Here is a 57540-nt window from a genome sequence, read left to right on the forward strand (position 1 = left end):
GAACCGGGGACTTCGAGCCATCCGTCCGCCGAACCACGACCGCGTTCCCCGCGGCCAGGTCGCGGGGGCCGATCTCGACGCGGACCGGGTAGCCGCGCAACTCCGCGTCGACCGCACGACGTCCGAAGGGAGTGTCGGTCCGGTCGTCGAGAGCGGCCCGGACGCCGGCATCCCGCAGCGCGTCGTGCAGCCGCGTCGCGGCCTCGCCAACCCCCTCGCCGTCCTTGACGACCATGACGTACGCCTGGACCGGCGCGAGCTTCGGCGGCACCCGCAGGCCGTTGTCGTCACCGTGACACATGATCAGACCACCCAGCATCCGGGTGGAGGTGCCCCACGAGGTGGTCCAGGCGTACTCCCGGCCCCCCTCCGCCGAGGTGTAGCTGATGTCGAAGGCACGGCCGAAGTTCTGCCCCAGCTCGTGGCTGGTGCCCAGCTGGAGCGCCTTGCCGTCGCCCATCATGCCCTCGAGGGTGTAGGTGGCGGTCGCACCGGCGAACCGCTCCCGGGCGGTCTTGAGACCGACCTGCACCGGGATGGCGAGGACGTTGACCAGCAGGTCCTCGTACGCCTCGTGCAGAATCCGCCGCGCGTAGGCGCGGGCGTCCTCGCGGGTCGTGTGCGCGGTGTGCCCCTCCTGCCAGAGGAACTCGCTGGTCCGCAGGAAGATGCGGGGGCGCAGCTCCCAGCGGACCACGTTCGCCCACTGGTTGAGCAGCAACGGCAGGTCCCGGTACGAGTCGACCCACTTGGCCATGAACTCGCCGATGACCGTCTCGCTGGTCGGGCGGACCACGACCGGCTCGGCGAGCTGCTTGCCGCCACCGTGGGTGACCACCGCCAGCTCCGGCGAGAAGCCCTCGACGTGCTCGGCTTCGCGTTTGAGGTGGCCCTCCGGGATGAAGAGCGGGAAGTACGCGTTCTCCGCGCCGGCAGCCTTGATCCGGTTGTCCATCTCGGCCTGCATCCGCTCCCAGATGGCGTAGCCGGCTGGTCGGATCACCATGGTCCCCCGGACCGGGCCGTTGTCGGCCAGCTTCGCCTTGGCGATCAGGTCCTGGTACCAGCGGGGAAAGTCCTCCGCACGGGGAGTGAGCACGCGCGCCATGACCGCACATCCTATGTGCCGCCGGGGCGGTCGCCGTCAGCGGGCGGCCGCTCCACCCCGGGCAACTGACCAACCCGGGTGGATCAGCGCGGGACCCGGCCGCGGCAGACGACCCGGGTGGATCATTGCAGGACCCGGCCGCGGAGGACGACCCGGGCGGGCGACCGGACGACGCGGAGGTCTCGCCGCGGGTCCTGCGGGTAGACGACCAGATCGGCCAGGCCCCCCTCGACCAGGCCGGGGAAGCCGAGCCACTCGCGGGCCTGCCAGGAGGCGGCGGCGAGGACGGCCTCGGCGGGCATCCCGGCCTTCTCGTGCAGCAGCAGCATCTCCTCGGCGGCCAGACCGTGCGCGATGCCACCGCCGGCATCCGTGCCGACGTAGATCGGCACGCCGGCCTGGTGGGCGGCGCGGACCACCTCGGGGAAGCGGTCTCGCAGGGCGAGCATGTGGTCGGCGTAGCTGGGGAACTTCGCCCGCGCCTGATCCGCGATGCCGCCGAAGGTTCGTATGTTGATCATGGTGGGTACGAGTGCGGTGCCCTGCCGGGCCATCACGTCGATCAGGTCCAGGCTCAGGCCCGTGCCGTGCTCCACCGAGTCGACCCCGGCCCGCACCATGATCTCCACGGCGGACTCGGAGAAGGTGTGCACCGCGGCGCGGGCCCCGGCGGCGTGCGCGGCCCGAACCGCGGCGGTCATGGTCTCCGCGTCCCAGGCCGGGGCGAGGTCGCCGACGCCACGATCGATCCAGTCGCCGACCAGCTTGACCCAGCCGTTGCCGGCGTCAGCCTGCGCGGTGACGGTTGCGGCCACCTCTGCCGCGCCGACCTCCACCCCGACGCCGCGCAGGTAGCGCTTCGGTGGGGCGACGTGCCGGCCAGCCCGGGCCAGCCGCGGCAGGTCCGGGGCGTCGTCGAGCTCCGGATACGGGTACGGGGAGCCGGCGTCCCGGATGGCGAGCACCCCGGCATCGCGGTTGACCTGGGCCAACTCGCGGGCCTGGTCGAGCGAGGTGATCGGCGCCCCGCCCCGGGCGATGCCGAGGTGGCAGTGCGCATCGGTCAGGCCGGGGAGCAGAAAGCCACCGTCGGCGATGGTCTCCGCGCCGGCCACCGGCTCGAAGGTCACCCGGTCACCGACCAGCCAGATGTCCCGGACCTCGTCTTCGGGCAGGAGCACACCGCGCACGTGCAAAGCCATACGCTCAGTCCTACCGGATCGCCCGCCGGGGCGCGCGGGCAGCCCACCACCGACGGGCTGCGGCCGGTGCCGGATCAGCCGCGATCGACACCGACCTGCCCGTTTCGACCCCGGTCATCGAGGGCGCTGATCCCCCTTGCCGAGCTTGTTGAAGTCGATCTTCGGGAGCTTGAATCCCGGTGGGAGCCCCTGGCCCGCCAGGTCGTCGGGGCCCAGGCCGGGCGGCAGCTGCGGCATGCCAGCGGGGAAGCCGCCCCGCGCCCCCGTGCCGGCCCGCGACCGACCGCCACCCTTCCCGCCCTTGCGCTTGTTCTTCGGCGACTTGGTCGCCTTTCGGCCGCCCCCGGGCAGGCCCATCATGCCGCCCATCTGCTTCATCATCTTCTGGGCGTCGGTGAAGCGGTTGAGTAGCTGGTTGACGTCCATCACGGTGACCCCGGAGCCGTTGGCGATGCGGGCCCGGCGGGAGCCGTTGATGATCTTCGGATTGGTACGCTCGGCCGGGGTCATCGACCGGATGATCGCGGTGACCCGGTCGAAGTGCTTGTCGTCCACGTCGGCGAGCTGGTCCTTCATCTGCCCCATGCCGGGCATCATGGCCAGCACGTTGGCGATCGGACCCATCCGCCGAACCGCGATGAGCTGGTCGAGGAAGTCCTCCAGGGTGAACTTCTCACCGCCCATCAGCTTGGCGGTCATCTTCTCTTTCTGATCGATGTCGAAGGCCTGTTCGGCCTGTTCGATCAGGGTGAGAACGTCGCCCATGCCGAGGATCCGGCTGGCCATCCGGTCCGGGTGGAAGACATCGAAGTCCTCCAGCTTCTCACCGGTGGAGGCGAAGAGAATCGGCTGGCCGGTGACCTCCCGGACCGACAGCGCGGCACCGCCACGGGCGTCACCGTCGAGCTTGGAGAGGACCACGCCGGTGATGCCGACGCCGTCCCGGAACGCCTCCGCGGTGCGCACCGCGTCCTGGCCGACCATGGCGTCGATGACGAAGATGACCTCGTCCGGGTTGACCGCGTCCCGGATGTCGGCGGCCTGCTGCATCATCTCGGCGTCGATACCGAGGCGGCCGGCCGTGTCCACGATGACGATGTCCCGGGCAGCCCGACGTGCGTGCTCGATCGAGGCGCGAGCCACCTGCACCGGGTCGCCGACGCCGTTGCCGGGCTCCGGGGAGTACACCTCGACGCCGGCGCGACCACCGAGCACCTGGAGCTGCCCGACGGCGTTGGGGCGCTGCAGGTCGGCGGCGACCAGCAGCGGCTGGTGGCCCTGGCCGCGCAGCCAACCGGCCAACTTGCCGGCGAGCGTGGTCTTGCCGGAGCCCTGGAGACCGGCGAGCATGATCACAGTCGGCGGCTGCTTGGCGAACTGAAGCCGCCGCGCCTCGCCGCCGAGGACGTTGACCAACTCCTCGTTGACGATCTTGACGATCTGCTGGGCCGGGTTCAGCGCCTGGGAGACCTCGGCGCCCCGCGCCCGCTCCTTGACTCGCGCGATGAAGCCCTTGACCACCGGCAGCGCCACGTCCGCCTCCAGCAACGCGAGGCGGATCTCGCGGGCGGTGGCGTCGATGTCGGCGTCGGTGAGCCGTCCCTTACCGCGGAGCTTGGTGAAGATCCCGGACAGGCGGTCACTCAAGGTGTCAAACACGCGAACATCCCGTTTGTCAGAGTTCTGGTGAGCACGAGCACGACCGGACGAGCTGTCCAGCCACCGCTAGGGTATCCGGCCCGCGATCCACCCGCTTCCGGCCGGCACACCCGACGCCGCCCGCGTACCCGCCGTCCGGCCGGCGGCCTTCGCCCCCTCATCGCGCCGCAGCCAGGACAGCGGCCGAGATCCGAGCCTGGTCCTCTACGTCCAGCCCGGCGCCGACCAGGTAGAACGCGTCCACAGCCGCAGCACCGAGGGTGGAGATCCGCGCGGCCCGTAGCTGCACTCCCACCTCGTCCAGCGCCGCGCTGACCCGGTGGAGCAGACCGGCGGCGTCGGCCGCCCGCAGCTCCAACACCACCGCGTCGGTGGCCGCCTCCCGGTACCACCGCACCTGGGGTGCCGGCCCCGCGCCACCGACGGCGACGGAGCTGGTGCGTCGGCTGGTGCTACTGGAGGGCGGGGTCCGCTCCCGCAGCCGCTGGACCACCGACCCGTCACCGCTCACGGCCCGGCGCAGGTCGGCGCCGAGCGCTACCGGATCCGGCGCGAGGCCGTACCGGGGTTGGACCCGGAACTCGACCAACGCCCGCCCGGAAACCGTCGAGGCATCCGCGGAGATCACGTCGAGCCGGTGCCGGGCCAGGCAACCGGCCACCGTCGTGAGCAGGCCACGCCGGTGGGCCGCCGCCACCGCCACCTCGTCCCCGGTCAGGCGGACCACCGGCAGCGGGCCGGCGACCAACGCCGGATCCGGTACCGGCGGTTCCGGTAACCGACCGGTGTCCAGGGTGGTACGGACCCGAGCCACCAGATCGGCGACGAGCCGTTCCTTCCAGCGCGACCAGGCGGCCGGGCCGGTGGCCGCCGCGTCGGCCCGGACCAGGGCGTGCAGCAGCTCCAGGGTGCTGGTGTCGACGACCCTCGCCGCCACCCCGGCGACGGTCACCGGATCGGCGAGGTCGCGTCGGGTCGCCACCTCGGGCAGGAGCAGGTGCAGCCGGACCAGCCGCCCGATCAGCGCCACCTCGGCCGCGGGCAGGCCGACCCGGGCGGCGACCACCTCCGCGATCGGCGCGCCGACCTGACTGTGGTCACCCGGTAGCCCCTTGCCCACGTCGTGCAGGAGGGCGCCAAGCAGCAGCAGGTCCGGCCGGTCCACCTCCCGGGTACGCCGGCTGGCCTCGTACGCGGTCTGCACCAGGTGCCGATCGAGGGTGAACCGGTGCACCGGGTGGTGCTGTGGCAGGCTCCGGATCCGGGTCCACTCCGGCAGCCAGCCGTCCACCAGCCCGTACCGGTCGCACGTCTCCCACGCCGGCACCAGCCCCGGCCCCGCACCCAGGAGCGTGACCAGGGCGGTACGCGCCGCGACCGGCCAGGGAGTCGGCAGCGGCGGGCAGTAGGCGGCCAGCCACTCGCAGGTGGCCGCCGCGATCGGCAGCCCGGTGGTCGCCGCCGCCGCGGCGACCCGCAGGGACAGGCTCGGCTCCGGGCGTACCCCGATCACCGCGCGGGCGAGCACCAGTTCACCGTCGTGCTCGACCACGTCCCGGGCCACCGGCCGACGGAGCGGTCGCCCGTCGGCGCCGCGGCGCCGGGCACGGAGCCGGCCGGCCGCCCGGAAGGCGTCGTCCAGGGCGTGGCTGACGGTCCGGGCGTCGTTGGCGACCCGGCGCAGCAGCAGGTCCCCCTCGTCCACCGGCTCCGCCGCCGGGTCGGTTCGCGGCGCACGCAGCCCGAGCAGGGCGGCGACCCCGTCGCGTTCCGGGGCGACCAGCCGGTCCATCCGCCGGCCGGCCCGCAGGTGCAGCGCGTCGCGGGTGTCCAGTAGCCGCAGGTGGGCGGCGCGGACGGCGGGCCGGAGCGCGGTGGTGACGCCGGCACGGGCGATCGCCCGGAGGAGTCCCACGTCGCGAAGCCCACCGGCGGCCTCCTTGAGGTCCCCCTCGAGCAGGAAGGCCAGCTCCCCGTGGGCCGCCCACCGGGCCTCGGTCAGCTCGCGCAGCCCCGGCAGTCGGCGCACCACACTCCGTCGCCAGTGGTCGGCAGCCGAACGAACCAGCCGGTCGGCCAGCGCCTCATCACCCGCGACGAGGCGGGCGTCGAGCAGGCCGAGAGCCACCCGGACATCATCCTGGGCGACCGCGAGGGCCTCGGGGACGGTTCGTACCGAGTGGTCGAGGCGCAGCCCGGCGTCCCAGACCGGATACCAGATGCCGGCGGCCAGCTCGTCCACCTCAGGAACGTCGGCGTGCAGCAGCAGCAGGTCGAGGTCCCCGTACGGGGCGCACTGACGACGGCCGAGCCCACCCACCGCGACCAGTGCGACCCCGTCGGGCCGGGGCAGCAGCCCGGTGAGCCAATCGTCGATGGAGGCCGCCCGGGCAGCCCGCGCGGCGGCGTCGATCCCGCCGGGAGCACCGGTGACCTCGTTGATCAGGAGGCCCGGTCCGGCCGTACGCCTCTTGCTCAACGAGGTCACCGATGTCTCCTCCCGCCGCCGGGGTGCCTACACGGCGTCGAGGCCGCGTTCACCGGTACGGACCCGGACGACCTCCTCGACCGCGGTGACCCACACCTTGCCGTCACCGATCTTGCCGGTCCGGGCGGCGGCGACGACGGCATCGACGATCTTGTCGACATCCAGCTCGTCGGTGAGTACCTCCACCCGGATCTTGGGCAGAAACTCCACCGTGTACTCGGCACCCCGATACACCTCGGTGTGCCCCTTCTGGCGGCCGTAGCCCTGGACCTCGCTCACGGTCAGGCCAGCCACCCCGAGCGCGTGCAGGGCCTCCTTCACCGCGTCCAGCTGGTACGGCTTGATGACCGCGGTCACCAGCTTCATGTCCAACCCCTCCATTCCCGGAACGTTAACCAGCGACCTGCGCGACGGCGGGCCCGCCGCTCACCGCCGACCGCCCGCCGACGGCGCCGACGCGACCTGCTCCGCGGTGCCGGTCCCCTCGGCCGGCTTCCCACCGGCCAGGCCCGCCGCCGCGAACGCGCTGCCGCCGGCCGAGCCGGCGGCGGGCGAGAGGTCGTAGCCGCTCTCGGCGTGCTCGGCGATGTCGATCCCCTCGACCTCGGCCTCCTTGCTGACCCGGAAGCCGATCGTCTTCTCCAGGACGAGGGCGAGGACGAACGCCACCGCGAAGGAGTAGCCGGTGACGATCAACGCGCTGAGCGCCTGGACGCCCAGTTGGGCCACCCCGCCCCCGTAGAAGAGGCCCTCGTCGCTGACCAACGAGCTGACCGACGACGTGCCGAAGAGACCGATCCACAGGCAGCCGATCCAGCCACCGACGAAGTGCACGCCGACGACGTCGAGCGAGTCGTCGAAGCCCAGCCGGTACTTCAGGCTCACCGCCAACGCACAGGCCGCACCGGCGACCAGGCCGAGCAGCACCGCGGCCCACGGCGTGATGAAGGCGCAGGCCGGGGTGATCGCGACCAGCCCGGCGATGGCGCCGGAGGAGGCGCCGACCAGGGTGGGCCGGCCGTCCCTTGCCTTCTCCACCAGCAACCAGCCGAGTACGGCGGCGGCGGTCGCCACCTGGGTGTTGACGAAGGCCAGGCCCGTGGTCAGGTCCGCGGTCAACTCGGAGCCGGCGTTGAAGCCGAACCAGCCGAACCAGAGCAGGCCGGCGCCGAGCGCGACCATGGGGACGTTGTGCGGCTTCATCGTCTCCCGGGGCCAGCCGAGCCGCCGGCCCAGCACCAGCACCAGGGCCAGTGCCGCCGCCCCGGCGTTGATGTGCACCGCGGTCCCACCGGCGAAGTCGAGCGCACCGAGCTCCGCACCGATGAATCCGCCACCCCAGACCCAGTGGGCGACCGGGAAGTAGACCAGACTCGCCCAGCCGACGACGAACAACAGCCAGCCGGAGAACTTGGCCCGGTCGGAGATCGCACCGCTGATCAGGGCAACCGTGATGACCGCGAACATCATCTGGAACGCCATGAAGACGTAGAGCGGGATGCCGGTCTCACCCCACAGGTCGGTCTCCGCCATGAAGGTCTTGGTGCCGAGATACTGGCCGAGGTCGCCGATGACCCCACCCCGGTCCGTGCCGAAGGCGGCGGAGAAGCCGTAGAACAACCAGAGAATGCTGACGAGCCCGATCGCGGAAAAGCTCATCATAATCATATTGAGGACGCCCTTGGCCCGGTTCAGGCCGCCGTAGAAAAGCGCCAGTCCGGGCGTCATGAGCAACACGATCGCGCTCGACACCAACAACCACGCGGTGTTGCCGGTGTCGATGGTCGGTGCTTCGGGCACGCTGGCCTCCTAAGGTGAAGTTCCCTCCCTGACGGCTTCCGCGGCAGCACTGCCCGTCCACCGGTCCTCCGAAGCCTGCTCGTTCCCTGTTTCCTGCAACGTCACCCGTCGATTTCCAATCGATGACGACTTGTTTCGTATGTGTGAAGCGGGCCTCGACCAACCGAACGGAGGATGCCGCGACCAGCCGATCGCCGGCCCGGTACACCCCAGGGCCGGGCCCACGCGGGACCCCTGCCTTGTTGACCCAGCACATCAGGGGCCCCGTTCCCGCCGGAAAACCGGCGGGAACGGGGCCCCTGGTGGATCCGACGCCTCCGGCCCGCTACCCGGAACAGCCGGGTACGTTGACGCAGTTGTTCGGCCGGTTCTTCGCCACGATGGTGCCGGTGGCGGTGTTCAGGTTCACCGTTCCACCCACCTCGTTGAAGATACCGCCGCCGTCGGTGACAGCGATGTTCTTGACGACCTTGGAGGTGAACAGGGTGGCCATACCGGTGGCGGAGTTGAAGATTCCACCGCCCTCCTCACCCGCCTGGTTGCCGGCGACTGACGTCCGCCGTAGTACCACCTGCCCAGCGTTGAGGATTCCCCCACCGTCGGTGGCAGCGGTGTTGCCCTCGATCCGGCTGTCCTCGAGGACCGCCACGGGGGACACCGGAAGCCCCGGTGCAACGAAGAGCCCGCCCGCGGTGAAATCGGTCGCGGTGTTGTTGATGATGCCGACACGGCGCATCGTGGTCTGACCGAATACCGCGACGCCCCCCGTCTCGCCGGCGGTGTTGTCCGCAATCTTCGAATCGGCGACGTAGCCGACCCCCTCCAGTTGCATGCCTCCGATACTGTTCTCGGCCTGGTTTCCCGTGATGGAGCTGTGTTCAATGCGGATCGCAGCGCCGGGGGCGCTTCCAATACCAGCCGCATTGCTGGCCGTATTCTTGTCCACCCGTGAGGACCTGACGGTGAGCTGACCCGTGGTGTAGACACCACCACCATTCACGGCCGCGATGTTGCGGCTGATGCTGGAGTGTTCGACAACAACGGTTCCGCTGTTGGCCACACCTCCACCGTTCTGGTCGGACACGTTGCTCACGACCCCGACATGCTTGAGGGTGGCGCGGCCGCCCGCGTTCACCAGGAGGCCACCACCGTCGCCTCCGTCAGTCTGCCCGCCGGTAACGGTGAGGTGTTTGAGGGTGAGGTCACCACCGACGTCCACGGCGAGAATTCGGAACGGGTCGACCGCGGCGGCGCGTTTGATGATGGTGTGTTTTCCGCCGTTGAGGGTGATCGGGGTGGTGATGGTGGGGAGGCCGGCATCGTCGAGTTCGGCGGTGAGCAGATAGGTGCAGTCCTTGGCGAGGTCGAGGACAGCACCGCCGCGGGCGTTGGCGAGGGTGATCGCGGCGATCAGTTTGTCCGCGTCGCAGGGAACGGGGATGCCCGTCGGGTGGTCTCCCTTGGTGGCACCAGGGCGCCCGTCCGCGCCAGCAGCGGAGGCGGCGACGCCAATGGTGGCGGTGAGGGCCAGGCCGGTCACACCGGCGAGCCCGAAGGCCCACCATCGTGATCTCGCCCGACCCCGGTCGGGGCGAGCAGGTGCATGGGTGCGGTGCTGATGGTTCATGTCGTTTCGGTGTCCCTTCCCCCGTCATGGACGAGGAACGCACCGTCCGGGTAGCCCGGTTGGCGTTCCTCGGCTACCAGGCAGGCAGTAGCAGCCACCACCGAGCAAAACCGACATCAAGCCCAAATAAACATGAATACGAAAAAACTCCCCATATGAACTAGCAGGTGCTCACCGGCACGACTACCCCGGAGCCCGAAGCGCGTCCTCAAGGAGGTGCTGCTCGTAGTCGAGCAGGCGCAGGTCCCGCAGCGGGCGACGGAGGTGCCCACGGTTGACGATCCGCACGAAAGCCGGGTCACCGGCAGCGGCCATCCGCCGGATACCCTCCACGTGGTCGACGATCCGCTTGCGGATGGTACGGACCAGCCGATGCCGGTCGCGCGGGATGAGCCCGTACGCGTCGGCGAAGAGCCGCAGCCGCCGTGGCCGGTCCGGACGCTGCCACCCGAGGGTGATCGAGTCCCGGTCGGCGAAGACCGGCACCCAGGTCCACGCCGCGTAGGCGACGTCGTAGATGCGGGAGCCCGGCGAGGCGAGATCAAAATCGATCATTCCGAGGGTGCCGTCCGGGCGCCAGATCACGTTGTGCGGTGCGGCGTCGTGATGGCAGATCACCTCGTTCTCCGGCGACGGCCCGAAGGAACGCCACACCGCCCCTTCCGGCAGAACGAAGCCATACTGCGCGTCGTGAAACATCCGCAGCATCGTGGCGACCGTCACCAGCGCCTCGTCGGTGACCCAGTGCGGGGCCAGCGGGTACTCCCCGCACTCCCCCTCCAGGTACGACAGCACCTCACGGTTACGCTCATCCATCCCCAGAGCCCGGGGCGCGCCGGTGAAGCCCACGTGTTCCAGGTGCCGCAGCAGGGCGTGCACCGACGGGGTCCACGGGCCGGCGTTGCGCCGGACCGTGTCCCCGACCCGGACCACCGTGCTCACATTGCCGCCGCGCAGCGGGATCTCCTGGGCCAGCACATAGGGCCGCCCGAGGCGGGAGGTCGGGCGACGCGGGTCGCGCCACCCGGGGTGAGCGCGATCGTTGGTCATCACCGTGGCGTTACGCGTCCGACCCGGCCTCGGCGCCCAGCAACGCGTCCACGAACTGCGCGGGGTCGAACGGAGCCAGATCGTCCTTCCCCTCGCCGAGACCGACCAGCTTCACCGGGATGCCCAGCTTGCGCTGCACGGAGATCACGATGCCGCCCTTGGCGGTGCCGTCGAGCTTGGTGAGCGCGACGCCGGTCACGTCGACCGCCTCGGTGAAGACCCGCGCCTGCTCCAAACCGTTCTGGCCGGTGGTGGCGTCGAGGATCAGCAGCGTCTCGTCGATCGGGCCATGCTTCTCCACCACCCGCTTGACCTTGCCCAGCTCGTCCATCAGGCCGACCTTGTTCTGCAGCCGGCCGGCGGTGTCGACCAACACCGTGTCCACCCCGGTCTCGATCCCGCGTTTGACCGCGTCAAAGGCGACGCTGGCCGGATCTGCCCCCTCCGGACCCCGGACGGTCTCCGCCCCGACCCGGCCGGCCCAGGTCTCCAGCTGGTCCGCGGCGGCGGCGCGGAACGTGTCGGCCGCGCCAAGGATCACACTCCGGCCATCCGCCACCAGCACCCGAGCGACCTTGCCACAGGTGGTGGTCTTCCCAGCCCCGTTGACCCCCACCACCAACAGCACCGCCGGCACGCCGTCCTTCGGCGCCGTGTGCAGGGCGCGGTCCAGCTCCGGGTCGAGGGCGTTGACCAGCTCGGCGGCGAGCAGCGCACGCAGCTCGGCGACGGTACGGGTACCGAGCACCCGGGTCCGCTCGCGGAGCCGGTCAACAATCTCCCGGGTGGAGTCGATGCCGACGTCCGCGGTGATCAGGCTGTCCTCGATCTCCTCCCAGGTCTCCTCGTCGAGACGGTCCCGGCTGAGCAGGCCCAACAGCCCCTTGCCGAACACGCTCTGCGAGCGGGACAGCCGGGAGCGAAGCCGAACCAACCGGCCGGCGGTCGGCTCCGGGACCTCCACCGGGACCTCCGGCACCTGCACCGGGGGAGCTGGCGGCGGCTCGACCAGGATCCCGGCGGGCGGCTCCGCCTCGACCGCCTCGACCGGCGGTCCGGCAAGGTCCTCCTCGGCGCGGGTCTCCACCTCCGTCGTCGGCAACGGGGGCTCCCGACGGCGACGCAGCTTCGGTGCCACCAGCCCGACGGTGCCGAGAATCAGCACGCCGAGCAGGGCGAGTGCGATGAGGAGGTAATCCGTCATGCCCGAAATCCTGTCAGACGCGGGCGACCGCGTCTGCACCACCGCACCCCCACCGGAAACCGGCGGGCAATAGGCTCATCCGCACCCACTGCTACGCCCGCCGGCCGGGCAGCAGGGACGACACGCTCATCGGGAGGACCACCATGCCCGCCGCAGACCTGCTCGTCGGCCCGCTGCTCCGCCGGGTGGTCGGCATGCAGGCCACCATCTGGGTGGAGACCAGCGCCCCGGCGACCGTCACCGTCCGTACCGCCGACGGCGCCACCGGCACCGCACCCACCTTCTCCGCCTACCAACACCACTACGCCCTCGTCGTGGTCTCCGGGCTGACCCCCGACACCGCCAGCAGCTACGAGGTACTGCTCGACGGGGAGCCGGTCTGGCCACTGCCCGGCCCGTACCGGCCCAGCGTCATCCGTACCCGGGCCGCCGACGACCAGGACCAGCCGGTACGCCTGGTGTTCGGCTCGTGCCGGGAAGCCACCCAGCACGCCACCGGCCGCGAACTGCCCCCGGACGCGCTCGACGCGTACGCCCGCGGGCTGGCCGCCACCGGCGACCCGGCGGACCTGCCCGACCTGCTGGTGCTCCTCGGTGACCAGGTGTATGCCGACGAGACCTCACCGACCGTACGACGGCTGCTGCGGCGGCGGCGTCGGCGGCCGGTGGGCTCGCCGGTGGACCAGGTGGTCAGCTTCGACGAGTACACCAAGCTCTACCTGGAGTCGTGGTGCGCCCCGGAGACCCGCTGGCTGCTCTCCACCGTGCCGAGCGTCATGATCTTCGACGACCACGAGGTCGTGGATGACTGGAACACCTCCGCCGCCTGGCGCGCCCACGCCCGCGCCCAGCCCTGGTGGGGCGAACGCATCAGCAGCGGGCTCGCCTCCTACTGGGTCTACCAGCACCTCGGCAACCTCGCCCCGGCGGAGATCGCGGCCGACCCGCTCTACGCGAAGGTGACCGCGGCCGAGGACGCCACCGACACGCTCCGCGAATTCGGTCACCAGGTCGACCGGGAATCCGACCTCGCGCCCGCCCCCCACCGGTGGCGGGCGGTGCGGTACCGGTGGAGCTTCGCGCTCGATGTCGGCCGGACCCGCCTGGTCATGCTCGACAACCGGTGCGGCCGGGTGCTGGAGCCGGGTCGGCGGGCGATGCTACCGCCGGGCGAGTGGTCCTGGCTGGTCGACCAGGCCCACGGCAGCTACGACCACCTGGTCGTGGGCTCGTCCCTGCCCTGGCTGCTGCCGCCCGGCATCCACCACGTGGAGGCGTGGAACGAGGTGCTCGCCGACTCGCACCGGCACTGGGTGGCCGACGCGGCGGAGAAGCTGCGCCGCGCTGTCGACCTCGAGCACTGGGCGGCGTTCCGGCGCTCCTTCGACGCGCTCGGCGCCCTCTTCGCCCGCATCGGTGGCGGCGCATCGGACGAAGCGACCCGGCCGCGCCGCGAGCCGGGGCAGCCGGGTGAGCCGGCGTCGATCAGTGTCCTCAGCGGCGACGTGCACCACTCGTACGTGGCCCGGGCCCGGTTCGCCGATCCCGCGGTGGTCACCCCCGTACACCAGCTCACCTGCTCCCCGCTGCACAACCAGGTGCCGGACGCGATGCGCCTACCGCTACGGCTGGGCTGGTCACCCGCCCTGGCCATGGCCGCCCGAGCGCTGTCCCGCACCGCCGGGACCGGCCGGCCGGCGCTGCGCTGGACGAAGCTGGCCGGCCCGTACTTCGGCAACGCCATCGGCACCCTGCGACACGACGGGCGGACGGCCGAGGTGACAATCGCGGGCACCACCAGCGCGGGTGGGCTGCAGGAGGTGATGCGCCACCAGCTCACCAGCGGCTGATACCGGCCAACACCGAAGGCGGTCCCGGCTCGCCGGACGGCGCCGGTCCGGTCCAGTCGCGCCGGCAGGGGCCCTCGCCGGGGTAGTGCGCTCGTCCCGGACCCGCTGCGCGAGGATACGGGCATGATCTGGAAAGCACCTGAGATCGACCGCCGGCACGAGCCCGACCTCGGCGCGGAACGCGCCCTGCTAACCGGCTGGCTCGACTACCACCGGGACACCCTGCTGCACAAGTGCGCGGGCCTGACCGCCGACCAGCTACGCACCGCGAGCATCGCACCGTCCCCGCTCTCCCTCCTCGGCCTGGTTCGGCACCTGACCTACGTCGAGCGGGCGTGGTTCCGGCAGCGCTTCGCCGGGCAGGACCTGCCCGACCTGTTCGACTTCACCGCCGATCCGGACGCGGAGTTCCGGGTGGAGACCGCCGACCCGGAGGCGGATTTCGCGGCCTTCCGGGCCGAGATCGCGGCCGCCGACGCCGCCGCCGCCGGGCGCGACCTCGACGAGGAGTTCACGATGCGCCGGCGGGACGGCAGCAGCTACCAGCACAGCCTGCGCTGGGTCTACCTCCACATGATCGAGGAGTACGCCCGGCACAACGGCCACGCCGACCTGATCCGGGAACGCCTCGACGGCGTCACCGGAGACTGATCGTCAGCCGGCCGGGGCCAGGGCGGCCCGCAGGTATCGCAGGTCGCCGGGGCCGCTCCAGCGGTGCGCCGACAGGCCGGCCACCCGGGCCCCCGCGACCACCCGGTCGTTGTCGTCAACGAGCAGCACCCGCGACGGCGAGGTACGCAGCGCCTCGCAGGCCGCCTCGAAGTACTCCTTCGCCGGCTTGTGCGTGCCGACGACCGACGAGTTGACCACGACATCCAGCTCACCCTCGAGCCCGAGGGCGGCAAGGTCGGCATCGAGTACGTCGGTGGCGTTCGTGGCGAGCCCGACCGGGACCCCGGAGGCCCGTACCTCCCGGACGAACGTCAGCACCTGCGGGTCGACCTCGCCCCGGTAGCGCTGCCACTCGTTCACCGCCGCCTGCGCCTGCTGCTCCCCCACCGACGGGGTCAGCGCCGCGGCCACGCTGGCCATCCACTCGGCGTGGCTCACCCGGCCGGTCAGTACCGGCTGGAGCAACCCCCAGGACATCGCGATCTCGTCGAGGACACCCTCGGTGAGCCCGTACGCCCGCTCGACGCCGGCGGCGACCGCCGGGTCCCAGCGGCGCAGCACCCCATCGAAGTCCACCAACAACGCCGTCGCCCGTTCCCGACTCACTCGCTATCCTCCTGCCCGCCCCCGGCTCGGTCGAGCCGCTGGCTGATTACCTGGGTAACCCCGTTTCGCATGGTCACGCCGTAGAGCGCGTCCGCGACCTCCATCGTCCGCTTCTGGTGCGTGATGACGATCAGCTGGCTCTTCTCCCGCAGCTGCGTGAGCAGCGTGAGCAGCCGGCCCAGGTTCACGTCATCGAGCGCCGCCTCCACCTCGTCCATGATGTAGAAGGGGCTCGGTCGGGCCCGGAAGATCGCCACCAGCATCGCCACCGCGGTCAGCGACCGCTCCCCGCCGGAGAGCAGCGACAACCGTTTGATCTTTTTACTCGGCGGGCGGGCCTCCACCTCGATGCCGGTGGTGAGCAGGTCGTCCGGATCGGTGAGGACCAGCCGCCCCGCGCCGCCGGGGAAGAGCACGCCGAAGACCTGTTCAAACTCCCGGGCGGTGTCGGCGAAGGCGCTGGCGAAGACCGCCAGGATCCGGTCGTCCACATCCTTGACCACGGTCAACAGGTCCCGCCGGGTGGCCTTCAGGTCCTCCAGCTGCTCGGTCAGGAACTTGTACCGCTCCTCCAGCGCCGCGAACTCCTCCAGCGCGAGGGGATTGACCTTACCGAGCAGGGTCAACTCCCGCTCCGCCTTGGCGGCGCGCTTCTCCTGCACCGCCCGCTCGTACCCGACCGGCTCGGGCACCGGCTGGCCGTCCCGTTCCGCGGCGGCCACCTCGGCGTCGGTCGGCGGAACCGGCTGGTCCGGACCGTACTCGGCGATCAGGGTCGCCAGGTCCAGGCCGAAGTCCTCGGCCGCCTTCGCCTCCAGCTGCTCGATCCGCAGCCGTTGCTCGGCGCGGGCGACCTCGTCCCGATGCACCTGGCCGGTCAGCCGCTCCAGCTCCGCCCCGAGCCGCTTCGCGGCGCCGCGCACCTCGGCGAGCTCGGCCTCCCGGGCCGCGCGCTGGCTGGCCACGGCATCCCGCTGCTGCGCCGCCTGGCCGATGGAGACCTCGAGCCGGGCCAGCGCCGTGTGCGCTCCGGCGGCCACCGCCCCGGCGACCGCGGCGCCCCGGGTACGTACCGCCCGCCGTGCCGCCGCCCGCTCCCGGGCGGCCCGCTCCGCCGTGGCCTGCCGGCGTAGCGAGTCGGCCCGGCCGGCGATCGAGGAGACCCGCTCCTCGGCGGTACGCACCGCCAGCCGTACCTCCATCTCGTTCTGCCGGGATCGGGGGAGGGCCGCGGCGAGCTCGTCGCGCTCCTCGGTGGAGGGTTCGACGTCCACCGGCGCCGCCTCGGCCAGCCGCAGCCGCTCGGCCAGCTCGGCCAGGCTGGTGAGGTCCCGCTCGCGGGCCTCGACGGCGCGGGAGCGGGCCGCACCGAGGCGTTCGGTCTCGGCCTGCGCCGAGCGGGCCGCGGCCCCCAGTTCGGCGAGGCGGCGAGCGGCGGCGTTGCGGTGCCCCTCAGCCTCCCGCTTCGCGGCGGCGGCCTGCTGCACCGCCTCCTTCGCCACCGCCACCTCGGCCCGGGCCTGCACCAGCTGCTCGCGCAGCTGCGCGGCGGTCTCCTCGGCGGCGACGCGACGGGTCCGCGCCTCCTCCACGGCGGCCTGCACCTCGATGAAGCTCGGCGCCTTGGCCGACCCGCCGGCGGCGGCGTAGGCCCCGAGCACGTCCCCCTCCGGGGTCACCGCCCGCAGCTCGGAGTTGTCGCCGATGACCTCGGCGGCGGTGGCGAGGTCGGGGACGAGGACGACATCCCGCAGTGCCCGGTGTACCGCCGGACGGATCTGCGGGTCACACTCCACGAGGTCCGGCGCCCACTGGGCCCGGTCCGGCAGCTTGGGGCGCAGCGCGTCGGCCGGGCCGGTCATGCCGGGGCCGGCCGGGCTGCCCACCAGCAGACCAGCGCGACCAGCGTCGGAGATCTTCAGTAGCCGGATCGCTTCGGCCGCCTCGTCCACACCGCTGACCACGACGGCGTCGGCGAGCCCATCCAACGCGGCCGCGAGCGCGGATTCGTGCCCGGGCGCGACGGTGAGCAGCCCGGAGAGGCCGCCGAGCAGCCCCGGCACCTCACCCGCGCGAGCCAGCAGGGCGCCCGCGCCATCCTTTCGGCGCAGGCCCAGGGCGAGCGCCTCCTCGCGGGCCTTCCAGGTGGCGGTTTCCTTCTCCGCGGATCGCTCGGCGTCGCTGCACGACCGGACCCCCGCCTGCGCCTGCTCCTGGGCGGCGACCGCCTCGGCGTGGCGGGCGTCCAGGCCGGCGTTGTCCCGATCGGCCTCGGTGGACTGCTCCGCCACGGCGTCCAGCTCGGCCTGGGCCCGCTCCGCCCGGGCCGAAGCGTCGGCGTACGCGGTGCTGAGGCGCTCGATCTCCTCACCGGCGGTGGCCGTACGGGCGCGGGCGGAGTTGACCTGCCCCGCCAGCCGGGCCAGCCCCTCCCGCCGGTCGGCGATGGCCTTCGCCGCCGTCACCAGTGCCCGCTCGGCGGCGGCGAGCTGCCGCTCCAGCTCCTGGCGGTGCTCCACCGCCTCGGCCAGCCGGACCTGGTCGTCGGTGAGTGCCGCGCGGAGCTCCTCCTCCTGCTCGCGGACGTGCTCCGCCTCCGCCTCCAGCTGGTCCGGGTCACGCCCCGGCCGCTCATCGTCCGGCGTGGCACTCAGGTGGCGCCGCCGCTCCCGGGCCAGCTGCTCCATGGACCGGAATCGCTCCTGCAGGGCGGAGAGCCGGTACCAGGTGTCCTGGGCGGCGGCGAGCAGCGGGGCGTCCTCGGCGAGCGCCGCCTCCAGCTCGCCGAGGCGGGCCTGCACCTCGGCATGCTCGGCCTCGGTTCGCTCGCGCCGCTCGCGCAGCGCGGTCTCATCCGCGATCTCCTTGGCCAGGGTGCTGCGCAGGGTGGCGAGGTCGTCGGCGAGCAGTCGGAGCCGGGAGTCCCGCAGGTTCGCCTGGATAACCGCGGCCCGGCGGGCCACCTCGGCCTGCCGGCCGAGTGGCTTGAGCTGGCGGCGCAGTTCGGCGGTGAGGTCGGTGAGCCGGTTGAGGTTGGTCTGCATCGCGTCGAGCTTCCGCAGCGCCTTCTCCTTGCGCTTACGGTGTTTGAGGACGCCGGCCGCCTCCTCGATGAAGGCCCGCCGGTCTTCCGGCTTGGCATGCAGCATGCCGTCGAGCCGACCCTGCCCGACGATGATGTGCATCTCCCGGCCGATGCCGGAGTCGCTGAGCAGCTCCTGAATGTCGAGCAACCGACAGGAGTCGCCGTTGATCTCATACTCGCTCTCGCCGGAGCGGAACATCCGGCGGGTGATCGAAACCTCGGTGTACTCGATGGGCAGCGCGCCGTCGGTGTTGTCGATGGTGAGGGTCACCTCGGCCCGGCCCAGCGGTGCCCGCCCGGCGGTGCCGGCGAAGATGACATCTTCCATCTTGCCGCCCCGCAGTGCCTTCGCGCCCTGCTCGCCGAGGACCCAGGCGATAGCGTCGACAACGTTCGACTTGCCGGAGCCGTTCGGACCCACCACGCAGGTGATGCCCGGCTCCAGCTTCAGTGTCGTCGCTGAGGCGAAGGACTTGAAGCCCTTGACCGTCAGGCTCTTGAGATACACCTTCTCGATCCTCGTCCGGTGGCCGCCGTACCGTCGCCCGGCCGCGCGGACCTGGTGAACCCGCAGACTAACCCGCAGTCGGCAGCCACCGCGCACGCGACCCGCCTGCGGCGCCACCGCCGGGCAGCTCCGATTCAGGTTTTCCCGCCCGAGCCGAGCGGGACGCGCGGTGACTCGGGGCCTTGATTCGACGTCCCCGGCACCGAATCAGCTGCCGGACCGCACAGGTGACGGGAGGCACAGGTGACGGGAGGCACAGGTGCCGACGTACCCGGATGGCGATGCGCACCGGGTGCCGGGGGTACACAGAACCGCGCGCCGGCACGGTCGTGTCGGCGCGCTTCTTGCCTGGTGCGATTCGGTTTTTTCCGGACTGCGGACCAGTGCGGACCTGGTGGTTCAGGTCAGCGCGGGCTCAGCGAGACGGAGTAGGTCATCCGCCTCGGCCGCCGCTGCCGCGAGCCGATCGTTCTCGGCACGCAACCGCGTGATCTCGAACTCAAGTGCCTGAACCGTGGCACGCAGTCGGGTGACCTCGTCGAGCAGACGCCGATCGGGCGCCGCACCTACGTGGCCGTACAGGGCCTTCGCCATGTTGACTCCTTGATATGCGCTGCCGGAATAGCCGGCCAACGCGCGCCCAGTTAGTACGCGACTGTCAAATCCAGCAAATTCTGGGCATGACCGGGCGCGACTGGCGACACCTACATATTGAGCTGACACCCCCTCCTTCGTCAAGTTGCTACAGGCCGTGACCATCTCCACGTCGACCTGTCCACCTAACGGGGGCTGCCTCTCGGCGCGGACATGCGCTGTCCGGACCACCCAACTGTACGCACTACTTCCGCCAACTCCCCACCCCGCGAGTCTGGTTCGCCTTAACTCTTTCTTAGCCACGTTGCCGCAGGCAGCGGCCGCGACGTAGCGTCGCCCCGGCCCGCACCTCAACCCGTGGAGGCGACCGTCGTGTACGGCTGGAACGACCCGAGGAACCCGGACGGTAGTCGTCGGCAACCAGAACCGCCGGCCGACCAACCAGCGTGGCCGACGGACCGCCCGGAGCCACGCTCCGCGTACCTGTTCGGTGACGAGCCGGACCACCCCTCCGGCGGCTGGGAACAGCCCACCGAACGATGGAACCGGCCCGCCGGCCAGTGGGACCAGCCCGCCAACGGGTGGGACCAGCAGCAGCCGACCGCGCGCTGGCAGCCCGACTCGGAGCCCGCCCGGGGCTGGGGAGCCGCGGAGCACCCGCACCACGGACGCTCCGGTGACCCCTACCACGAGCAGCCCACGCAGGGCTGGGAAGCCACCCCGAACCGGCAGCACGGAGAGCCCACCCAGAGCTGGCAGCCCGACCGGTCGAGCGACCGGCGCGACCAACGGTTCGCGGGCCGGCAGGACGAACCCACCGGTAGCTGGCACGACGCGGCCACCCCCGCCGGGCAGCCCGAACCCACCGGCCAGTGGCCGCCCCCGAAGCCGACCGGCTGGTACGCCGACGAACCGACGAGCAGCATGCCGCCCGTCGTGGAAGCCGCTACACCAACCGGTCACCTGCCGGCCGGCGAGGATCGGCCCGGCCGGCGGAACCGGCGACCGCTGCTCATCGGCGGAGCCGCCGCGGCAGCCACACTGGTGGTGAGCCTCGGGGTGGGCGCCGTCGCCCTCTCGGGTGGCGGTACGGCCAGCCCCACCTCGGCCACCGACGACATCGTGGCGACAAACCCGACCGCGGAGGGTGGATTCCCCGACGCATCACCGACCTCCGCCAGCCCCAGCGCCACACCGTCCACGACGTCGCCCACGCCGTCGCCGTCGGTCTCCCCCAGTCGCAAGCCGAGCCCGGCGGCGTCGCGCTCCACCGCCACCTCCCAGCCCGCCCCGGCCCGTACCACCGCGCCCCCCAGCACTACCAAGCCCGCCACCGGCGACGTCAGCAAAGACGCCGCCGAGGTGGTTCGCCTGGTCAACGTTGAGCGCGAGAAAGCCGGCTGCAAGGCGCTGAGCATCGACGACAAGCTGATGACCGCCGCCCAGCGACACAGCCAGGACCAGGCCGATCACCAGAACATGAGTCACACCGGCAGCGACGGCAAGGGCCTCGGCCACCGGCTCAGTGCTGTCGGCTACACGAATGTCGCCGCGGGGGAGAACGTCGCCTGGAACCAGCAGTCGCCGGCTGCGGTGATGAAGGCCTGGATGAACAGCTCCGGCCACCGGGCGAACATCCTGAACTGCTCCTACACCAAAATCGGGGTCGGCATCGCGACCAGCAACGGGCCGTACTGGACGCAGGTCTTCGCCAAGGTGTAGCTACCCGGAGAGAGTCGTCCGCCCCATCCCACCTGGGTGCCCGGTTGAGCAACGCCGAACGGCGTACCTCAACCGGGCGCTTTCGGTTCAGCCGCGCGGCGGCCGGGGAGGCAGCCGCGATGGCGCGGCGTTCACGATGCCGACCCACGCGGCCGCGGCTGGCAGCGCGGACAGCTGAACGACGAGCGGTTCATGAACGCCTCACGGCGCACCGACGCACCGCACCGCCGGCACGGCTGGTCCGCCCGCCCGTATACGTTCAGCGCCCGGTCGAAGTAACCACTCTCGCCGTTGACGTTGACGTACAGGGCGTCGAAGCTCGTCCCGCCCTCCTTGATCGCCTCGCCGAGCACGTCCCGGACGTGCCCGAGTAGGCGCAGTGCGGCCGGGCCGGTCAGCCCGTCGGCGGGCCGGGCGCCGTGCACCTGAGCCCGCCAGAGCGCCTCGTCGGCATAGATGTTGCCCACGCCGGAGAGCAGCGTCTGGTCCAGCAGAGCCCGCTTGATCTCGGAGCGGCGGCGGCGTAACGCCGCGACGAAGGTGTCGTCGGAGAACTCCGGGTCCAGCGGGTCCCGGGCGATGTGCGCGATCTCCGTGGGTAGTTCCGCGCCCCCGGCGCTGACCGACAACCCGCCGAACGTTCGCTGGTCGACGAAGCGCAACTCGGGTCCGTCATCCGCGAACCGGAACCGGACCCGCAGGTGGGTTTCGTCCGGCGCCCCAGCGGGCTGCAGGAGCAGCTGCCCCGACATGCCGAGGTGCCCGATCACCGCATCGCCACTGTCCAGCGGTAGCCACAGGTACTTTCCGCGCCGCCGCACGTCCCGGACCGTCGTCCCGACGAGCACGTCAGCGAAGTGGGCGGCACCCGCCGGGTGTCGGCGTACCGCCCGCGGGTGCAGCACCCGCACCTCGGCGATCCGCCGGCCGGTCACCCACTGCGCCAGCCCCTGCCGGACGGTCTCAACCTCCGGCAGCTCAGGCACTGCCGGCCGCCCCGCTGCCGGCGCTGGCCGGCTCCTGCTCCGCCTGCTCGGTCAGCGTCCGCCAGGCCGCTTCGGCGGCCCGCTGCTCGGCTTCCTTCTTGCTCCGCCCCTCCGCGCCGCCGTACCGCCGGCCCGCCACCACCACCCAGGCGGTGAAGGTCTTCAGGTGGTCCGGCCCGGTGCCCTCGATTCGGTACTCCGGGACGCCCAACCCCTGCGCGGCGGTCAGCTCCTGCAGGCTGGTCTTCCAGTCCAACGCCGCGCCGCGCCCGGCCGACTCGGCCATCAGCGGGTCGAAGAGCCGGTGGATGACGCTCGCCACGGTCTCCAGGCCGCTCTCGAGATAGATCGCACCGAGCAGCGCCTCCAGCGTGTCGGCGAGGATGCTCGCCTTGTCCCGCCCGCCGGTGCTCTCCTCCCCCTTGCCGAGCAGCAGGTACGGGCCGAGGCCGGTGGGTCCCAGGCCGCGGGCCACCTCGGCGAGGGCCCGCATGTTGACCACGCTGGCGCGCAGCTTTGCCAGCTGCCCCTCGGGCAGGTCCGGGTGGTTGTGGAACAACGCGGTCGTGATCACCACGCCGAGCACGGAGTCGCCGAGAAACTCCAGCCGCTCGTTGGTGGGCAGACCGCCGTTCTCGTACGCGTACGAGCGGTGGGTCAACGCCCGCTCCAGCAACTCCGGGTCCAGGGCCACGCCGAACGCCGCCTCCAGGTGTCCGACGGCCGGTCGCCGACGCTTGTCGATGCTCATGATGTGCGTACCTCGGTGTCGGTGATGCGGTCGTAGCGGTCCGTGGGAGCTTCCGTGCCGAGATCGGTGAGAAGCGCACGGACCTGGTCGGTGGCCTCACGCCGGGCCAGGTGGGCGGCCAACGCGATACCCGAGGCGATGTCCCCTCCGTGGGCAGCACCATGGCACACCACCACCGTGCCGGCGACGCCGAGCAGGGCCGCGGCCCGGGGAGCCCGGCCGCCAGCCGGTGGGCCACCGGTCAACGCGTACGCGCCCTCGATCGCCTTGAGCAGCACGTTACCGGTGAATCCATCAGTGACCACCACATCGGCGCGCGCGCCGGACGCGACGTCGTACCCCTCGACCAGGCCGACGTAGCGAGCGGCGCACGGCAGCGGCACGGCGGCGAGGGTGGGATCGGCCAGGCGCCGCGCACGGTCGCCCTTGCCGGGCTCGGTGCCGATCGAGAGCAGCCCGACCCGCGGCGACTCGAGCGCGTGCGTAACCACGGCGTACGCGGCACCGAGCGCCGCGTGCCGGGCGAGGGTAGCCGGACGGGGCTCCAACGAGCCGCCGACATCCAGGAGGACCACCGGGCCGTTGACCCCGGGCAGGGTGGCGGCCAGAGCCGGTTGCCGGACGTGGGGCCAGCGGCCAAGCCCGAGGGCGGCAGCGGTGACGGTGGCACCGGTCGAACCAGCGGAGACGAGCGCGTCGGCGGCGCCGTCGCGGACGGCGTCCACCGCGGCGCCAACAGTGGAGTCGGCTCGGGCCGTGGTGGGATCTCCCCGCTCAGCGGGGAACACCTCGATCCGGACGCGTTGCGCCGGATCGAGGGTGGCGGTCAGCTCGCCGACGGCCTCGGGCGGGCCGACGAGCAGGACGTGTAGATCGGGGTCGGCGCGGACGGCCCGCAGAACGCCGTCAACCACGACGGCGGGAGCATCGTCCCCGCCGAGGAGGTCGACGGCGATCCGCACGATGCCCGGCTCCACCGGGACCTCGACCGGAACGGGCCAGCCGGTGGCGATGGGAGCCGGGGCATCGGGCGAGCGCCGGGGCGCACGCGCCGCCCGACCAGAGGTCGGGGGCGTCACTCGTCGTCCAGGTCAGACCTCAAGGACCTGGCGGCCGTTGTAGGTGCCGCAGACGGAGCAGGCGGCGTGCGGCAGCTTGGCGGACTTGCACTGCGGGCAGGCCACGGTCGCAACCGCCGCGGTCTTCCACTGCGCCCGACGGGACCGGGTGTTGCTGCGCGACATCTTGCGCTTGGGGACGGCCACGGTTCTTACTCCTCTTTACGGGTCAGTTGCGACAGGGCCGCCCAACGCGGGTCGACCTGCTGGTGGCTGTGATCGGCCGGCAGCTCGGCCCAGCCCACCCCGCAGTCGGGGCAGAGGCCTGGGCAGTCCTCCCGGCAGAGCGGGTTGGTCGGCAGCGTCAACACCACCGCGTCCCGCAGCACCGGCTCCAGGTCGATCAGATCGCCCTGCATCCGGCCCACCTCGTCCTCGCCGGCCGTCATGTCCGTGGTGCTGTTCTCGTACGCGTACAGCTCCTGGACCGGGACGGCCACGACGTCGTCGATCTCGCGCAGGCAGCGGCTGCACTCGCCCTTGATGGGAACACTGATGGTCCCGGAGACGAGCACCCCCTCGGACACCGACTCCAACCTCAGGTCGAGGTCGAGATCAGCACCCGCCGGCACGCCGATCAACTCCACGCCGAGGTCCGCCGGTGCCGCCGCCACCCGCCGGACCGTACGCAACGCGCCAGGTCGACGCGGCAGGTCCCTCGTGTCGAGGACCAGCGGCGACCTGGGGTCGAGTGGTGCAGACGTGTGCTTGGGCATAGTTAGACTCCGGCCGGTAGGAGGGCCGACACCCGAGATTACCTGGGTGGTCGCCGCAGGGTCGAACCGGGGGCGTTTCCACCCCACGGCAGCGGCACACCGCGCCCGTTCGGCACGGTTCGACCCGCGGTTTCCTGGCCGCCGGCCCTAGAAGTTCAATGGCCGCTCGGCCTCTTCTCCGCTGAACGTACCGATCTCCCGGAGCGCGTGCATCTTGTCCCGACCCCGTTCGATCGAGGCGAGGGCTCGGGTGAGGAACTGCTCGAAGTTGGCCAGCGCGGTGTCGACGTAGTCGTCCACCTCGTCCCGGAGCCGCTGCGCCTCGGCCCGCGCCTCGGCGACGATCCGCGCCCCCTCGTGCTCGGCCGAGACGGTGATCTCGTTCACCGACACGAGTCGGGCGTGTTCCGTCTCCCCCTCGGCGATGATCCGGTCGGCCTCCCGCTTTCCGGCCTCCATGATCTTGTCTCGCTCATCCAGCAACGCGGCGGCCCGACGCAGGTCCGCGGGCAACTCGGCACGCATTTCGTCGAGGACAGCGACCATCTCGCCCCGGTCGAACATGCAGTTGTTGCGGGACATGGGCACGGAGCGGGCCTGCTCCACCATGGTGATCAGTTCGTCGATTCGATCGAGCGGGTCCACCGGTACCTCACTCCTGTTGTTCGTCGGCCGATCTCAATGATGCGGGTTGAACCCGGATTCGGCGCCCCCACACATGATGCGCTGTGCCGTCCACCGGTGCATCATGCCCCCTCCCGGCGCGTCGCCGGGAGGGGTCGACGGCGGCGGACCGGAACGAGACACCGACCTGGGAAGCGAGACACCAACGACGAAACCGGGACACCGACTGTGGGTCAGCGACGCGACGGTGGGTCGAGGCGGGCCAGCAGGGCGCCGCGGACCACCTCCGGCACGTGGGCGGAGATGTCACCACCCCACTTCGCCACATCCTTGACCAGACTCGAGGAGAGGAACGAGTAGAGCGGGTTGGTCGGCATGAAGAGCGTCTCGACGCCGGCCAGGCCGACGTTCATCTGGGCCATCTGCAACTCGTAGTCGAAGTCACTGACCGCCCGGAGCCCTTTGATCAGAACACTGGCCCGCTGGGCGTGACAGAAGTCCACCAACAGGCCGCGGAACGACTCCACCCGAACATTGTCGTACGACGAGATCACCTCGCGGAGCATGTCGATGCGCTCGTCAACGGTGAACAGACCGGTCTTCGACTGGTTGATCAGCACTCCGACGATCACTTCATCGAAGAGCCGACTGGCTCGGCCGATGATGTCGAGATGACCGTTGGTGACCGGGTCGAACGAGCCGGGACAGACCGCACGCCTCATGATCGGCGACCGTACCAAAGAATGGTCTCGCCGTACCGCCGGCTGCGCTCACCGGTGACACCTGGCACCCAGCCGACCGGGCCGCTGCGACTCGACCGCTCCACCACGACGAGGGCCTCGGGCGCCAACCACCCGTTCCCGGCGAGCGCGGCGAGCATGGCCGAGACCTCCTCGTCCGACACCGGGTAGGGCGGATCGGCGAAGATCACGTCATACGGGCCCCCATCGGGGCCGGCGGCGAGCACGGTGGCGACCTTCCCGGTGACCAGGCGGGCAGCCGGACCGGCCCGCAGCGCGGCCATGTTCTCCCGGATGGTCCGGGCGGCCCGCGGGTTCGACTCCACCAACAGCACGTGCGCGGCGCCCCGGGAGAGCGCCTCCAGCCCCACCGCCCCGGACCCGGCGTAGAGGTCGGCGAACCGGGCCCCCTCCAGATCGACGGCCGCCGCAACGGCGCTGAACAGCGCCTCCCGGACCCGGTCAGAGGTGGGCCGCGTGCCAGCGCCCGGCGGGGTGGCGATGCGACGTCCACCGAGCGCGCCCGCCACGATGCGCGTCAACGCCTGCTCCTGGTCATGCTGCGACGCTACGTCACCTGCGCCCGGCCGAGCGCGTCCGGGCCGAACCGGGCTGAGGTTACTCGTCCGCACACATCGGATAGTCATCACCCGGCAACCGTCCGCCGATCAATGATCACGAATCAACAACATCATGTGAGCCCTCTCATCTCGACCCCCGAGTTTGATCAAAAGCCAGTACAGTCACCATTCGTGCGCCCGCTCTGGCGAGCGCAGCCTGTGCCCAGGCGAGCGCCGTGAGCCCGCGGTCCACGCCAACGTCGCCGCTATCTCCCGCCCGCCCGGCACGTCGTCCGATCCCTCAATCAGGAGCAGACGTGAACCGTCTCCATGCCCTATTCCGGCGTGCCGGCGTCATCGCCGCTGGCGCGCTGCTCGGCCTCACCGGGGTAGCACTCATCGCCACCCCCGCCAGCGCCCACCACAGCAGCGTCACGGGCACAGCCAAGTGCGACCCCGCCACCGGCGAGTGGGTTGTCACCTGGAACATCGAGAGCGCAAGCACCCCGAAGGACGTCGAGAAGTACAAGCTGGTCGAGGTCGTTGCCAAGACCTACGTCGGCGGGAAAGCCACCGCGGTCACCATCCCCGAACTCGCCGTCACCGACGACTACCGGCACTCCGTCAACGACACGCTGACCGCCACCTTGCGGGCGGACCGCAACGTCACCAAGGCGTCGCTGGCGGTCCGGGTCGAATGGGACAACGGTTTCAAGGAGCGCCGGCTGCGCCCGGCCACGGTCAAGTTCTGCGGCACCTGCGAGGCGCCGAAGCCGACTCCGACTCCGACGAACCCCGAGCCGCCGGCTCCCACGGTCCCCAACCCCTCGGCGAGCATCCAGGCTGACTGCGAGGGCATCGCCCACGTCACGCTCAACAACGCCGACGACGCGACCGCGCCGGCGAAGTTCACCGTCAAGGGCGGCGACGACTTCGTCGAGAAGGTGAAGGTCAAGCCCGGCAAGAGCACCACGGTGCAGGTTCCCGCGGAGCACGCGACCACGATCACGGTGGCCGTCGAGGGCAGCAAAGAGCCGCTCTTCCAGGGTACGCCGAAGCCGGCCGACGACTGCGTCAAGCCGGGCGAGCCGACCGGCGCCTTCAAGTCCACCTGCGACGAGCTGATCTTCGAGATCAACAACCCCGAGGACGGCAAGACCGTCACCGCGACCTTCACCCCGAACAAGGGTGAGCCGCAGACGCTGACCGTCGAGCCGGGCATGAGCGGCACCGTGTCCTTCCCGGCCGAGGAGGGCCTGACCGTCACGCCGAGCGGCGAGGGCATCGAGAACCCCGAGCCGATCGCCTGGGAGAAGCCCGAGGACTGCACCCCCGGTGCGGGCGGCGGCGACCCGGGCCTGCCAGTGACCGGTGCCGCGGCTGGCGGCATCGCCGCCGGCGCCGCCGTACTGCTGGCCATCGGTGGCGGCCTGTTCGTCATGGCCCGTCGTCGCAAGCTCCGGTTCACCGCCTGAGCTGAGGGTTACTGACCGCTGAGGGCGGGCCGACCAGCTGGTCGGCCCGCCCTTCGCCGTTGTCCGGACCAGATCCGCGCGGGCCTGCCCGGCCGGACCCGATCCGCCGGAGGGCCATACCGGACCAATCCCGCTCTGGTCTGCGCCGCCGCCGCTGGCGCGGCTACCCCTTCTCCAGGTACTCGGCGCGGTCCGCGTCCACCAGGGCCGCCACCGACGCCGCCAACGCCGGATGGCGCACCAGCTCCGAATCCTCCTCGACCAGGTTGATCGCCTCGGTCCGGGCGTCGCGGATCAGATCCGCGTCCCGCAGCAGCGACAGCAGCCGCAGATGCGAGCGGCGACCGGACTGGGTGGCGCCGAGCACATCGCCCTCACGGCGCTGCTCCAGATCGAGCTCGGCGAGCTTGAAACCATCCGTTGTCGACCCCACCGCGTCCAACCGCTCCCGCGCCGGACTGCCCTCCAGCGCCTCGGTCACCAGCAGACAGAGCCCCGCCGCGGAGCCCCGGCCGACCCGACCGCGCAGCTGATGCAGCTGGGACACCCCGAACCGGTCGGCGTCCAGCACGATCATCACGGTGGCGTTCGGCACATCCACTCCGACCTCGACCACGGTGGTGGCCACCAGCACATCGAGATCACCAGCGGCGAAGGAACGCATCACCGCGTCCTTCTCCTCCGCGGGAAGCCGGCCGTGCAGCACCCCGATCCGCAGCCCGTGCAGCGGCCCCTCGGCGAGCAGCGGCGCCACCTCGGTCACCGCGAGCGGTGGCCGACGCGCGGTGTCGTCCGCCGGCACCGCCTCCTCGTCGACGGCCGGGCCATCGCCGATGCGCGGGCAGACCACGTACGCCTGGTGGCCGGCGGCGACCTCCTCCCGCAGCCGGCGCCACGCCCGGTCCAGGAAAGCCGGCTTCTCCGCGGCCGGAACCACATGCGACGCGATCGGCGAGCGCCCCCGCGGCAGCTGCGACAGGGTGGAGACCTCCAGGTCTCCGTAGACGGTCATGGCCACCGTACGGGGAATCGGGGTGGCCGTCATGACCAGTACGTGTGGTGGCTGGTCCGCCTTCGCCCGCAGCGCGTCCCGCTGCTCGACGCCGAAGCGGTGCTGCTCGTCCACCACCACCAGCCCGAGGTCGGCGAAGTCGACGCCCTCGTACAGCAGGGCGTGCGTGCCCAGCACAATGCCGGCGGCGCCGCTGCGCACCTCGCCCAAAGCCCGGCGGCGGGCCGCGGCACCCAGCGACCCCGTGACCAGCTCCACCCGGGTGGCGTGCTCGGCGGCGTCCAGCTCGCCCGCCCGCCCCAGCGACCCGAGCAGGTCGAGGATGCCGCGGTGGTGCTGGGCGGCGAGCACCTCGGTCGGGGCCAGCAGCGCGGCCTGCCCACCGGCGTCCACCACCTGCAGCATCGCGCGCAGCGCGACCACCGTCTTGCCGGAACCGACCTCGCCCTGGAGCAGCCGGTGCATCGGGTGGGCGGTGGTCAGGTCGGTGGCGATCTCGGTGCCGACCTCCCGCTGGCCGGCCGTCAGCTGGTACGGCAGGCGGGCGTCGAAGGCGTCCCGCAGGCCACCGTCCACTCCGGGTCGTGGTCGGGCTGGACGGTCGGCGGCCTGCCGCTTGCGTCGCACCAGGGTGAGCTGCACCGCGAAGGCCTCGTCCCACTTGAGCCGGCGGCGGGCCCGGTAGAGCGCCTCCTTACTGGCCGGCCGGTGCACCTCGCGCAGGGCGGTGCCGAGGCCGACCAGGTGACGAACGCTCCGCACGGTAGCCGGTACCGGGTCCGCCGGTGGGTCGACAGTGTCCAGTACGACCCGCACGCACCGGGCGATCACCCACGTCGGCACCGCCGCGGCGGCCGGGTAGACCGGAATCAGCGCGCCCGCGAACTCCTCGACCTCCTCGCTGGCCGCCACCTCGCCCTCAGCACCGTCGCCGAGGAGCACGTACTCCGGGCCGTTGAGCTGCCGGCGGCCCCGAAACTCGGTGACCTTGCCGGCGAACAGCCCCCACCGGCCCGGGCGTAGATCCCGCTCGCGCCAGACCTGGTTGCCGAAGAAGGTCAGGGTCAGCGCACCCCCCGAACCGTCGCCGACCGTCACCTCCAGCAGATTTCCGCGGCGCTGGCGCATCGGACGCACGGCGGTGCGCTGCACCTGGGCCAGGACGGTGACCTGCTCGCCGACATCCAGCGACCGGATGTCGGTGTGCTCGCCGCGCTCGTCGTACCGGCGGGGGACGTGGTAGAGCAGGTCACCCGCGGTGTGCAGGTCGAGGTGGGTGGCGAGCGCCTTCGCCGTCTTCGCCCCGATCAGCTTGCCCAACGGAGTGTCGACGGTGGCCTGGTCGGAGGTCATTCGACCCCCACCAGGAGCGGGTGGTGCGGCTGCCCGCCCAGGTACACCTGCACCTCGACGAACGGCCAGGAGCGGACCACGTGCTCGCGGACCGCCTCGGTCAGGCCGGCGGGGGCATCCGCCCCGACCAGCAGGGTCACCAGCTCGCCACCGCCGCCGAGCATCCGGTCGACCACGGCGGTGCAGGTGTCGAGCAGGTCCGCCCCGATGAGGTGTACCTCGCCGTCAACCAGGGCGAGCACGTCCCCCGGCCGGCAGGGACCGGCGACGGTCAGGGCCGCCCGGCTGGCGTAGCAGACCTCCGCGTACCGGCAGGCACCGGCGGCCTCGGCCATCGCGATCACGTCGTCCTCGAAGCGCCGACCCGGGTCCCGGACGGCGAGCGCGGCGAGGGCCTGCACCGGCGACCGGGTCGGGACCACGCTGACCCTGACGCCGAGTTCGTACGCCGCTCGGGCCACGTCGTTCGCCATCGCCCGGGTGTCCGGGTCGTTGGGCAGCACCACGACGTGGGCCGCGCCAGTGGCGCGGACGGCGGTCAACAGCTCATCGGTGGAGAAGACGCCCTCCAGCACCGTCGCCTCCGCCGCGGCGCAGAGCTCGACGATGCCATCCCCGGTGGCCACCACCACCGCCGCCCGGCGGTCCGGTTCCGGCTCGAGCCCCGGCGACGCGAGCGGCTGGGGCAGGTCGGCGAAGCGGGTCACCACAATCCGGTGCGGACGACCAGCGACCACTCCCGCCTCGATCGCCGCGCCGACATCGTCCACGTGCACGTGCACGTTCCAGGTGCCGCCGGCGACCGCGCCGTCGCCGACGACCGCCAGCGAGTCGCCCAGAGCGCCGAGCTCCTCGCGCAGCCGGGCCACCGCCGCCGGTTCGGCGTCGAGCAGGTACTGCACCTCGTAGCCGTACGTTGGCCCGCTGCGCTCGCGGGGATCGTCGGCCGGCGGGTGGGGTGAGCGGTCGGTGAGCTCCGGACGCGCCGGACGCTCCCCGGTGACCACCTCGACCAGGGCGTCGAGTAGCAGACAGAGGCCCCGCCCACCGGCGTCAACCACCCTGGCGCGGGCCAGGGCCGGTAGCTGCTGGGGTGTTCGGCCGAGGGCTTGGGCGGCCTCGTCGGCCGCGGCCCGGGCCACGGTGCCCAACTCGTCCCGGCCGGCCCGCTCGGCGGCGCGCGCCGCGGCGGCGGCCACGCTGAGCAGCGTCCCCTCGACCGGAGCGGCGACGGCGGCGTAGGCGGCGGTGGCGGCGGCGCGCAGGGCGACGGCCAGCGCCCGGCCCCGCACCACCGGGACCGCGGCCAGCGCGTCCGCGAAGCCGCGCAGGATCTGCGCCAGGATCACTCCCGAGTTGCCCCGGGCGCCGAGCAGCGCACCCCGGGCCATCAGCCGGAGCGCCTGCCCGTGCGGGGTGGGCCCGTCGTCGGGCAGCTTGTCCAGCTCCATCGCCAACGCCTGCTGCGCCGAGGTGAGGGTGAGGACCAGGTTGGTGCCGGTATCACCGTCGGGCACCGGGTAGACATTGAGGTGGTCGATCTCACCCTGGTGGCGCTTCAACGCGACCAGCCCACCCGCGCACCAACGGCGGACCGCGGCGGCATCGAGGGTGTCCAGCACGGTGAGTAGCCTACTGGCGCGCTCTGACCCGCGTCTGGCCCGGCGGCGCGCGCCGGGCGTGTCAGCGCAACCCGGAACGAGTCCGCGCGGGGCCGGGGCGGTGCGCACCGGGGCGAGGCGGAGGGGACGGGGGTGCGCAGGGCCGGGGCGGGGCAGGGGGGTTGGGCACCGCGAGCAGGCATCGGGTAACCTGGCCGGGTTGCCCGGGCAGCGCCTGGTGACGACCTCATGAACGGATCAATCCCAGGAGTATCCCGTGGCTAGCGTGTGCGACGTCTGTGGCAAGGGGCCGGGCTTCGGCCACAACGTGTCCCACTCGCACCGGCGGACCAACCGCCGCTGGAATCCGAACATCCAGTCTGTGCGCACCCCGGCCGGTGGTGGCACCACCAAGAAGCTGAAGGCCTGCACGTCCTGCATCAAGGCCGGCAAGGTCACCCGCGCCTGACGCGGTAACCCCAGCCAGACCGCACCGGCGGACCCGTCAGGGTCCGCCGGTTTTGCGTTGGTGGGCCGGCCGCCGGCCGAGCGGAGCCGGAGCGGGACGCCCGCAAAGCAGAGCGGGACGCCCGCAAAGCAGAGCGTGGCGTCAGAGGGCCCGGCCGAACGAGACGCAGCCCGGGGCATCCTGGTAGAAGCCAAAGTTCGGGATCCGCGCGTAGCCGGATGAACGGTACAGCGCGAGCGCCTCGGGTTGCCGATCGCCGCACTCCAGGACGATCCGCTGCCGGCCCTGCTCGCGCGCGGACTGTTCCACCGCCGCCAGGATGGCTCGGGCCACGCCCCGCCCCCGGACCTGCGGTGCCACATACATCCGCTTCAGCTCGGCTGTCTCGACCGACCCGTCGTGGCTGCGCCAGCCGCCACAGGCCACGGACTCGCCATCGAGCTCGGCGACGAGGAAGGTCCCGGCGGGCGGCTCGAACTCGGCCGCGTCCACCGGGGTATCGTCGCCGCTGCCGCCGTATCGCTCGCCCAGCTCGGCGAGGGCCGCCGTGATCAGCCGCTGTGCCGTCGGCGAGTCGAATCGGGTGAGGTGGATCTGCAGGTTCTGCACCAGTGCAGGGTACGACCGTCCGGTGCGCCTACCGAAAGTGGTCCCAGCCGGCGGAGCCCTCCCACTGCCGCTGATCAACGGTCACCCCGGAGCCAGCGGTGACCGCACCGATTGGCTGCCAACCTGCCGGCAACACCGCCGTCGGGGGGAAGGTCGCCGCGAGGGCGTGATCGTCCCCGCCGGTCAACAGCCAGGTGTACGGATCGACGCCGAGCGCCTGGGCCGCGTCGCGCATCTGCCGGGGCACCGCGAAGGCGTCCCGCCGCACGTCCACCGCCACCCCGCTCGCCTGGGCCACATGCCCCAGATCGGCGAGGAGCCCATCCGAAGCATCGATCATTGCGGTCGCACCGGCGGCGGCCGCGGCCGGTCCGGCCGGGTACGGCACCTCCGGTCGTCGGTACGCCTCGACCAGCAGCCGCGGGGTCCGGAAGCCTCGGGACAGGACGGTGAGGCCGGCTGCCGCGTACCCGGTCCGGCCGGCGAGCGCCAGGACGTCACCGGGCTGGGCCCCGGCCCGGGTCACCGGCGCTTGGCCGCCGAGATCACCGAGTGCGGTCACCGCGATGGTCAGGGTGGGACTCGCCGACATGTCCCCGCCCACCACGCTGGCCCCCACGATGGCGGCCTCCGCGGCCAGGCCGTCGGCCAGTTCCTCCGCCCACCCGGGCGACAGCTCCGGTGGCATGCAGAGGGCGACCAGCAGGGCGGTCGGTCGCGCACCCATCGCCGCGATGTCGGCGAGGTTCGCCGCTGCTGCCCGGTGGCCGATGTCCTGCGCTCCGGACCAGTCCCGGCGGAAATGCCGCCCCTCCACCAGCACATCGGTGGAGGCGACAACCCGGGCATCCGCGGCGGCCACCACCGCCGCGTCGTCCCCGGGGCCGAGCAGGACGGTCGGTCCGTAGGACAACCGAGCGGTAACCCGGTCGATCAGACCGAACTCACCCAGCCCCACGACGCCGTTGCCGCGTTCGCTCACCGCTTCTCCTTCTCCGCCGATCGGAATCCGGCCTGGTCGGTAGGGTATTTTCTCCCTTCAGGCCGCTCATCCGGCGGCGACGGAGGGAGGTCGAACGTGGTACAGGCGTACATACTCATCCAGACAGAGGTCGGCCAAGCGCGTGACGTGGCCGGTCAGATCGCGAAGATTACCGGGGTTGTCCGCGTCGACGCCGTCACCGGGCCCTACGACGTGGTGCTGCTCTGCGAAGCGCCGACCGTGGACGAACTCGGCGACCTCATCGTCAGCAAGGTGCAGATGGTGCCGGGAATCACCCGCACCCTCACCTGTTCGGTGGTGCGTCTCTAAGTGAGCAGGCTGCCCGACTCATCCGACACCACCACCGCCCCCGACGCCGCACCCGCCCTCGGTGACGACACCGCCGCCCGCCCGACGGCTATCGACGGGTCTCCGGAGGGCGGCCGGGACCGCTCCAACCGCGGCGCGGCCCTGATCGCGACGGCGGTCGCGCTCCCGGCCACCGTGCTGGCCGGCGTCCTGGCGTTCAACCAGTTCGCCCCGGATCAGCCGGAATCCGAGCCGAGTACGTCGGCGGCGACCCCCGGGCCGCTCTCCACCGCCCCGGTGGAGATGGCCGCTCCGGCTCTGGCCGAGCGCCCCGCCACCGTCTGCCGCGCCCTGCTCTCCCAGCTTCCGCCGACGGTCCGGGAGCTGCCGCAGCGTCCGGTCACCGCCGGCCCCGAGCAGAACGCCGCGTACGGTGACCCAGCTCTCACCGTGGCCTGCGGCGACGAAGCGCCGGCCTTCGCCGACACCGACAAGCTCTGGTTGGTCAACCGGGTCTGCTGGTACGGCAGCGAGGCGGAGGGCAGCACCGTGCTGAGCACCGTCGACCGGGAGACGACGGTCACGGTCCGGGTGCCCGACGACTACGACCAGCCGCTCCAGTGGGTCTCCCCCATCTCGGAGACGATCACCGCTACGGTCCCCTCCGTTGACGACCCCCCGACGGGTTGCCGCCCCGCGTAGACCCCGTCACCGGGCCGCCGCCGCCGCGACCGGACCTGCCGGGCGGCGGGCGGCGGGCGGCGGCTTCAGCGCAGCCCGGTCCCACGGTGCAGGGCGGTCCGGATGAGGCGGTTGACCAGCTTCGGGTACTCCAGGCCGGCGGCCGCCCACATCCGCGGGAACATCGACGACGGAGTGAAGCCGGGCATCGTGTTGACCTCGTTGAGGTAGACATCCAGCTCGGGGGTGATAAAGAAGTCAGCCCGAGCCAGCCCGGCGCAGTCGAGTGCGGTGAAGGCGCGGACCGCGTACTCCTGGACCTGACGGGTGACCCGCTCCGGCAGGTCGGCGGGGACGTCGCACTCCGAGGCGAGATCGGCGTCGATATATTTTGCCTCGAAGTCGTAGAAGTCGTGCTCCCCGACCACCCGGATCTCGGCGAGCACGGACGCTTCCGGAGTTCCACCGGCCTCGCCCTCCAACACCCCACATTCGATCTCACGGCCGACGACCGCACCCTCGACGAGGACCTTGGAATCGATTTTCCGGGCGGTGGCGACCGCGTCGTCCAACTCCGCCCAGTCGCTGATCTTGGTGATCCCGAAGGATGAGCCGGCTCGGGAGGGCTTGACGAAGACCGGCAGGCCGAGGCGCTGCTTGTCCTGCTCGGTCAGGGTCATGCCGCTGCGCAGCACCGCGTACGGGCCAACCGGAATCCCCTCGGCGGCGCAGAGCTTCTTGGTGAACTCCTTGTCCATGGCGGCGGCGGAGGCGAAGACGTTCGCCCCGACGTACGGGATGCCGGCCATCTCCAGCATTCCCTGGATGCTGCCATCCTCCCCATACGCTCCGTGTAGGACCGGAAACACCACGTCCACGTCGGCGAGGGCCCGGGGGCCCGCGGTGGCGTCGAGTACCAGCAGCCCCCGGTTACTCGGGTCGGCGTTCAGCATGATGGTGTCCCCGCACTCGGCGGTGATCTCCGGCAGCTGCCGGGCACTGATCTCAAACTGGCCCGGATCGCCTCCGGTCAACACCCACTGGCCAGCGCGGCTGATCCCCACCGGCACGACCTCGTATTCGTCGGGGTCAAGCGCCGCCAGCACGCTACCGGCGCTGACACAGGAAATGCCGTGCTCCGGGCTACGCCCGCCGAACACGACCGCCACGCGGGTCTTGCCTGGGGTGGTCACTGGCCCTCACCTCTTCGTCGGCTCGTCGCATCTGCCGGGGCGCTCACCTTGGTGACCTTACTGTGCGTGGTGAACGTCGGCAGGCGATACCCCGTCGAGAGCGCGAGGGCTCGGCAATCAGCGACCCCACAATACGGTGGGTAACCGAATTTTGGGGATGTATCGGTTGACCTCGGCAGGAAGGAGACGGCCCGGTTGTTTCCGGCAGCCCGATGGTCCGTCGACTATCCGCGAGTGTGCCGCCGGCCGATCGCGATCAGCTTGACCCGCTGCCGGCCCGCCCGCACCATGCCCAGCGCCATGAACGCTCCCGCGATGCGCTCGGCCGCCTCGCGGCTACTCGCGCCCACCACCTGCCGGCGCCGCTCCGGGCTGGCCCGCTCGTCCCGGCCGCGGTCCTGGGAGCGCACATCGGTGAGCACCACCAGGAATCGGGTCAGCGCCACCTGACCGGGCTCGGTGGCGCCACGGCACTGTCGGGGCAACCGGGCAGTTCGCATGTCGAGTCCCTCCGGGCGGCGAGCCATCGGGGCAGCACGCGGCAATCGGGTCCGGGGGAGGGAACCCGACCACCGCGCGCCTCATCCCTCCGAGTCGCTCGCCACCACCGTCGCCACGACAACCGCCAGCGAGGACCTGACAACAGAGTGACACCGCGACAGCCGTGAATGCAACTCTCACCCACGTTCTCTCATTTACCGCCTCCCAAAGATGTGCAAGGATCGATACATGGCCCCGAAGACCGCCCGCGCCCGCCGGCTGGGCATCGCCCTGCGGATGCACCGGGAGGCCGCCGGCCTCACCCTGGAGTCCGCAGCGGACGAAATCAGCAGCACCCGCAGCACCCTGTCCCGCTACGAGAACGCACAGACGCTGGTGAGCCCGGCGGTCGTCCGGGCGCTCCTGACCCTCTACGGTGTCGCGCCAGACGAGATCGCGGCGGCGGCACAGCTCGCCAAGGACGCACGTAAGCCCGGTTGGTGGGTCTCCTACTCGTACCTTCTCGACCGGCGCACCATCGACTTCATCGCGCTGGAGGCCGAGGCCACCGGGATCGCCAACTTCGAGCCCTCCGTGGTGCCCGGCCTGCTCCAGACCGCCGACTACATCCGTGGCGTGATGCGGGGCGGTCCGCACACCCTGGCTGACGACGAGGTCGAGCAGCGGGTCCAGCTTCGGCTCGACCGGCAGCAGCGACTCACCGCACCGCACCCGCCGATCCTCGACGCCATCATCGACGAAGGCGCCCTACTCCGACCGGTCGGCGACCGGACGGTGATGGCGGCGCAGCTGGGCCACCTGCTGAAGGCAAGCGAGCTGCCCAACGTCACCGTCCAGGTGATCCCACTGGCCGCCGGCTACCACCGCGGCACCCGCGGCTCACTGCACATCCTGGAGTTCGCGGACCCCGAAGACCCCGTCATCGCCTCGGTGGAGACGGTCGCCGGCCAGATGGTCCTCGACCGCCCGGGCGACCTCCGCACCTGCACCAAGATCATGGAGCACCTGCGGAGCGTGGCCCTCAGCCCGGCAGACAGCCGGGACCAGCTTCGGCACCTCGTGGAGGGACGGTAGGACGATGACCCCGACGATCGACTCGGAGCTCACCCGGGCCCACTGGCGCACCAGCAGTCACAGCGGAGACGAGGGGGCGTGCGTCGAGATCGCGACGCTGCCGCAGGTGGTGGGCGTGCGCGACTCGAAGGACCGCAACGGCCCGGCGCTGCTCTTCACCCCCGCAGCCTGGACGACCTTCACCGCCGCGCCACCACGCCGGTGACCGGTCGGGCGGCGGTACTGGTCCCACCGTCGCCCGACCACCGGAAGCCAGCTCCGGCCACCCGTCATCGCCCCGGTGCCGACCACCCCCGCAGCGCCGCCAGGGCCACCCCCCGGGCCCCAGCCATGTCCCGCTCCGGCACCAGCGCGAACGTCGCCACCGCCGCCTGCTCCTTCCGCAGTACGGTGTGCTCGCGGACCGTGGCGAGAAACCAGTCACGAAATTCCGGGGCCGCCTCCACCACGCCCCCGCCGACGAAGTAGGCGTGCGGATCGGCCAGATTCGCCACAAGGGTGAACAGCCGGCCGATCGCCTTCGCCTGCTGGGTGAAGATCTCCCGGGCCAGTGGGTCGCCCCGCTCGCCAAACCCACGGACCAGCTTCGCGGCCCGCACCAGCGGCTGCGCGGTCAGTGGATGCCCGGGGAATCGGGTCAACCAGTACGGCAGCAGGTTACGGGCGATCCCGGTCAGCGACGCGACGCTCTCCGCGTCCCCGACGAACCCACACCCGCAGACCGGCTCCGGCTGACCGGGTCCAAGCAGGCCGGTCAACGGTAGCTGCACGTGCCCCAACTCACCCGCCATACCGGCCGCACCGGCGATCACCCGTCCGCGGTCAACCAGCCCGCCGCCGAGACCGGTTCCGACCACCACGGAGGCCGACGAGCGACGCGCCGCATCCGCGCCAAAGAACGAGTGGTGCGCGTAGAGGGCGGCGGCGTTGCCGTCGTTGAGATACACCACCGGCAGGCCGAGCCGCCGCTCAAGTGCGCCCCGCACGTCGTAGCCCCGCCACTGTGGCTGGGAGAAGTTGGTCGAACCACGCGAGGAGATCACCCCGGTGGCGCTGGCCGGACCGGGGGTGTCCAGCCCCACTGCCTGGACCAGACCCCGGGCCACCCCGGCCGACGCCAATGCACCGGCAAAGGCGCCCGCGAGGGCCTCGATCGCCGCCTGCGGACCGGCCTGGACCTCGCTCGGGCTCTCCAGCAACCCGTCCACGAGGAAGCGTCCATCCACCGTCAGAACGGTGGCGTTGTTGCTGGTGCCACCGTTGTCCAAACCAACGACCACCGGCGTTGCCGCGCTGCCCACGTTCTGCCCTCCCACTCCGGAGACGATGACGTGAGGCTAGTTCCCGCGGCGGTGACCCGCCATGGGGAACCGGCGGCGGGTCAGCCGTTGACGGCCCGCAGCGCGGCGGCCACGTCGGCGACCAGGTCGGCGGTGTCCTCGACGCCGCAGGAGAGCCGGACGAAGCCGGGCGGGGTGTCGTCCCCCCATTGGGCCCGCCGGTCGGCCGTGGTGTGCAGCCCGCCGAACGAGGTGGCCGCCGCCACCAGCCGAGCCGCGGCGATGAAGCGGGCGACCCGGTCGGCGTCGCCGAGATCAAACGAGAGCACCCCCGGCATCCGGCGCAGCTGCGCCACGGCCACCGGGTAGGCCGGGTCCTCCGGTCGGCCCGGCCAGCGCAGCCCGGTCACTCCCGGTTGCTCCGCCAGCAACCCGGCGAGGGCCGCGGCGTTCGCGGTCTGCCGGGCCAGCCGCAGGTCGAGGGTGGCCAGGGATCGGTGTGCCAGCCAGGCGTCGAAGGCGCCCGGGACCGCCCCGGTGTGGTCCCGCCACCGGGTCACCGCCGCGAGTAACTCGGCCGACCGGGTGCCGACATACCCGAGCAGCAGGTCCGAGTGGCCGGTGAGTGCCTTCGTGCCCGAGGCCACCACCAGGTCGGCGCCGAGTTCCAACGGACGCAGCCCGAGCGGGGTGGCGGTGGTGTTGTCCACCACCAACAGGGCCCCCGCCGCCCGCGCCCGCACCGCCAACGCAGGCAGGTCCACGACGTCCAGGCCCGGGTTGGCCGGGGACTCCACCAACACCAGACGTACGCCGATGAGCTCCGGATACGGCCCGGCGGTCGGCGCGAGGAGCACCCGTACCCCGATGCCGGCCAGGGTTTCGGTGGCGAACGCCCGCACCGAGAAGTAGCCGTCGGCGGGGAGCAGCACCGTGTCGCCGGGACGCAACACACTCAGCAGCAGCCCGGTGATCGCCGCCTGGCCGCTGGCGAAGACCCGGCAGTCGCCCCCCTCCAGCTCACCGATCGCCGCCTCCAGCCGCCGCCGGGTCGGGTTGTCCGTCCGACCGTAGCCGTTCGGCGTGCCCACCGGACCGGCCCCTGGATCGAGGTGGTACGGCGCGGCAAAAACCGGGCCGGGCAGGAACGGATCCCCGGGTACCGGCTCCGGCAGCCCAGCACGGACACAGCGGGTTCCGTCGTTGTCGCCCGGCACCGCCTCACTCCGGCTTCGTCGTACGGCTCATCAGCGCCGCGACCGCACGTCGCGGGTCCCCGCCCTCGTGGCAGACCAGCTCGACCTGCTCGGTGATCGGCATCTCGATCTCGTGTGCCCGGGCCAGATCCCGGACGGCCAACGCGCTCTTGACCCCCTCGGCGGTCTGCCGGGTGGCGATCCGGGCCTCCTCCAGGGTCGCCCCCCGGCCGAGGTGCTCGCCGAAGGTGCGGTTGCGGGCCGACGGGGAGGAGCAGGACGCCACCAGATCACCCATGCCGGCGAGGCCGGCGAAGGTGAGCGGGTCGGCGCCGAGCGCTACCCCGAGCCGGGCGGTCTCGGCCAGCCCACGGGTGACCAGCATCGCCCGCGTGTTGTGGCCGAAGCCCATCGCGGTGGCGATCCCGTACGCGAGAGCGATGACGTTCTTGACCGCGCCCCCCAGCTCGCAGCCGATCACGTCGTCGTTGGTGTACGGGCGGAAGTACGGGGTGGTGATCGACCGCTGCACGAGGGTGGCCCGGTCGACGTCGGGGCAGGCGACCACGGTGGCGGCGGGCTGCTCGGCGGCGATCTCGGGCGCCAGGTTCGGCCCGGAGACCACGACCACCCGGTCGGCGGGGACGCGGGCCGTCTCCATGACCACCTCGCTCATCCGCTTGGTGGTGCCGAGTTCGATCCCCTTCATCAGGGAGACCAGCGTGGCGTCGCCGTGCAGGTACGGGAGCCACTCGGCGAGATTGCCGCGCAGGGTCTGCGACGGGACCGCCAGCACCACCAGCTCAGCACCCGTGATCGCCTCCCCGGCGTCACCGGTGGCCGTCACCCGCTCCGGCAGGACCAGACCCGGCAGGTACTCCGGGTTACTCCGCTCGGCCCGCAGCGCCGCCACGACCGACTGTCGCCGGGCCCAGAGGGTGACCTCCCGGCCCGCGTCACCGAGGATCTTGGCGAAGGCTGTCCCCCAGGACCCGGCCCCCAACACGGCCACGTGCCCGCTCATGTCGCCGCTCCCGGGCGTTCGGGGCGGCGGGGGCGTTCCCAGAGCGCCGGCGGGTCGGCCTGCCGGACCTCGGCCAGCAGATCGCGCAGACGCAGCATGATGACGTCGGTCATCTCCTCAAGCACCGCCTTCGTCGGAGGGACGCCGGCCCACCGGTCCAGGTCGACCGGGGGCCCGGCGACGACGGTCACCGGAATTCGGGGACGCGGATTCAGCCGGGAGGTCCGGGGATCGAACATCCGCTCTGGCCCCCACATCGCCACCGGGATGACCGGGGCGCCAGTGGCCAGGGCGAGCCGCGCCGCTCCGGTCTTGGCCCTCATCGGCCACAGCTCGGGTTCCCGGGTCGTGGTCCCCTCCGGGTAGATCACCACCGCACCGCCGCTGTTCACCACCTCGACCAGGCGGTCCAACGACTGCACCGCGGCCGTGGTGCCGCGCTCGACCGGGATCTGCCAGCAGCGGCGCAGGATCCTGCCGACCAGCGGAATTCGGAACAAGCTGGCCTTACCGAGGAACCGCGGCCAACGTCCGGAGTCGTAGATGAAGTGCGCGGCGACCAGCGGGTCGGCGTGCGAGATGTGGTTCGGCACGAGGATCATCCCGCCGGGGCGACGGAGGTGTTCCATGCCGCGCCAACTCCGCCGCGTCCAGATCGTCATCACGGATTTGATCAGCACCACCGCGAACCGTGGCCAGAACCCGCTCCTGCGCCGCGCCACCCACGCCTCCTTCTACCGCCACCGTCCGGCCCACCGCCGGTACACCCCACCCGGTTCAACGCCCGCGAGGTGAAATCATGCCTGCTCGCCCCGGGTCCGGCCAGTGAGCGTACCGGCACCGGGCTGGCAGGATGGCGGGGTGACCCAGGTGTGGACCGTAGTGGTACCGGTGAAGCGGCTGGACGCGGCGAAGAGCCGGCTCCGCGGCGCGCTGCCCGGCCAGCCCCACGAGGCGTTGGCGCTGGCGTTGGCGGTCGACACGATCGAGGCGGTAGGTGCCTGTCCGGTGGTCGCCGGGGTGGTGGTGGTGACGGACGATCCGGCGGTGACGGCGGCGGCCGGGGCGGCCGGCGCCCGGGTGGTGGCCGACCACCCCGCCGCCGGGCTCAACCCCGCCTTCCGGTACGGCGCGGCAGTCGCCGGGGCCGGCTGGGTCGCGGGCCTCACCGCGGACCTGCCCGCGCTACGCCCGGTCGAGCTGGCGGCCGCCCTGTCGGCGGCACGGTCCGGCCCCACGACCCGCCGGTACGTACCCGACGCCACCGGCACCGGCACCGTGCTGCTGGCCGCGCCGCCCGGCGTGCCGCTGGATCCCCGCTTCGGGGCCGGCTCCGCGGCCGCGCACGCGGCCAGTGGTGCGCTTCCCCTGCTCGGCGCCGGGCCGAGCCTGCGTCGGGATGTCGACACCGCCGCCGACCTGGCCGCGGCCACCCGGCTCGGACTGGGGGCGCGCACCGCGTCGCTGTGCGGCGCGGCCGCCCCCACCGCCGGCCGGCCCGTGTAGCGTGCCGGTCATGCAGGGCACGGTGGCCACCTATGACGCGACGACCCGCAGCGGCGTGCTCCTCCTCGACGACGGCACCGAGCTGGCGTTTCCGGCGCCGGCCTTCGACGCCTCCGGCCTGCGGCTGCTCCGCCTCGGCCAACGGCTGCGGGTGGAGACCGACGGGGCGGGAACGGTGATTCGCGTGACGTTGCCGACGATGAGCTGAGCAACCCGACCAAGTTCATTTGGCGTTAACCAGGCTCAGGTCAAGATGGGCGGGTGAGCACCCCTGGCGAGTACCCCGCTGACTCCGTCGCCGGCCGACCGGCGGTTCCATCCCACAACGGCTCCCGCCCCCGCGGGGCCAACGGCCGCTTCCTGTCCGCCCGGGGCACCGACACCGCCGACTACCCGGCCGAGCCGACCGGCACCGAACCGGCCGAACCGACGGGCGCCGAACCGGCCGACGGCGCAGCCGGTCTGGAGGAGGTACTCGACCCGGTGCCGGCCCAGCCCGTCGAACCGCTCGCCGCGCAACCGCTGCCGGACGACCGGTTCCTCAACCGCGAGCTCTCCTGGCTGGACTTCAACGCGCGGGTCCTCGCGCTCGCCGAGGACCCGCGCACCCCGCTGCTGGAACGGGCGAAGTTTCTCGCCATCTTCGCCAGCAACCTCGACGAGTTCTACATGGTGCGGGTCGCCGGGCTGAAGCGACGGCTCTCCGCGGGGCTGCCGGTCCGCGGTGGCGACCGGATGCCGCTGCGCACCCAGCTCGAGCTGATCGCGGAGAAGACCGCCACCCTGGTTTCCCGGCAGGCTGCCTGCTTCGTCGACGACCTCCTGCCGAAGCTGGCCGCCACCGGCCTGCACATCCTCCGCTGGGGTGAGCTGACCGACGCCGAGCAGACCCGGTTGTGCACCTACTTCGGTGAGCACATCTTCCCCGTACTCACCCCGCTCGCGGTTGACCCGGCCCACCCGTTCCCGTACATCTCCGGACGTTCCCTCAACCTGGCGGTCTCCGTCTGCGCCCCGGACGGCGGACCGGAGCTGTTCGCGCGGGTCAAGGTACCCAACAACGTGCCCCGGTTCGTCCGCGTCCACCGCGACCAGCCGGGCGTCCAGGTGCTGCCGGTGGAAGATCTGATCTCGGTGCACCTGGGCCAGCTCTTCTCCGGGATGCAGGTGGTGGAGTGCCACCTGTTCCGGGTGACCCGCAACGCCGAGGTGGAGGTTGACGAGGACCGGGACGAGGACCTGTTGCAGGCCCTCGAACGGGAGCTCGCCCGGCGTCGGTTCGGTCCGTCGGTACGCCTGGAGGTCGCCGCCTCGATCTCCGAACACATGCTGGAGCTCCTCGTCCGCGAACTGGACATGGATACCCAGGACGTCCAGCGGGTCAACGGCCTGCTCGACCTGTCGGCGCTGTGGCAGCTCTACGGCGAGGCGGATCGGCCGGACCTGAAGGATCCGCCGTTCGTGCCGGCCACCCACCCACGGCTCGCCGAGGGCGAGGTGCCCCGCAGTGTCTTCGCCACCCTGCGCGATGGTGACGTGCTGGTACACCACCCGTACCGCTCCTTCGCCACCAGCGTGCAGCGCTTCATCGAGCAGGCCGCCGCCGATCCGAATGTGCTGGCCATCAAGCAGACCCTCTACCGCACCAGCGGCGACTCCCCCATCGTGGACGCCCTGGTGGACGCGGCGGAGGCCGGCAAGCAGGTGGTGGTGCTGGTCGAGTTGAAGGCCCGGTTCGACGAGATCGCCAATATCGGCTGGGCGCGGACGCTCGAGCGCGCCGGGTGTCACGTCGTCTACGGCCTGGTGGGCCTCAAGACACACTGCAAGACGGCGTTGGTGGTCCGGCAGGAGGGCAACCAGATCCGCCGCTACTGTCACATCGGCACCGGCAACTACCATCCCAAGACCGCCCGGCTCTACGAGGACTTCGGTCTACTCACCGCCGACCCGGAGGTCGGTGCCGACCTGACCGACCTGTTCAACGTGCTGACCGGCTACAGCCGGCAGACGACGTACCGGCAGCTACTGGTGGCGCCGCAGGGAATCCGTAGCGGCCTGATCGAGCGGATCGAGCGGGAGGTCGCCAACGTTCGGCTCGGCCAGTCGGGACTGGTCCAGTTCAAGGTGAACTCGCTGGTCGACGAGGAGATAACCGACGCGCTCTACCGGGCCTCCCAGGCCGGCGTCCACGTGGACCTGCTGATTCGGGGCATGTGCACGCTCCGCCCCGGCGTTCCGGGCCTGTCGGAGAACATCCGGGTCCGCTCGGTCCTCGGCCGGTTCCTGGAGCATTCGCGGGTCTTCCGGTTCGGCAACAACGGCGACGCCGAGTTCTGGATGGGCTCGGCCGATCTGATGCACCGCAACCTGGACCGGCGGGTCGAAGCCCTGGTGCGGGTCAATGACCCGGTCGCCCGGGCCGAGCTGGATCACGTGCTGGCCGCCGCGTTCAGCCCCGACGTGGAGGCGTTCGAGCTGGACGCGGAGGGCAGCTGGCACCGGGGCGTGGGCACCGGCGACGACCCCCGGGCGCACCTGCAGGAGTTGCTGCTACGCCGAGTTGGCGGCACGGCCGTACGCTAGCCAGATGGCGAGCGGGATCCGAGCGGCCGGCGGACTCCTCTGGCGGCCGGGCCGGGGCAGTGTCGAGGTCTGCCTGGTGCACCGCCCCCGCTACGGCGACTGGTCCCTGCCAAAGGGAAAGCTCGAGTCGGGCGAGCACCCGCTCCACGCCGCCCTCCGGGAGGTCGCCGAGGAGACCGGCGAACGGGCAGTGCCACAGGCCCGGCTGCCGAGCGTGCGTTACCGCAGCCAGGGCTGGCCGAAGGTGGTCGACTACTGGTCGATGCGGGCGGTCGCGCCCGGTGGCCTTCCGGTCGACAACGAGGTTGACGAGGTGCGCTGGCTCGCAGTGGACCAGGCGGTGCAGTTGGTCAGTTACCCGCACGACGCGGCGGTGATCCGCGCGTTCGTGGCCCTGCCACCGGTAACCGCGACGGTCATGCTGGTGCGGCCCGCACACGTGGGTGGGCGGAGCAGTTGGGCCGGGTCCCGGAGCGGCCGGCCGCTCTCCGTCGCCGGCTGGGCCCAGGCCCGACGGCTCGCGCCGCTGGTGGCCGTGGTGGCACCGGTACGCCTGCTCGCCGCGTCGGCCCGGCGCTGCGTCCAGACCCTCAACCCGGTGGCGGACCTGCTGGACCTGCCCGTTGAGGTAACCGAAGACCTGGACGAGCCGCGGGCGGGCCAGAGCCAGGACGAGTGCGCGTTGGCCGCTGCCGCCCGCCTGACCGCCTTCGGCGCCGCCGGTACGCCGGCGGTGGTGTGTAGCCAGCTCCCGATGATTTCGGCGGCGCTGGAGCGCCTCTCCGGCCGCTGCGTGGACCTCACCACCTCGCACGCTGGTGGTTGGCTGCTCGCCTTCGCCGGCGCGACTCTCCTCGCCCCCGACCCCTTGTAGCGCATCGGGGGCGCCCGCCGTGTTGGTGGACGCCCCCGATGGTGCCGGCTCAGCGCGTGGTCGCCCGCTTCGCCGGCGCCTTCCGCGCGGTGGCCTTCGTGGCCGCCGCGCTCTTCCGAGCCGCCGTGGACTTCGTGGCGGGCGCCGCCTTCTTCGTCGCGGACTTCCGCGCCACGGTGGCCCTCGTCGCGGTGGCGCGCTTCGCCGGAGCGGCATTGGCCGCGGCGGTCCTCTTCGCCGCGGTCTTCTTCGCCGGAGCGGCCTTGGCCGCGGCGGTCTTCTTCGCCGCGGTCTTCTTCGCCGGGGTGGCCTTGGCCGCGCTGGCGCGCTTCGCCGGAGCGGCCTTGGCCGCGGCGGTCTTCTTCGCCGCGGTGGCCTTCGCGGCAGTCGTCTTCTTAGCGGCGGTGGTCTTCGTCGCCTTCGCCGCGGTGGTCTTCTTGGCCGCGGCGCCAGTGGTTCTGGCCCCGGCCGCCTTGGCGGCGGTGGTCTTCTTCGCCGCTGTGGCCTTCGGCGCCTTGCCGCTGGCCACCATCTCCTTGAACCCGGTACCCGGGCGGAACGTCGGGACGGAGGTCTTCTTGACCTTCACCGCCTCGCCGGTCCGTGGATTGCGCGCTGTTCGGGCGCCCCGGACACGCTTCTCGAACGCTCCGAAGCCGGTGATCGATACCTTCTCACCCTTGGTAACCGCCGCCTGGACCTCAGTGAGGACCGCGTCGAGCGCGGCCGTCGCCGTCTTCCGGTCCCCCAGGCGAACGGCGAGCGTCTCGATAAGCTCGGCCTTATTCACGACTTCCTCCCGATTGTGCAACTGACTCGACGCGAGCCATTCTGCGCGCACGTTATGCCCTGTGCTGGCGCTACACAAACATTCGACAGAAAAAGACCCTTGTGTCGCAACAGATTCGCCCCCACCAGCGACGCCGGTGGGGGCGACTTTCCCGCGCGGGGCGGGGCAGGCGGCTATGTGATGGTCGGCAGGAACGGCCGCCGAGACGCCTCGAAGGCACCGATCAGGGGTTCGTGTCGAAGCGTGAGTCCAATGTCGTCCATGCCCTCCATCAGCCGCCAGCGGCTGAACTCGTCCAGCGGGAACGCCCAGGTCGCATCCCCGACCTGGACCCGGCGGGCGGCGAGGTCGACGGTGACCGGCGTGCTCGGATCGGCCTCGACGCGATCCCAGATCTCTTCGACCACTTCCAATTCCAACTCAACCGGCAGCAGCCCGCCCTTGAGCGCGTTACCCCGGAAGATGTCACCGAAGCGCGGGGACAGCACGACCCGGAAGCCCCAGTCCCGCAAGGCCCAGACGGCATGCTCCCGGGACGAGCCGGTGCCAAACTCAGGACCAGCAACAAGAATCGAGGCACCAGAATATGATTCATTGTTGAGGACGAACGCCCGATCCTCCCGCCAGGCACTGAACAAGGCATCCGCGAAACCCGTTCGCGTTACCCGCTTCAGGTGCACGGCCGGAATGATCTGGTCAGTATCCACATTCGAATGACGCAGTGGCACGGCGGTGCCGGTGTGGATGGTGAACTTCTCCATCAGCGGTGTCCCTTGCTACAGATCGGCGGCGGCCGCCAGCCGGCCCGCCACCGCGGTGGCGGCGGCGACCGGCGGGGAGACCAGGTGGGTACGCCCACCCCGGCCCTGGCGGCCCTCGAAGTTGCGGTTCGAGGTCGAGGCGGCGCGCTGGCCCGGCCGGAGCGTGTCCGGGTTCATCCCCAGACACATCGAGCAGCCCGCGAAGCGCCACTCAGCACCGGCTTCGGCGAAGACCTTGTCCAGCCCCTCCGCCTCGGCGCTCTCCCGTACCGCGGCGGAGCCCGGCACGACGAGCATCCGCACGCCCGGGGCCACCCGGCGCCCGCGCAACACGTCGGCAGCCGCCCGCAGATCCTCAATCCGGCCATTCGTACAGGAGCCGACGAAGACCACGTCAACGGTGAGGTCCCGCAGCGGGGTGCCCACGGCGAGGTCCATGTACTCCAACGCCCGACGGGCGGCGGCCCGCTCCGGCTCGGTGGCGAACTCGTCCGGGTTGGGCACCCGCGCGTCCAGCGACGCGCCCTGCCCCGGGTTGGTGCCCCAGGTCACGAACGGTGTGACCCGGCTCGCGTCCAGGGTCACCTCGGAGTCGAACGTCGCACCCGCGTCGGTGGGTAGCGTCCGCCAGTACGCGACCGCCGCCTCCCAGTCGGCGCCGGAGGGGGCGTTCGGCCGCCCCCGGAGGTAGTCGAACGTCGTCTCGTCCGGGGCGATCAGCCCCGCCTTGGCGCCCCACTCGATGGACATGTTGGCGACGGTCATCCGCCCCTCCATGGACAGCTTCCGGATCGCCTCGCCTCGGTACTCCACCACATGGCCACGGCCACCACCGGTACCGACCTGGGCGATCAGCGCGAGCACCAGGTCCTTCGCGGTAACACCCGGCGCGAGGTCACCGACGACGTTCACCGCCATCGTCTTCGGTCGGGCCTGCGGCAGCGTCTGGGTGGCGAGCACGTGCTCGACCTCACTGGTGCCGATTCCGAAGGCCAGCGCACCGAAGGCACCGTGGGTGGCGGTGTGCGAGTCACCGCAGACGATCGTCATCCCGGGTTGGGTCAGGCCCAACTGCGGGCCGATGACGTGGACGATTCCCTGGTTCCGGTCGCCCAACGGATGCAGCCGCACCCCAAACTCGGCGCAGTTGCGGCGCAGCGTCTCGAGCTGCGTCCGAGAGGTGGGATCGGTGATCGTCAACAGGTCGCCACGGCGGGACCGGTACGACGGGTCCGGGTACCCGGTGGGGGTGTTGTGATCCTCGGTCGCGATCGTCAGATCGGTGCGGCGAACCCGGCGACCGGCGAGGCGCAGCCCGTCGAAGGCTTGCGGGCTGGTCACCTCGTGGAGCAGGTGCAGGTCGATGAAGAGCAGGTCGGGCTCGCCCTCGGCGGATCGGACGACGTGCGAGGCCCAGACCTTCTCGGCCAGGGTCCTCGGCTCAGGAGTGACTCCCACCATCTGGACATCCTAAATTCTGGGAGGTATGTTTCGGCTTGTGGGACACAGTATGAGCGGTGTCGGCGTTCTCGACAAGGCGGTGGTCATCCTGGCCGCCTGCGTGGACGGCGCCAGCCTGGCCGAACTCGTTGAACGCACCAAGCTGCCCCGGGCAACCGCACACCGGTTGGCGCAGGCATTGGAGATCCACCGAATGTTGGTACGCGACACCCAGGGACGGTGGCGCCCCGGTCCCCGCCTGGGTGAGCTGGCCAACGCCGCGCCCGACGTGCTGCTGACCGCGGCCGAACCCCTGCTCAGCGCGCTCCGGGACGCCACCGGAGAGAGCGCGCAGCTCTACCTGCGCCGGGCCGACGAGCGGGTCTGCGTCGCCGCCGCCGAGCGGGCCAGCGGCCTGCGGGACACCGTGCCGGTCGGCTCGGTGCTACCCATGACCGCCGGCTCCGCGGCGCAGATCCTGCTGGCCTGGGAGCCACCGGAGGCGGTCATGCCGCTCCTGCCCCGCTCGAAGTTCACCGGCCGAGCGCTCGCCGAGGTCCGGCGCCGCGGCTGGGCGCAGAGCGTGGCGGAACGGGAGGCGGGAGTGGCGAGCGTCTCCGCGCCGATCCGGGATCGCACCGGACGAGTCATCGCCGCCGTCAGCGTCAGCGGCCCCATCGAACGGCTCGGCCGCCGTCCCGGCGAGCGCCACGCGATGGCGGTGGTCCGCGCCGGCCAGCGGCTCTCCGGCCTGTAGCCCAACCGGCCTTTGGTGGCCGAAGCCAACAGGCCCGGCTCGCGATGGCGAGCCGGGCCTGTTACGAATGAGTAGCCCCGACCGGATTCGAACCGGCGCTACCGCCTTGAGAGGGCGGCGTCCTGGGCCGCTAGACGACGGGGCCAGGAAATTTCCCGAACGACCACTCCACTGAGCGGTACGGAGATAGTGTACCGGCACCGGCCGGACCACCCACGGCGGGGGCAGGACCACCCACGGCGGGGGCAGCCCACCCCGGGTGAGATGGTGCGCCCACGCCGGGCAACACCCCCGACACGAGACGAACCCGGTCCGAGGGGGTCGGTAAACCTGGCCTGGACAACGGAAAAGCCCGCCCCGACAACGGGACGGGCTCACACCGCTTCTGTAGCCCCGACCGGATTCGAACCGGCGCTACCGCCTTGAGAGGGCGGCGTCCTGGGCCGCTAGACGACGGGGCCAGAACCTAATGCTTCCCACCCAGCGGGTGGGAAGCATTCCAGCGGAGGCGAAACCTCCGCTGAAACCAGCGGTCACGACTCAACCGAGCCGAGACAGCGCTGGGGTACCAGGACTCGAACCTAGACTAACTGAACCAGAATCAGTCGGGCTGCCAATTACCCCATACCCCATCGGCGCCTCGCAGCGCCGGGCACAAACATTACCCTCCCCCCGCCGCAGGGCCAAATCGCCCCCGACAGAACGTCCTTGAGCTGCAGAAACCTCGCACCGGATCAGCTGGCCGGCAGCACCGGGTTCGTCAACTCACCGACCCCCTCGATCCGTACGGTGACCGTATCCCCGTCCACGAGCGGACTAACCCCGGCCGGCGTGCCGGTCAGGATCACATCACCGGGAAGCAGCGTCATCACATGTGAGACGTACGACACCAGGGCCGGCACGTCGAAGACCATGTCCCGGGTCCGGCCCAGCTGGCGGACCTCCATCTCCTCCGGATCGCGACCCACCTCACACCGGATCTCCAGATCGGAGACGTCAAGGCCGGTGGTGATCCAGGGACCGATCGGGCAGAACGAGTCGAAGCCCTTGGCCCGGGTCCACTGCCCGTCCGCCCGCTGCAGGTCCCGCGCGGTGACATCGTTGGCGCAGGTGTAGCCGAAAACCGCCCGGGCAGCGGCGGCCCGATCGGCCCGCCGGGCACCGGGTGCCCCGATCACCACGGCCAACTCGGCCTCATGCTCGACCTGCTTCGACAGCGCCGGCAGCCGGATCGCGTCCCGCGGCCCGATCACCGAGGTGGACGGCTTGAGAAAGAGCAACGGTTCCTGGGGCACCTCGGCACCGTGTTCCGCCGCGTGCTCGGCGTAGTTACGGCCGACGCAGACAACTTTGCTCGGCAGGATCGGCGAGAGCAGCCGGACGTCGGAGAGCGCCCACCGGGCGCCAGAGAAGGTGATCCGTCCGAACGGATGCCCCTCGACCTCGGCGATGGTCAGCCCCTGCGGACCCGCCTCCGGCTCCCCCTCGACGACTCCGAACGACATTCCCTTGGTATGAGCGAAACGAGCGATACGCACCGGGACAATCTATCCCCGGCCTGGTGCGCGGGCGCAGCCGCAGGTCGAATGCCGCGTGGCGCGCCGCGCACCCTACGCCATCAGCACCCGCCCAGGGCTGGCTTCGCCACTTCCTACCGCCCGGCGTGACACCGCCCTAACGTCGGCTCCGGAGGTTCGTTCGTATGCCTGCATCGACACGACACCACAGGGCCCTCGCAGTGTTCGTCTACTGCCTCGGCATCCTCGCCGCCGTGCCGGCGCTACCCGGCCCGGCCGCCGCACAGCCGCCGGCCCCGCCCGGGGCAGCCACGGCGCCGGCCGGCCAGCCGTCCGCGGAGCCCTCCGCGGGGCCGGACCGGCCATCCGCGCCGCCGGCGCTGCCGATCCCGACCCAGGCGGCGGTCCCACCACCGAAGCCGCCGGTCACCGTGCAGGTCGCGTCGGAGAACACCGGCGCGCCGAAGTACCGGATCCAGGTCCGCAACGACGGGAACCGCCCGATCTCCACCACCGTCCGGCAGGAGCTCCCGCCGGGCACCTCGGCGACCTCGATCACCGACGGCGGCCGTCCCAGCCACCACGGCGGTACGGCCGGAACAGAGGTCACCTGGGACCTGCGGCTGCCCGCCCGCAGCACCACCACGCTCCGTACCGAGCTCTCCGCGCCAGCGGGTGCGCCCCTGACCGCGCCCGCCTGCGCCTTCGCCGCCGGCGGCGAACGCCCGTACGACTGCGCGACCGCGACCTGGCAGTCCGGGTCAACGCCGGCGGCGGCCGAGCCGGAACCACCGCTGTGGCAGCGGCCGGCCGCACTGCTCACCGGCTTCGGTGGGCTCGCCGCGCTCGCTGTCGGCGGCTGGTGGACCTGGCAGCGGCGGCGGCGCCCAACGCAGGTCCCGCTGCCGCACCCGGAAGGTCGCGGAAGTATCTATCCGCGACCGGCGGCACCGACCGCTCCGGCACGCCGCCGGCGACCCTCGACCTGGCTGCTCATCCCGGTCGCCGCGGTGGTACTGGTCGGCACCGTGGGCACAGCGGCCTGGACGGCCACCCGGAAGGCCGCCGCCGTCGACACCGACTCCAATCCCAGCAGCGGTGCCTGGATCGGCACCGCAGCCGCAGGGGCGATCGGGGAGCCGCTCCGCGAGGCGGCGTTCGAGTTCACGGTCTACCGGATCAGCTGCCAGCAGGCCGCTGCGGCACACAACTGCGCCGCGACCGTCGGGGTCCACAACCGCACCCCGGAACAGCAGAGCTGGCACGGTCAACTCCAACGGGCCTACCTCGCCGACGGTAACTTCGTCAACACCGACGAGCCGGCGACCCGCCGGGTGAACCAGGGCCGGGACGTGTTCGCCAAGCCACTGGCCGCCGACAGCCGGATGGTCCTCCCGCTGGTCTTCCGGGTGCCCGGCCAGCAGCCACCGACCCGACTCGAGCTACGCAGTGGGGTGTTCTCCGCCGGCGTTCGGGTGGACGTGCCCTGACGCCGGCGCGGCCCACGGTCGTGACGTTCGGGCCGTTCAGCTGGCCTCCGCCGATGGCTCCGGCAGGTACGTCTGGTACTTCTTCTTGATCAACGAGTTGTAGGCGTAACCCCAGATCCGGGTCCCCCGGAAGGTCCAGACCCGACCGGCCCGGACATCCACGACGGCCGGCTGGGCCATCACCCCGAAGCCGGCCAGATTCAGCCGGTACGCCTGCCGGGTCAACGCCGTCGCCGCGGGATCGGCGGCCTCCGTCACCAGGACCGGCAGCACGAGGACGCCCGACTGCACGCCGCGCCACTGGCCCTTGCGGTCCAGTCCGAGCCGCACCACGTCATCAACGAAGGTCCGCAGATCGCGCTCCTGCACCCGGTCCATCTTCGCGACGACCGTGAAGACGTGGATCCTGGCCAGCAGCCGAACCTGGGACCGGTAGCCGACCACGACCGGCGCCGCACCGAGGCGCTCATCGGTCACCGCGCACCCGTCGGCCACCAGCCGTTGCCGAACCGTCGCCACGTAAGCATCTCGCGCTACCATCGCACGCTGGCCCCCTTACCGACTCGCCATCGATCGAGCATAGAAAGGTCGGCACCCGAAGCACCGGCGTCTGCCCTTTCTCGCACCTCTTGGGACCGCCTGCCGGCCGGTCCCGGGCTGACGTGCCCGAACCGGATGGCATAAGCAGCCGTACCCTGGGGCGGGTGACCGCCGCTTCGCCCCCAACGGAGACCGTGCTCGACCTGCCGACCTGGCAGGCCCGACGCCGGGCGCACCAGGAGCGGATCGACACGTGGCTGGCCCCCCACCTGGCCCGCCGCCGCCGGGGCGAGCAGCATCCGGTGCAGGACTTCCTCTTCACCTACTACTCGTACCGGCCGGCCCGGCTCCGCCGCTGGCACCCCGGCGCGGGGGTGGTGCTGCGCGACGCGGACCCGGCCGACTTCGGGCCGGACTACCGCGCCGACGCCGCCGGCGCCACCCTCGACACCCCGGCGGTACGCGCCCGACGGGCCGAATCGATCACCTGGATCCGGAGCCTGTTGGCGGCCACGGCCGGCCGACCGGCACAGTTCGGCTGCTTCGGCATGCACGAGTGGGCGATGGTCTACCGGCAGACCCAGGACGAGGTCCGGCACAACGCCTGGCCGCTGCGGATGAGCCCGGCGCAGGTCGCCACGGTCGTCGAGGAGCGGGGGGTACGGTGCAGCCACTTCGACGCGTACCGCTTCTTCACCGCGCCGGCCCGGCCGCTGAACCTCCTCCAGCCGACCCGGGACAGCCAGCACGACCTGGAGCAGCCCGGCTGCCTGCACGCCAACATGGATCTCTACAAGTGGGCGTACAAGCTCTCCCCGCTGGTGCCGTCCGAGCTGGTCGCGGAGTGCTTCGAGCTGGCGGGGCAGATCCGCACCCTCGACATGCGCGCCTCGCCGTACGACCTGGCCGCCCTGGGCTACCCCCCGGTTGCGGTCGAGACCCCACCGGGACGGGTGGAGTACGCGGCCGCCCAGCGCGGTTTCGCCGAACAGGCCGCCCGGCTGCGCACCCGGCTACTGGAGGCGACTGACCGGTGCGACACGTAGTGACGGAGGTGATACCTTTACCGCCGCCGTGCATGACCACTGCCTGAGGAGGTGAGTCCGATCAACGCTGTGACAGGTCGGGACTCCCTCCCCCGCATGGCCTAGGGAGCGCCCGCACAAGGCACCCTCGAAAGGCCCAATCGGCATGTCCATTCGCGAGGAATTCTTCTCCGTCAACGGCGTTCCCGCGGTCCGGTGGACCGCGGAGACGGACCCCACCACCGCCGGTCGCCCCCTGATCCTCATTGGCCACGGCGGTGGTCACCACAAAACCCATCCCGCCGTCCTCCACCGTGCCCACCACTTCGTACGCACGGGCTTCGCGGTCGTCTCGGTTGATGTCCCGAACCACGGCGACCGCCCGACCGACGACCACTACCAGCGCATGGCCACCGAGATCCGGACCCGCGCCGAGTCCGGGGCAGAGCTGGCCCCACTGCTCACCGCCTTCCATGCCCGGGTCGCCAAGCAGACCGTCGGGGAGTGGCAGGCCGTGCTGGACCACCTCGGATGCGGACCCGTCGGCTACTGGGGCATCTCGCTGGGCTGCGGGCTCGGCGTGCCGTTCGTCGCCGCCGAGCCCCGGGTCCGCGCGGCGGTCCTCGGCCTGGGTGGAGCCGCGGCCCCGGCGCTCTGCGAAGCCGCCGCGCAGATCACCGTACCGATCGAGTTTCTGGTCCAGTGGGACGACGAGCGAGTGCCCCGCGAGCAGAGTGTGGCCCTCTTCGACGCGTTCGGCTCCGCCGACAAGACCCTGCACGCCAATCCGGGTCGGCACGGCGACCGGCTCCCCGAACACGAGCTGGACAGCGCGGTCCGGTTCTTCACCCGGCACCTGACGCCGCCGGTGACCGGCGCCGCCGAAGCGGCGCCGCCCGCTGGCCGACCCGGCTGATCCGGTCAGTCGCCGTCGACGCGGCGGTCCCGCTTGCGCTGGGACCGCCGCTTCTTCTCGGCCAGTCGACGTTCCTTGGCGGCGCGGGAGGGCCGGGTCGGGCGACGATGCTTCGGCGGCGGTGCGATCGCCGCGCGAAGCAGCGCGGCCATCCGCTCCCGGGCGGCCTCCCGGTTGGCGAGTTGGGCGCGGTGCTCGCTGGCGGTCACGGTGAGAACGCCGTTGACGAGTCGCCCGGCGAGGCGGTCGAGGGCCCGGGCCCGCAGCGGCTCCGGGAGCCCCGGTGCGGCAGCCAGGTCGAAGCTCAGCTCCACCCGGGAGTCGGTCGTGTTGACCCCCTGGCCACCGGGCCCGGACGACCGGGAGAAGCGTTCCCGCAGCTCGGCCTCGGGCACCACCCACCGATCGTGCACCCGCAGCCCACTGTCCACGCTTCCGAGGCTAGCGCCTGGGCCCCGGTGCGCACCGGGCAGGCCGGTACACCGGGCAGGCGGGGGCGTTCCGGGGCCCGGCCCCGCCGGCCTCAGCCCCCCTTACCGATGATCGTGTCGGCGGTCTGCTGCACCTGATCGATCGGGATGGCGAAACCGATCCCGATCGAGCCGTTGCCGTCGATCGTGGCGATCGCCGTGTTCACCCCGACCACCTCACCGCGGGCGTTCACCAGCGGTCCGCCGGAGTTCCCCGGGTTGATCGAGGCATCGGTCTGCACCGCCGTGTGCCGGTTGTCACCAAGGCGCACCTGCCGGTCCACCGCGCTCACGATGCCGGCGGTCACCGTACCGGCGAGACCGAGAGGCGAGCCCACCGCCAGCACCGGCTCACCGACCCGGGTCGTCCCCGGCTTGGCCAGCGGCAACGCCGTCAGCCCCGCGGACGACGGGATCCGCAGTACCGCGAGGTCGCTGCCGGGCTCCCGGCCCGCCACCTCGGCGGCGAACCGTCGCCCGTCCGGCAACTCCACCGTCACCGAACCAGTTCCCCCCTTCGCCAGGATGTGGTCATTGGTGATGATGTGCTGCTGGTCGTCGACGGCGAAGCCGGAGCCGGTCGCGGAGGCACCGTCGTCGCCGGCGGCCAGCACCGAGACCACTCCCGGGACGGTCTGCTCGGCGGCGGTCACCAGTTCCGCGGGGACCGGCGCGGCCGAGGCGGCTTCCGCACCGGGCGACCCGTCCTGGCTCGCCACCAGGCCACCGGCCGCGGCGCCGGAGACACTGGAAATCGCCACCAGCGCCAACCCAAGCAGCAGCCGGTGCTGCCAGCGGCGCGCCCCGCCCGCCCAGGCCGAGCCGGACTCGTCCGGCCAGGGCCGCCCCTCCGGGCCCAGCTCGGGCGAGATGAACCAGGGGCCACGCGGTTCGCCCAGCCCGCTCTGCACTGCCATACCCACGCTCCTCGTGTCGATCGGCCACCTGCACCCAGCCACCCGGCGGGCTCAGGGCAGGCGGGAGAACCAACGCATTGAGCCGGCCGCCGCTCCCAGCGCGAAGACCAGGCTGAGGCCGATGAACCGGGCCGAGACGTCCTGTCGCTTGGTGCGGTACCCCACCGAGCTGCCGATGTCGTCGTACACCGCGCGCAACTCCTCGACGCTGACCGCCTCGTGGAACTGTCCGCCGGTCTCCCGGGCGACCGCGTCGAGGGTCTGCCCGTCGACCGGCACCTGGATCGGCCGGCCGCCCCGGTCCACGTAGCCGGAGGCGGTGCCGAAGGCGATGGTGTGCACCGGGACCTCCATCTCCACCGCGTCGGCCGCCGCCTCCATCGGATCCATGCCGGAGGTGTTGGCCCCGTCGGAGAGCAGCACGATTCGGGCCGGCGGCGGGTCCGTCGCCGCCTCCCCGTCCAGCGCCTTCACCGCTCCGAGCGAGGTGTTGATCGCCTCTCCGATCGCGGTGCCCTGCAC

The 57540-nt window shown here is 71.8% G+C and carries 55 protein-coding genes and 3 tRNA genes (1 of these 58 only partly in view); 17 read left to right on the top strand and 41 right to left on the bottom strand.

Annotation, left to right across the window (positions count from 1 at the left end):
• From proS to ftsY, 9 genes are all read right to left on the bottom strand, one after another.
• On the bottom strand, positions 1-1108 hold a 1108-nt coding region (proS, locus tag H0524_RS08500), incomplete at its 3' end, for a proline--tRNA ligase (protein WP_180198156.1).
• 122 nt (positions 1109-1230) lie between these two features.
• The gene (locus tag H0524_RS08505; RefSeq protein WP_180198157.1) at positions 1231-2310 is read right to left on the bottom strand and encodes an amidohydrolase family protein; all 1080 of its coding nucleotides are present in this window, start codon (positions 2308-2310) and stop codon (positions 1231-1233) included.
• Between the two features lie 114 nt (positions 2311-2424).
• On the bottom strand, positions 2425-3969 hold the full coding sequence (gene ffh / locus H0524_RS08510) for a signal recognition particle protein (protein WP_018725952.1): 1545 nt from the start codon (positions 3967-3969) through the stop codon (positions 2425-2427).
• 157 nt (positions 3970-4126) lie between these two features.
• Positions 4127-6457, bottom strand: coding sequence for a [protein-PII] uridylyltransferase (locus tag H0524_RS08515; RefSeq protein ID WP_180198158.1), 2331 nt, complete (start codon positions 6455-6457; stop codon positions 4127-4129).
• A 27-nt stretch (positions 6458-6484) separates the two neighbouring features.
• On the bottom strand, positions 6485-6823 hold the full coding sequence (locus tag H0524_RS08520; protein ID WP_180198442.1) for a P-II family nitrogen regulator: 339 nt from the start codon (positions 6821-6823) through the stop codon (positions 6485-6487).
• A gap of 60 nt (positions 6824-6883) precedes the next feature.
• The gene (locus tag H0524_RS08525) at positions 6884-8257 is read right to left on the bottom strand and encodes an ammonium transporter (RefSeq protein WP_180198159.1); all 1374 of its coding nucleotides are present in this window, start codon (positions 8255-8257) and stop codon (positions 6884-6886) included.
• 325 nt (positions 8258-8582) lie between these two features.
• On the bottom strand, positions 8583-9797 hold the full coding sequence (locus H0524_RS08530) for a right-handed parallel beta-helix repeat-containing protein (RefSeq protein ID WP_180198443.1): 1215 nt from the start codon (positions 9795-9797) through the stop codon (positions 8583-8585).
• A 270-nt stretch (positions 9798-10067) separates the two neighbouring features.
• Entirely contained in the window at positions 10068-10934 is an 867-nt protein-coding gene (locus tag H0524_RS08535; RefSeq protein ID WP_026322448.1) for an aminoglycoside phosphotransferase family protein, read from the bottom strand.
• A gap of 10 nt (positions 10935-10944) precedes the next feature.
• Positions 10945-12138 (bottom strand): signal recognition particle-docking protein FtsY, encoded by a 1194-nt coding sequence (ftsY, locus tag H0524_RS08540; protein ID WP_180198160.1) that lies wholly within the window; start codon positions 12136-12138, stop codon positions 10945-10947.
• A gap of 143 nt (positions 12139-12281) precedes the next feature.
• Between ftsY and H0524_RS08545 the strand changes: the two genes are divergently transcribed.
• Together H0524_RS08545 and H0524_RS08550 are read left to right on the top strand one after the other, a co-directional pair.
• Positions 12282-13988 (top strand): alkaline phosphatase D family protein, encoded by a 1707-nt coding sequence (locus H0524_RS08545; protein WP_180198161.1) that lies wholly within the window; start codon positions 12282-12284, stop codon positions 13986-13988.
• Between the two features lie 123 nt (positions 13989-14111).
• Positions 14112-14639, top strand: coding sequence for a DinB family protein (locus H0524_RS08550; RefSeq protein WP_180198162.1), 528 nt, complete (start codon positions 14112-14114; stop codon positions 14637-14639).
• Between the two features lie 3 nt (positions 14640-14642).
• Here H0524_RS08550 and H0524_RS08555 read toward each other — a convergent pair whose 3' ends face one another.
• From H0524_RS08555 to H0524_RS08565, 3 genes are all read right to left on the bottom strand, one after another.
• On the bottom strand, positions 14643-15266 hold the full coding sequence (locus H0524_RS08555; RefSeq protein ID WP_180198163.1) for an HAD family hydrolase: 624 nt from the start codon (positions 15264-15266) through the stop codon (positions 14643-14645).
• Entirely contained in the window at positions 15263-18859 is a 3597-nt protein-coding gene (smc, locus tag H0524_RS08560; RefSeq protein ID WP_180198164.1) for a chromosome segregation protein SMC, read from the bottom strand. The genes H0524_RS08555 and smc overlap by 4 nt, the downstream gene beginning before the upstream one ends.
• Positions 18860-19258: 399 nt before the next feature.
• Positions 19259-19453, bottom strand: a complete 195-nt coding sequence (locus H0524_RS08565) for a hypothetical protein (protein WP_012181397.1) — start codon at positions 19451-19453, stop codon at positions 19259-19261.
• A gap of 357 nt (positions 19454-19810) precedes the next feature.
• On the opposite strand from H0524_RS08565, the gene H0524_RS08570 reads away from it, so the two are divergent.
• The gene (locus H0524_RS08570; RefSeq protein ID WP_180198165.1) at positions 19811-21175 is read left to right on the top strand and encodes a CAP domain-containing protein; all 1365 of its coding nucleotides are present in this window, start codon (positions 19811-19813) and stop codon (positions 21173-21175) included.
• Between the two features lie 131 nt (positions 21176-21306).
• Here the strand turns inward: H0524_RS08570 and mutM are convergent, their stop codons facing one another.
• The 8 genes from mutM to rsmD form a co-directional block, all read right to left on the bottom strand.
• A complete protein-coding gene (gene mutM / locus H0524_RS08575) occupies positions 21307-22161 on the bottom strand; it encodes a bifunctional DNA-formamidopyrimidine glycosylase/DNA-(apurinic or apyrimidinic site) lyase (protein ID WP_180198166.1) in 855 nt (284 codons plus the stop codon).
• Positions 22154-22912, bottom strand: a complete 759-nt coding sequence (gene rnc / locus H0524_RS08580) for a ribonuclease III (protein WP_018725939.1) — start codon at positions 22910-22912, stop codon at positions 22154-22156. The genes mutM and rnc overlap by 8 nt, the downstream gene beginning before the upstream one ends.
• A complete protein-coding gene (locus tag H0524_RS08585) occupies positions 22909-23889 on the bottom strand; it encodes a phosphate acyltransferase PlsX (RefSeq protein ID WP_180198444.1) in 981 nt (326 codons plus the stop codon). The genes rnc and H0524_RS08585 overlap by 4 nt, the downstream gene beginning before the upstream one ends.
• 114 nt (positions 23890-24003) lie before the next feature.
• Entirely contained in the window at positions 24004-24177 is a 174-nt protein-coding gene (rpmF, locus tag H0524_RS08590; protein ID WP_012181392.1) for a 50S ribosomal protein L32, read from the bottom strand.
• A gap of 5 nt (positions 24178-24182) precedes the next feature.
• On the bottom strand, positions 24183-24746 hold the full coding sequence (locus H0524_RS08595; protein WP_180198167.1) for a DUF177 domain-containing protein: 564 nt from the start codon (positions 24744-24746) through the stop codon (positions 24183-24185).
• 147 nt (positions 24747-24893) lie between these two features.
• Entirely contained in the window at positions 24894-25391 is a 498-nt protein-coding gene (locus H0524_RS08600; RefSeq protein WP_180198168.1) for a hypothetical protein, read from the bottom strand.
• A gap of 212 nt (positions 25392-25603) precedes the next feature.
• Positions 25604-26092 (bottom strand): pantetheine-phosphate adenylyltransferase, encoded by a 489-nt coding sequence (gene coaD / locus H0524_RS08605; RefSeq protein ID WP_180198169.1) that lies wholly within the window; start codon positions 26090-26092, stop codon positions 25604-25606.
• Positions 26089-26652, bottom strand: coding sequence for a 16S rRNA (guanine(966)-N(2))-methyltransferase RsmD (gene rsmD / locus H0524_RS08610; RefSeq protein ID WP_180198170.1), 564 nt, complete (start codon positions 26650-26652; stop codon positions 26089-26091). The genes coaD and rsmD overlap by 4 nt, the downstream gene beginning before the upstream one ends.
• Before the next feature lie 335 nt (positions 26653-26987).
• On the opposite strand from rsmD, the gene H0524_RS08615 reads away from it, so the two are divergent.
• A complete protein-coding gene (locus H0524_RS08615) occupies positions 26988-28145 on the top strand; it encodes a cell wall anchor protein (RefSeq protein ID WP_180198171.1) in 1158 nt (385 codons plus the stop codon).
• 163 nt (positions 28146-28308) lie between these two features.
• Here H0524_RS08615 and recG read toward each other — a convergent pair whose 3' ends face one another.
• Positions 28309-30510, bottom strand: coding sequence for an ATP-dependent DNA helicase RecG (gene recG, locus H0524_RS08620; protein WP_180198172.1), 2202 nt, complete (start codon positions 30508-30510; stop codon positions 28309-28311).
• Positions 30507-32132 carry a DAK2 domain-containing protein gene (locus H0524_RS08625; RefSeq protein WP_180198173.1) on the bottom strand — a complete coding sequence of 542 codons (1626 nt, stop codon included), beginning with the start codon at positions 32130-32132 and terminating at the stop codon, positions 30507-30509. Before H0524_RS08625 ends, recG begins: the two co-directional genes overlap by 4 nt.
• A 256-nt stretch (positions 32133-32388) precedes the next feature.
• On the opposite strand from H0524_RS08625, the gene rpmB reads away from it, so the two are divergent.
• The gene (rpmB, locus tag H0524_RS08630) at positions 32389-32580 is read left to right on the top strand and encodes a 50S ribosomal protein L28 (protein ID WP_026185040.1); all 192 of its coding nucleotides are present in this window, start codon (positions 32389-32391) and stop codon (positions 32578-32580) included.
• Positions 32581-32721: 141 nt separating this feature from the next.
• Here the strand turns inward: rpmB and H0524_RS08635 are convergent, their stop codons facing one another.
• Together H0524_RS08635 and H0524_RS08640 are read right to left on the bottom strand one after the other, a co-directional pair.
• Positions 32722-33189, bottom strand: a complete 468-nt coding sequence (locus H0524_RS08635; protein WP_180198174.1) for a GNAT family N-acetyltransferase — start codon at positions 33187-33189, stop codon at positions 32722-32724.
• 28 nt (positions 33190-33217) lie between these two features.
• Positions 33218-34171, bottom strand: coding sequence for a thiamine-phosphate kinase (locus H0524_RS08640; RefSeq protein ID WP_180198175.1), 954 nt, complete (start codon positions 34169-34171; stop codon positions 33218-33220).
• Between the two features lie 96 nt (positions 34172-34267).
• On the opposite strand from H0524_RS08640, the gene H0524_RS08645 reads away from it, so the two are divergent.
• Together H0524_RS08645 and H0524_RS08650 are read left to right on the top strand one after the other, a co-directional pair.
• Entirely contained in the window at positions 34268-34501 is a 234-nt protein-coding gene (locus tag H0524_RS08645) for an Lrp/AsnC ligand binding domain-containing protein (protein ID WP_018218919.1), read from the top strand.
• Entirely contained in the window at positions 34502-35182 is a 681-nt protein-coding gene (locus H0524_RS08650; RefSeq protein WP_180198176.1) for a DUF3515 domain-containing protein, read from the top strand.
• Between the two features lie 65 nt (positions 35183-35247).
• On the opposite strand, the gene H0524_RS08655 is transcribed toward H0524_RS08650, so the two are convergent.
• On the bottom strand, positions 35248-36354 hold the full coding sequence (locus H0524_RS08655; protein ID WP_180198177.1) for a D-alanine--D-alanine ligase family protein: 1107 nt from the start codon (positions 36352-36354) through the stop codon (positions 35248-35250).
• 224 nt (positions 36355-36578) lie between these two features.
• On the bottom strand, positions 36579-36854 hold the full coding sequence (locus H0524_RS08660) for a hypothetical protein (protein WP_180198178.1): 276 nt from the start codon (positions 36852-36854) through the stop codon (positions 36579-36581).
• A 229-nt stretch (positions 36855-37083) separates the two neighbouring features.
• Between H0524_RS08660 and H0524_RS08665 the strand changes: the two genes are divergently transcribed.
• Complete coding sequence (locus H0524_RS08665) at positions 37084-37929, top strand: helix-turn-helix transcriptional regulator (protein WP_180198179.1); 846 nt, start codon at positions 37084-37086, stop codon at positions 37927-37929.
• A 4-nt stretch (positions 37930-37933) separates the two neighbouring features.
• Complete coding sequence (locus H0524_RS08670; protein WP_180198180.1) at positions 37934-38134, top strand: DUF397 domain-containing protein; 201 nt, start codon at positions 37934-37936, stop codon at positions 38132-38134.
• A 64-nt stretch (positions 38135-38198) separates the two neighbouring features.
• Here H0524_RS08670 and H0524_RS08675 read toward each other — a convergent pair whose 3' ends face one another.
• From H0524_RS08675 to H0524_RS08690, 4 genes are all read right to left on the bottom strand, one after another.
• Entirely contained in the window at positions 38199-39230 is a 1032-nt protein-coding gene (locus H0524_RS08675; protein ID WP_180198445.1) for an ROK family protein, read from the bottom strand.
• Positions 39231-39310: 80 nt separating this feature from the next.
• Positions 39311-40426: a cystathionine gamma-lyase gene (locus H0524_RS08680; protein WP_180198181.1), complete on the bottom strand. Its 1116-nt coding sequence runs from the start codon at positions 40424-40426 to the stop codon at positions 39311-39313.
• 4 nt (positions 40427-40430) lie between these two features.
• Entirely contained in the window at positions 40431-41429 is a 999-nt protein-coding gene (locus tag H0524_RS08685) for an NAD(P)H-dependent glycerol-3-phosphate dehydrogenase (protein ID WP_180198182.1), read from the bottom strand.
• Positions 41426-42151, bottom strand: coding sequence for a 1-acyl-sn-glycerol-3-phosphate acyltransferase (locus tag H0524_RS08690; RefSeq protein ID WP_180198183.1), 726 nt, complete (start codon positions 42149-42151; stop codon positions 41426-41428). Before H0524_RS08690 ends, H0524_RS08685 begins: the two co-directional genes overlap by 4 nt.
• Before the next feature lie 139 nt (positions 42152-42290).
• On the opposite strand from H0524_RS08690, the gene cofC reads away from it, so the two are divergent.
• From cofC to H0524_RS08710, 4 genes are read left to right on the top strand one after another with little or no spacing between them, the layout of a single operon-like run.
• Positions 42291-42935 (top strand): 2-phospho-L-lactate guanylyltransferase, encoded by a 645-nt coding sequence (gene cofC / locus H0524_RS08695; RefSeq protein ID WP_180198184.1) that lies wholly within the window; start codon positions 42291-42293, stop codon positions 42933-42935.
• A gap of 10 nt (positions 42936-42945) precedes the next feature.
• On the top strand, positions 42946-43143 hold the full coding sequence (locus H0524_RS08700; RefSeq protein WP_018740399.1) for a hypothetical protein: 198 nt from the start codon (positions 42946-42948) through the stop codon (positions 43141-43143).
• Between the two features lie 53 nt (positions 43144-43196).
• The gene (locus H0524_RS08705) at positions 43197-45521 is read left to right on the top strand and encodes an RNA degradosome polyphosphate kinase (protein ID WP_180198185.1); all 2325 of its coding nucleotides are present in this window, start codon (positions 43197-43199) and stop codon (positions 45519-45521) included.
• 4 nt (positions 45522-45525) lie between these two features.
• On the top strand, positions 45526-46395 hold the full coding sequence (locus tag H0524_RS08710) for a bifunctional NUDIX hydrolase/histidine phosphatase family protein (protein WP_180198186.1): 870 nt from the start codon (positions 45526-45528) through the stop codon (positions 46393-46395).
• A gap of 49 nt (positions 46396-46444) precedes the next feature.
• On the opposite strand, the gene H0524_RS08715 is transcribed toward H0524_RS08710, so the two are convergent.
• The 3 genes from H0524_RS08715 to leuC form a co-directional block, all read right to left on the bottom strand.
• A complete protein-coding gene (locus H0524_RS08715) occupies positions 46445-47185 on the bottom strand; it encodes an HU family DNA-binding protein (RefSeq protein ID WP_180198187.1) in 741 nt (246 codons plus the stop codon).
• A gap of 173 nt (positions 47186-47358) precedes the next feature.
• On the bottom strand, positions 47359-47946 hold the full coding sequence (gene leuD / locus H0524_RS08720) for a 3-isopropylmalate dehydratase small subunit (RefSeq protein ID WP_180198188.1): 588 nt from the start codon (positions 47944-47946) through the stop codon (positions 47359-47361).
• Positions 47947-47961: 15 nt separating this feature from the next.
• Positions 47962-49407 carry a 3-isopropylmalate dehydratase large subunit gene (gene leuC, locus H0524_RS08725; protein WP_180198189.1) on the bottom strand — a complete coding sequence of 482 codons (1446 nt, stop codon included), beginning with the start codon at positions 49405-49407 and terminating at the stop codon, positions 47962-47964.
• Between the two features lie 49 nt (positions 49408-49456).
• Between leuC and H0524_RS08730 the strand changes: the two genes are divergently transcribed.
• Entirely contained in the window at positions 49457-50143 is a 687-nt protein-coding gene (locus tag H0524_RS08730; RefSeq protein WP_018218902.1) for an IclR family transcriptional regulator, read from the top strand.
• A 72-nt stretch (positions 50144-50215) separates the two neighbouring features.
• Here the strand turns inward: H0524_RS08730 and H0524_RS08735 are convergent.
• The 4 genes from H0524_RS08735 to H0524_RS08750 all read right to left on the bottom strand — a co-directional run bounded on the left by H0524_RS08735 (position 50216) and on the right by H0524_RS08750 (position 51681).
• A tRNA-Glu gene (locus tag H0524_RS08735) sits at positions 50216-50288 on the bottom strand.
• Between the two features lie 243 nt (positions 50289-50531).
• Positions 50532-50604, bottom strand: a tRNA-Glu gene (locus H0524_RS08740).
• Positions 50605-50703: 99 nt separating this feature from the next.
• Positions 50704-50775, bottom strand: a tRNA-Gln gene (locus H0524_RS08745).
• 102 nt (positions 50776-50877) lie between these two features.
• Positions 50878-51681 (bottom strand): fumarylacetoacetate hydrolase family protein, encoded by an 804-nt coding sequence (locus H0524_RS08750; RefSeq protein ID WP_180198190.1) that lies wholly within the window; start codon positions 51679-51681, stop codon positions 50878-50880.
• 164 nt (positions 51682-51845) lie between these two features.
• Here H0524_RS08750 and H0524_RS08755 point away from each other — a divergent pair, with 164 nt between their 5' ends.
• Positions 51846-53150 (top strand): hypothetical protein, encoded by a 1305-nt coding sequence (locus H0524_RS08755; RefSeq protein WP_180198191.1) that lies wholly within the window; start codon positions 51846-51848, stop codon positions 53148-53150.
• A gap of 36 nt (positions 53151-53186) precedes the next feature.
• Here the strand turns inward: H0524_RS08755 and H0524_RS08760 are convergent, their stop codons facing one another.
• Positions 53187-53690 carry a hypothetical protein gene (locus tag H0524_RS08760; protein WP_180198192.1) on the bottom strand — a complete coding sequence of 168 codons (504 nt, stop codon included), beginning with the start codon at positions 53688-53690 and terminating at the stop codon, positions 53187-53189.
• Between the two features lie 164 nt (positions 53691-53854).
• Here H0524_RS08760 and H0524_RS08765 point away from each other — a divergent pair, with 164 nt between their 5' ends.
• Together H0524_RS08765 and H0524_RS08770 are read left to right on the top strand one after the other, a co-directional pair.
• Positions 53855-54736, top strand: coding sequence for a 3-methyladenine DNA glycosylase (locus H0524_RS08765; RefSeq protein ID WP_309225046.1), 882 nt, complete (start codon positions 53855-53857; stop codon positions 54734-54736).
• A gap of 145 nt (positions 54737-54881) precedes the next feature.
• Positions 54882-55631, top strand: a complete 750-nt coding sequence (locus tag H0524_RS08770) for an alpha/beta hydrolase (protein WP_180198193.1) — start codon at positions 54882-54884, stop codon at positions 55629-55631.
• Between the two features lie 5 nt (positions 55632-55636).
• Here H0524_RS08770 and arfB read toward each other — a convergent pair whose 3' ends face one another.
• The 3 genes from arfB to H0524_RS08785 form a co-directional block, all read right to left on the bottom strand.
• Entirely contained in the window at positions 55637-56062 is a 426-nt protein-coding gene (arfB, locus tag H0524_RS08775; RefSeq protein ID WP_180198194.1) for an alternative ribosome rescue aminoacyl-tRNA hydrolase ArfB, read from the bottom strand.
• 92 nt (positions 56063-56154) lie between these two features.
• On the bottom strand, positions 56155-57018 hold the full coding sequence (locus H0524_RS08780; protein ID WP_180198195.1) for a S1C family serine protease: 864 nt from the start codon (positions 57016-57018) through the stop codon (positions 56155-56157).
• Between the two features lie 51 nt (positions 57019-57069).
• Positions 57070-57540 carry the end of a VWA domain-containing protein gene (locus tag H0524_RS08785; RefSeq protein ID WP_180198196.1) on the bottom strand. It continues 489 nt past the right edge of the window, so 471 of the gene's 960 nt are visible here — the last part of the coding sequence; its start codon lies beyond the right edge, outside the window; it ends in the stop codon at positions 57070-57072.

Source organism: Salinispora sp. H7-4 (assembly GCF_013416675.1).
Taxonomy (GTDB): Bacteria; Actinomycetota; Actinomycetes; order Mycobacteriales; family Micromonosporaceae; genus Micromonospora; species Micromonospora vitiensis.

What these genes read in the sequence shown, in the direction of transcription:
- ftsY (WP_180198160.1), bottom strand. Translation starts at nt 12,138, where the DNA reads ATGACGGATTACCTCCTCATCGCACTCGCCCTGCTCGGCGTGCTGATT.
- H0524_RS08660 (WP_180198178.1), bottom strand. Translation starts at nt 36,854, where the DNA reads ATGCGAACTGCCCGGTTGCCCCGACAGTGCCGTGGCGCCACCGAGCCC.
- H0524_RS08550 (WP_180198162.1), top strand. Translation starts at nt 14,112, where the DNA reads ATGATCTGGAAAGCACCTGAGATCGACCGCCGGCACGAGCCCGACCTC.
- H0524_RS08760 (WP_180198192.1), bottom strand. Translation starts at nt 53,690, where the DNA reads ATGGTAGCGCGAGATGCTTACGTGGCGACGGTTCGGCAACGGCTGGTG.
- H0524_RS08700 (WP_018740399.1), top strand. Translation starts at nt 42,946, where the DNA reads ATGCAGGGCACGGTGGCCACCTATGACGCGACGACCCGCAGCGGCGTG.
- H0524_RS08520 (WP_180198442.1), bottom strand. Translation starts at nt 6,823, where the DNA reads ATGAAGCTGGTGACCGCGGTCATCAAGCCGTACCAGCTGGACGCGGTG.
- H0524_RS08685 (WP_180198182.1), bottom strand. Translation starts at nt 41,429, where the DNA reads ATGAGCGGGCACGTGGCCGTGTTGGGGGCCGGGTCCTGGGGGACAGCC.
- H0524_RS08670 (WP_180198180.1), top strand. Translation starts at nt 37,934, where the DNA reads ATGACCCCGACGATCGACTCGGAGCTCACCCGGGCCCACTGGCGCACC.
- H0524_RS08565 (WP_012181397.1), bottom strand. Translation starts at nt 19,453, where the DNA reads ATGGCGAAGGCCCTGTACGGCCACGTAGGTGCGGCGCCCGATCGGCGT.
- coaD (WP_180198169.1), bottom strand. Translation starts at nt 26,092, where the DNA reads ATGAGGCGTGCGGTCTGTCCCGGCTCGTTCGACCCGGTCACCAACGGT.
- leuD (WP_180198188.1), bottom strand. Translation starts at nt 47,946, where the DNA reads ATGGAGAAGTTCACCATCCACACCGGCACCGCCGTGCCACTGCGTCAT.
- recG (WP_180198172.1), bottom strand. Translation starts at nt 30,510, where the DNA reads ATGACCTCCGACCAGGCCACCGTCGACACTCCGTTGGGCAAGCTGATC.
- H0524_RS08770 (WP_180198193.1), top strand. Translation starts at nt 54,882, where the DNA reads ATGTCCATTCGCGAGGAATTCTTCTCCGTCAACGGCGTTCCCGCGGTC.
- H0524_RS08595 (WP_180198167.1), bottom strand. Translation starts at nt 24,746, where the DNA reads ATGCCCAAGCACACGTCTGCACCACTCGACCCCAGGTCGCCGCTGGTC.
- H0524_RS08545 (WP_180198161.1), top strand. Translation starts at nt 12,282, where the DNA reads ATGCCCGCCGCAGACCTGCTCGTCGGCCCGCTGCTCCGCCGGGTGGTC.
- H0524_RS08505 (WP_180198157.1), bottom strand. Translation starts at nt 2,310, where the DNA reads ATGGCTTTGCACGTGCGCGGTGTGCTCCTGCCCGAAGACGAGGTCCGG.
- leuC (WP_180198189.1), bottom strand. Translation starts at nt 49,407, where the DNA reads ATGGTGGGAGTCACTCCTGAGCCGAGGACCCTGGCCGAGAAGGTCTGG.
- rnc (WP_018725939.1), bottom strand. Translation starts at nt 22,912, where the DNA reads ATGAGCATCGACAAGCGTCGGCGACCGGCCGTCGGACACCTGGAGGCG.
- H0524_RS08535 (WP_026322448.1), bottom strand. Translation starts at nt 10,934, where the DNA reads ATGACCAACGATCGCGCTCACCCCGGGTGGCGCGACCCGCGTCGCCCG.
- H0524_RS08710 (WP_180198186.1), top strand. Translation starts at nt 45,526, where the DNA reads ATGGCGAGCGGGATCCGAGCGGCCGGCGGACTCCTCTGGCGGCCGGGC.
- H0524_RS08780 (WP_180198195.1), bottom strand. Translation starts at nt 57,018, where the DNA reads ATGGCAGTGCAGAGCGGGCTGGGCGAACCGCGTGGCCCCTGGTTCATC.
- H0524_RS08730 (WP_018218902.1), top strand. Translation starts at nt 49,457, where the DNA reads ATGAGCGGTGTCGGCGTTCTCGACAAGGCGGTGGTCATCCTGGCCGCC.
- H0524_RS08665 (WP_180198179.1), top strand. Translation starts at nt 37,084, where the DNA reads ATGGCCCCGAAGACCGCCCGCGCCCGCCGGCTGGGCATCGCCCTGCGG.
- H0524_RS08755 (WP_180198191.1), top strand. Translation starts at nt 51,846, where the DNA reads ATGCCTGCATCGACACGACACCACAGGGCCCTCGCAGTGTTCGTCTAC.